This is a genomic window from Bacillus sp. FSL W7-1354, from assembly GCF_038002405.1.
Classification (GTDB): domain Bacteria; phylum Bacillota; class Bacilli; order Bacillales; family Bacillaceae; genus Bacillus; species Bacillus paralicheniformis.
On record NZ_JBBOCL010000001.1, the window covers coordinates 1,427,280 to 1,484,665 of the forward strand.

Below are 57,386 nucleotides of genomic sequence, written 5' to 3' on the forward strand. Positions count from 1 at the left end.
GCGGCGTAATGTCAAGTCTTTCGTCCACCCAGTCATAAATTTTGTTTAGCATGATCACCCATCCTTCCTCGGCTTGGCTTTCCCTAAGTAAAGGTAGCCGTCTTTAACCTCTTGCTCATAGCGGTCCAAAGGAGCAAGCGGCGGAGTTCCGGGCACGTTGGTACCATCCTTTTCATAAAGTCCGTAATGGCACGGACAAAAGAACTTATTCGGATTTTTAGGATCGCTGTTCCAGTTGACCGTACACCCCAAATGTTTACAAACCGGTGATAAAGCTACAATTTCGTCCCCACTTTTGAAAACCCACGCTGATCTCGATTCTTCCGATTCGTACCAGGCATCCACTTGTTTGATTTTAAAATCGAAGCGCTGCGGTTCATTTGTCAATTCATCAACGCTGACAACCTGAACCATGTCCTGATCTTCAGTCGGCCTTAAAACCGGATCGAGCGCGAAGCGAACCATAGGCATGAGCATCCCCGCCGCCATAAAGCCGCCGACTCCGGTCAGCGTATAGTTTAAAAACTGACGTCTGGATACCCGATGTCTTTTTTCGCTCATCTTCATATCCCCCCTCAAGTCCCCAGCTACAATATAACTGAAATAGAAAAAAATTCATGAAACTAGGACACCCTCATAATATATCAATATTTTAGGAAGGTCAACATTCCCAAAATCATTATACAAAGGAAATGTAAGTGTTTTTATTAAGAGTTCCAATATTGTAACAAAATGTTCAATATTTGCTCAATTTGGTCTTCCAGCAGCTTCTGCTTTAACGAATCCTTCATATGTTCGAGAGGAATCGCCGGCACCCACAGCAGCTTTTGCTCGCTTTCGAGCACCTGCTTCCAGCGTTCATCCGTCGTTAAAAAAACGATGTGGCGAAAATGTTTTCCGGCCATTTCTTTTAAATCGGCGACATGCTGCGCCGATTTTTCATTCGCATCTAAATATGTACAGGGCGGAAACAAATAGATTCTGCCCTTCAGCTGCCTTTCAAGTTCTTCTGCAAGTATAGACGTAAATTCCCCTTTTGATACGGCCGATTTAAACTGATCTCCCAAATTAACCGATATTAAAGGGATGACAGCTGTATCGATGTATTCTTTCGCGTTCAAGTAAATATCCGCATCGTGCGTATTCCATTTCACGGCTCCCGGCCTCCTCGTTTTGACAGCGCTTTCTCCGGAGCTGAACAAGCCTTGCTCTCGGCAAGGCTTGATTGGCAGCGGATTATCGCAGCTGGCTCAGTTGTTTAGCTAGTTTTTCGAAGCTCTCTTTATCTTGGCGGTCAAGCGCTTCATCGATTTCCCGCAGCAGCTTTTGTCTCTGAAAAGTGGAAATGGAATGCTCCAAAATCTGTTCAGCGACAATTTTATCTTTTTCATTTTCATATAGGTCTTTCGGAATATGGGGGTTGGCTTCGAGTACCGCCGCATATTCCGGAGAATTATAGGCTGAGCGGAAGTTCAGCTGGATAAAGAGATCCTGCTGCTTATTCAGCCTGATATCATGAAATGATTTTTCTGCATCGGTCGTCATGACATTTTCTTTATAAAAACGAAAAGGCACTTCCTCAACGCAGTGGGTAGACATGATAATGCCCCTCGGACAAAATTCGGCCTGCTCGACAAAATGCACTTTTTCCATCAGCGAGTCATGGCTCATTAAATAATTCAGAATCCATACACACTCTCTTCGTTTCAGCTGATAATGGTTGAGAAACCAGCGGATAAAATCTTTTTTTTCATTGACAGAAACAGGGGTCTGCATGTTATTCCCTCCTCTATCGCATCTTGTGTATTACTTTATAAATTCCACACAAACCGATCATATCCTGCTTATTCAAAGGAATTTTCATCTTCGATTCTGAAAATCGTCTCCTGGACTTCCTCGTTTGCCGGGTCGAGCTCTGCCAGTTTTTTCAGCAGAGGCAGCGCTTCTTTCCGCCGTCCTTCTTCTAGCAGAAACATTGAATATTCGTAAAGGAAATCGGCGTCATCCCGATAGTGCAAAAATGCGTTCTCATATTCCTCACGCGCCTTGTCGTACACCTCTGTCCGGGCGAATGCCGATGCCAGATGCCAGCTGAACTTCGGATCATCCTCTCCGTATTTGCGGACTTCCTGTACAAGTTCAATAATACTCTCATCGTCTTCTTCTTCAAGAAACAGCGCAAGCAGGGTATGGACGGCTTCCAGATATCCGGGGTCCAGCGCGAGCGCTTCACGAAGCAGCTCTTTCGCTTCCGAATGCCTTTTCGTTTTTAAGGCTGCTTTTGCAGCGGAAAGATAAAGCTCTTTGTTGAATTCATCGAAGCGGATTCCTTCTTTTGCCGTTTCAAATGCTTCTTCATAAAGCCCTTCTGCTTCAAAGCTGTTTGCCAGAGGCTTGTAAAGTGAAGAATAAGCAGGATCCATTTCCTTCAGCTCTGTCAGTTGTTTAATCGCAGTTTTAGGATACCCCGCTTTCAGCGCCGTAAAACCAAACCCGAACAGTGTGTTGGGCTCCGGGTTCTCCTTGACGGCTTTTTCATACCATTCAAGCGCTTCTTCAAACGCGCCGGATGAACTTAATGATTCCGCCAGCCTTTGGTACACATTGACGCCGCCGATGACGGCTTCTTCTTCGGCCGCTTTTTTGAATTGACGGACCGCTTTGCCGTAAGCTCCCTGAGTGAAATACAGCTCTCCCAAGGCAAAATCGATAATCGGCTCATCCGGCAAAATGGCTTGGGCCTTTAACAGCTTTTGCTCGCTGACTTCAAACAGACCCTGCATCTGATAGAGGTCAGCCATTAAAAGCAGGCACTGCGGGTACGCTTCATCTGTTTCCGGAATCGTTTCGAGCACGCTGAGCGCTTTTTCTTCCTGGTCGGTTTCGATGAGGAGTTCGGCATAAAAGCATGTCAGTTCCGTTTCATCCGGATACAGTTCATGGAGATCATTCGCTATGGCGATAGCCTTATCGACAATGCCCCATTCGTAATACAGCTGAGCTACTATGGCTTTGTCTTCATCATGAAGGTCAGACTCGATATCAGCAAGCTTTTTCAATCCGCTTTCCGGGTGGCCTGCTTCAACTAATTTTATGGCTTCTTGAATCGAAGTATTCAAATCTAAACGTCCCTTTCTTTCGTCAATTCATCGCCTGCCGTATCAGCCGGCATATCGCGGTGAGTTACTTACTATCATAATTCACGCGGCGGCTTCCGGCAAATATGTTGCCCGCACACCTGTATGAAGCAGATTGATTCTGTTAAGACAAGCTATGCGGGAGACATTCGTTTTATGATCAAACGCCCGGCTTTCATGATTTTCCGGGCTGAAAAAGCCTGAGCACAAGGCTTCAGGCTTTTTTTGCAAGCTTTTCAATATGTTCAAAAAACGAAGGATATGAGACGCTCACAGCTTCAGGCTGTAAAATGTCGATCGGCTGCTCGCAGATGCAGGCGGCGATTCCCAGCATCATTCCGATCCGGTGGTCCCCGTGGCTTGAGACTTTCGCGCCGCCTGTAAGAGGCGTCCTGCCGTGAATCTTCATCCCGTCTTCTGTCGGCTCGATGTTCGCACCGATTTTTTTCAGCTCTGAGGCGACGGTATCGATTCGGTTCGTTTCTTTTACTTTGAGCTCAGCCGCGTCTTTGATGACCGTCGTTCCTTCAGCCTGTGTAGCGAGAAGAGCGATGATCGGTATTTCATCGATGAGGCGCGGGATCAAATCGCCCGAAATCTCAGCGGCTTTCAAAGAGGACGTTTTGATTCTGAGATCGCCGTACGGCTCGGCGTTTCCGGCATTTTTTTCTTCGATTTCAAGATCGGCCCCCATTTCTTTCAAGACATCGATGATTCCCGTCCTGGTCGGATTGAGTCCGACATTGCGAAGCACGACTTCACTGTCAGGAACTAGGGAAGCCGCTGCCAGGAAAAACGCAGCTGATGAAATATCACCCGGCACGAAGACTTCGGCCGCTTTCAGCTGCTGCCCGCCCTCAATTGTTACGCTTGTTTCATCTTCCTGAAGGCTGACACCGAACATTGACAGCATCCGTTCCGTATGGTCTCTTGATTTATGAGGCTCCGTCACCGTTGTGGCGCCTTCGGCCTGCAGACCTGCAAGCAAAACGGCAGATTTAATTTGCGCACTTGCAACAGGCGACTGAAAATCGATCGCTGCCAGATGTCCGCCGCGGACAGAGAGCGGTGTATATTCCCCTCCGGCGCGGCCGTCGATTTTCGCTCCCATTTTTCGAAGCGGTTCTGTGACACGCTTCATCGGCCTTTTGGCGATGCTCTCATCGCCGGCGACTGTGCTGTGAAACGAGCGTCCCGCCAAAATGCCGAGCATCAGCCTGATCGTCGTTCCGGAATTCCCCACGTCAAGGAGTTCCGCAGGTTCAGCCAGCTGATCGAGCCCTTTGCCGAGGACGGTGACATCACTGCCATTCTGTTCGATTTCCACACCCATTTTCCGAAAGCAGGCGATCGTGCTCAAGCAGTCGGCTCCTGGCAAAAAGTTTTTGATGACCGTTTTCCCTTCTGCTATGGCTCCGAACATAACAGAGCGATGAGAGATGGATTTATCTCCCGGAATATGAAGCTCTCCTTTTAGTGAACTGATTTTTCCTCTTTTCATGTGTTCCACCTCAATCAGCATAAAATGTTTCATATTTTGCGCGGGTTTGAATGCATTTTTCGGCGCGTTTTCGATCTTCATCGGATTGAAAGCTGATTCTGAGAACACCGTTTATGTCTTCCCTTGTTTCAATAATCCGGATGTTCGTAATGCTGATTTTCTCGTCAGCGAGAATCGCCGTAATTTCCGAGATGACCCCGGGATGGTCGGGGACATCGACATAAAGATCGTAAAAGGAAGGAATCGCGCCTTTTTGCCGCAAAGGCAGACCGTCGCGGTATTCCTTGGCCTGCCGAAAAAATTCAAACAGCCCGTCTGCATCTTCATTTTCGATAAAAGACTGGATTCTGTCCAGCTCAAATTTCCATTCGTCAAACCGTTCCAATATTTTATCTTTATTGTGCAAAAGAATATCGCGCCACATCGCCGGGCTGCTTGAGGCAATTCTCGTAATATCGCGGAAGCCCCCTGCGGCAAAACGCTTGACGAGCGGATAATGATCTTCGAATTTGACGGTCTGGTGGACGAGACTGGCCGCTACGACGTGCGGAAAGTGGCTGATCACGCTTGTAACGGCGTCGTGTTCAGCCGGAGACATTTCCACAAACTTTGCATTTGTTCCTTTGAGCAGATCTTTTAAGGAAGCAACCGCTTCTTTGCCGGCGGAGCCGGAAGGCGTCAAAATGTAAAACGCGTTCTCGAAAAGGAAGTCTTTGGCGGCTGCGACGCCCGATTTATGCGATCCGGCCATCGGATGGCCCCCGATAAACCTGTATTCATCCGGCAGCACTTTCTCGGCATGGCTGACGACCTTTTGTTTCGTGCTGCCGACATCTGTAATGAGCAGCTTTTTTCTGATGCCTGAAGCGGCAAGTTCATCAAGCATGTGAAGCGTCTGTTCGACCGGCGCCGCTAAAAAAACGGTTGATGCTTCTTTCACCCCTTCTAAAAAAGAAACAGCCGGAGCATCAATAACGCCAAGCTTTTGTGCAGCTCTTGCCTGCTCTTCTGACACGTCAAACCCGATGATCCGTTTGCCGGGGTGTTCCTTTTTGATGGCAAGGGCGATCGAACCGCCGATTAAGCCCAAACCGGCCAATAAAATCGTTTCATTTGGTTGAGTCATTTTTTATCACCTAAGTTCATCAATAGACTAAAGAGGTGACTGAATCATCACCTCTTACAACATGCCGGCTAACGTTTTCAACAAGCCTTCGTTCTGTTCCTTCGTACCGACCGATATTCTAAGGAATGTCGGAAAGCCGAGCGCATTCCCCGATCTGACGATATAGCCTTTTTTCAGCAGCTCCATGAAAAGTTCGTCTGCATTCCGTTTAAAATCGATCAGCACAAAGTTCGTTTGTGAAGGATAGTAATTTAGCCCGTGCTCATCACAGAAATCGTAGTACTGTTTGAGCCCTTCATTGTTTTTTCTCACGCAATCGTCGATAAATGCCTGATCGCCCAGCGCGGCAAGCGCGGCAGCCTGGCCGAGCCGGTTTGTATTAAACGGCTGTCTCGCCGGCTCAACCGCCTGAATCAGCTGTTCAGAGGCAATCCCGTAGCCGACCCTCAAAGACGCTAAACCGTAAGCTTTTGAAAACGTCCTGAGAATCATCAAGTTCGAAAAGCGTTCCAAAAGCGGAATGGTCTCAGGGTAGTCTTGAGCCGTTACGTATTCGTAATAAGCTTCATCGACGACAGCAAGGACATGTTCCGGGACTTTTTCAAGAAAACGGATCAGGTTGCGGCTGGATTCATACGTTCCGGTCGGATTGTTCGGGCTGCAAACCCAGACAACCTTCGTCTGTTCATCGATCGCCTCCAGCATTGCATCCAGGTCGTGGCAACCGTTGTCAAGCAGGCCGATTTCCCTGACTTCCGCTCCTTCGATGACAGCATTGTGCTTGTATTGTGAAAATGTCGGATTCGCCATTACAGTGTTTGATGCAGGATCCAACAAAGAGCGGGAAATAATTTGAATGACTTCGTCCGTTCCGTTTCCAAGGATGATGTTCGTTTCGTTTACGCCGAGATGGGAGGCAAGCTTTGTTCTTAATGCCGCACTATAGCCGTCAGGATAGAGAGCCATTTGCTGCACTTCGGTCTGGAGCGCTGCTTTTGCCGCTTCCGAACAGCCGTAAGGATTTTCATTGGAAGCGAGCTTGACGACCCGGTCGAGATTGAATTCTTTTTTGACCTCTTCAATCGGTTTGCCCGGCTTGTAAGGCGTTAATTGTTTTAACTGTTCTTTAATTTGCAACATTCTGTCACCTCATTTTACCATGTACGATCCGCTAAATGTCTTAGCGTATGCCTCAAACGCCTTTAAGGCTTGTTCCCTTGTCTCAGGGGCGATGAGTTCGTCTTTCAGCTCTTCGATCTTTCTGACAAGGGCGCTTCCCACGACAACGCCGTCCGCCAGTTCATTCATCATCTCCACTTGTTTGGAGCTGGAAATCCCAAACCCAACGGCAACCGGGACGGAGCTCATTCCTTTAACTGACCTGATAAATGAAGAAACAGAATCTTCGAATCCATTGCGCACACCTGTCACACCGAGCGAAGAAACGCAATACACAAAACCTTCCGCTTGCTGCGTTATTTTTTGAATGCGCGATTCGCTTGTCGGCGCGACCAGCGAAATATAGGTAATCCCGTGTTTTTTACACTGCTGCTGCAAATATACACTTTCCTCAAAAGGAAGGTCCGGTACAAGGAGTCCGTCTAGCCGATTTTGTCGCAGTAAAGCGAAAAAGTGATCTGTATCTAATTGTAACACAGGATTATAATACGTAAAGAGAATAATCGGAATATGGACGCCGTTTTTTTTCATTTCACCGCCAAGCCTGATCGCTTTTACGATGTTCATGTCGTTGTCAAGCGCCCTTTTGGACGCGCGCTGAATCACCGGGCCGTCAGCGAGCGGATCAGAATACGGAACCCCGAGTTCAAGGGCGGACGCCCCCGCCTCTTGAAGGGATTTCGCCAGCTCGATCGAGATTTCAGGCAGCGGGTCTCCCGCTGTAATAAACGGAACAAATAACTTATCGGACGGCTGTTTTTTCAGATTGAACATCTTGATTCACCTCTTCTTCCAACACCTTCATCAAGGTATGGACGTCTTTGTCTCCCCTGCCTGAAAGGCAGACGAGAACACTTTTCTCTCTCGGCAGTTCTTTAGCGATGTCAAATGCTTTTGCCAATGCATGGGCGGATTCAATAGCCGGCAAAATGCCTTCTGTCTCTGTCAGCAGCCTTAATGCCGAGACCGCTTCATCATCAGTGACAGATTCATATGTGACGCGCCCTGTTTGATGAAGATGAGCGTGCTCGGGGCCGACCCCCGGATAATCAAGGCCTGCTGAGATGGAATAAGGCTCAATGATCTGTCCGTACTCGTCTTGAATCAAGTAGGTCAAAGAACCGTGGATAACGCCTTTTGTACCCTTTGTGATCGTTGCCGCGTGAAGGGGGGTGTCGACACCTTTTCCCGCAGCTTCGACTCCGATCAGTTCAACAGTTTCTTCAATGAATGCGCTGAACATCCCGATCGCATTGCTTCCGCCTCCGACACAGGCGACAACTTTATCGGGGAGGCTTTGCTCCAATTGATAAAACTGCGCTTTCGCCTCTTCGCCGATCATCCGTTGAAATTCACGGACGATATAAGGATACGGGTGCGGCCCGACGACGGAACCGATCATGTAAAAATGATCCTGGCAATGCTGAACCCAGTAACGGATCGCCTCGTTTGTAGCATCTTTTAATGTCCCGTTTCCGCTTGACACCGGAACGACCTCCGCTCCCAAGAGCTTCATCCGGAACACGTTCAGCGATTGTCTGGCAACATCTTCTTCACCCATAAAGACAATGCATGACAAGCCGAACTTTGCAGCGACAGTCGCCGCAGCCACGCCGTGCTGCCCTGCGCCGGTTTCAGCGATGAGCTTTGTTTTCCCCATTTTCTTGGCCAACAGAGCCTGGCCGAGGGCATTGTTGATTTTGTGGGCGCCTGTATGGTTTAAATCTTCTCTTTTTAAATAAATCTTCGCTCCGCCCAGCTGCTTTGTGAGCCGGTCAGCGAACGTCAAAGCCGTCGGCCTGCCTGAGTAGTCTTTTAAAAGCTTTTGATAATCCTTTTGAAACGAGGGGTCGTCTTTCAGTTCAAGAAACGCTTTTTCGATTTCTTCCAAAGGCTGCATGAGTGTTTCCGGCACGAATTTCCCGCCAAAATCACCAAACCTGCCTTGTTCATTCGGATATGAATACATGTTCGAACATCCTTTCTTCTAAAAGGCCGATCAGCTTTTCGCTTTTCCTGCCTCTTTCTTCAATTCCGCTTGCCAGGTCGATTCCCGGCGGGCGCCGCTTTAAAAGATCCGCGATTGTGTCCGGGTTCACGCCCCCGGCGATAAACAGTCGCTTTCTTTCTCTTTGCGCTGCATCTTTATACATCGGAACGCTGTCCCACGAAAACGAAACGCCCGTTCCTCCTCTGAGCCCTTTAACAGACGAGTCGATGACATACCCGTCGATGTAAGGTGCGAAAGATGCCATGCGCTGAACGGTATCATCCCCATGGTGGAGCGCCTTCCAAATCTCGCAGTCTGTCATGCTTTTCAGCCGCTTGATGTCTGCCTCTGTTTCATCTCCGTGAAGCTGGATCACGTCCAAACCGGCATCTTTTACGATTTCTGCTATTCTGCAAATATTTTCATTAACAAAGACGCCGACAAGCTTTTTACCCGCTGTATCCGTTTTGCCACACCAGCGTTTCACATCCTCCGGGTCTGCCGACCGTCTGCTTTCGGCGAAAATAAATCCGAGGTAATCGGCTTTCGAGCGGGCTGTCACCTTTAAATCTTCCAATGAATGAATCCCGCAATATTTTAAGCCCGGTTTCTCCATCATCCGTTCTCTCCGAATAACGCATGGACAGCCTTCAGCTGTGACGGCTCTCTCATTAACGATTCGCCGACTAGCACAGCCCGGGCTCCGCACGCTTTTACAAAAGCGAGGTCTTCCGATTGTCCGATGCCGCTTTCGCTGATAAGAACGGTACCTGACGGAACGAGTTTTGCCATACGCTCCGTTTGCCCGACGGATGTTTCAAAGGTTTTTAGATTTCGATTGTTTACGCCGATGATTTCGGGTGTAAAGACATTTAAAATACCTTCAAGCGTCTCTTCGCCATGAACTTCGACAAGCACATCCATACCTTTTTCAGCAGCTTGCTGATAGAGGTCAAACAGCTTTTGCGGTTCAAGCGCTTCTCCGATCAGCAGGATCGCATCCGCTCCGATGCGGTCCGCTTCTTCAACCTGAATGGAATCAATGATAAAATCCTTGCGCAGTACTGGCAGCGAAACCGAGCGTTTCACATCTGACAAATAACTGTTCTTCCCTTGAAAAAAAGGTGTATCTGTCAGAACAGACAAACAGTCGGCTTTAGCCTGTTCGTACTGTTTAGCGATTTTTACGGGCTCAAAGTTTTCCTGAATCACACCTTTTGACGGTGAAGCTTTTTTCACCTCCGCAATTAAAGCGACAAACCGGTTAGGAGAAAGAAGCGCCTTTTTAAATGACCGCTTTGGCAGCTTCAAATCTTCCGGCAGTTCGATTTTCAGAATGTCTTCTCGTTTTCTATCAATAATTTCATTAAGCATACAACTCTTCCTCTTTCTGTTTTAATCGTTCCAGCTGATCAAGCGCCTCACCGCTTGCAACAGCTTCTAAAGCGAGTGCAACGCCTTCTTTTAAACCCGGTGCCTGTTCTGCGACGTATAAAGCGGCTCCGGCATTAAACGCTGCGATATGAACAGCCGAATCCGGAGCGCGGTTTTTCAAAATATCGACGATGAGACGGCCGCTTTCTTCAGGCGTCGCCACCTGAATGTCGCTTATGCTGCCGAACGGCAGACCGACATCGCCAGGCTCAACGGTGTATTCGTATGTTTTGCCGCCTTTCAGTTCAATCACATCTGTCGGCGATGTGATCGACAGTTCATCAAGACCGTCCCGGCTCGATACAAACAATACGTGTTCCGGTTCAAACGCTTCAAGTGCGCGGGCCATGAGCTTTGCTTTTTCAATCGAGTAGACGCCGATCACCTGGCGCTTGGCTTTCATTGGATTGCTGAGCGGGCCGAGCAGATTGAATACGGTTCTAAAAGCCAGATCCTTCCTTGCGCCGGCCACGTGCTTCATGGAAGAGTGATAGCTTGGCGCATAGAGGAATCCCATATTGCGACGTTCAATGCTCTGAATCGTTTCTTCAGGCGACGTCTGAATTGAAACGCCGAGATATTCGAGAACATCAGCGCTCCCGCTTTTTGAAGAAACGGAACGATTACCGTGTTTGGCGATTTTTGCCCCGGCTGATGAAGCGATGATCGCCGCCGCTGTGGAAATGTTGAAGGTGGAGCTTCCGTCTCCTCCGGTTCCGCACGTATCAACAACATCTTCCGGCCCGTTTATTGTTTGCGCCTGCTCCCGCATGGCTCTGACAAATCCCGCAATCTCTTCAGCCGTTTCTCCCCTGTAGGCGAGAACGGACAGGAGGCCTCCAATTTCCGCGGCGCTCAGCGAGCCGGTCATCATGTCACGCATGATGCTATGTGCCTCGGTTTCATTCATTGTTCCTCCATTAACGCATGATTTCAGCAGTTCGTTCATTGCCGTCCTCCCCCTTTTCGAGAAACATTTCTTCAGCGATTTGAATCGTTTTTAACAGAGCCCCCGCTTTATTGCAGGTCTCTTCCCACTCTTTTTCAGGCACGGAGTCGGCTACGATGCCTGCTCCGGCCTGGATGGACGCCACTCCGTTTTTCACGCTCATCGTCCGGATCGTGATGCATGAATCGATATTTCCGTCAAATCCGATATAAGCAATGCATCCCCCATATGTTTCCCTCGGTTCGGGCTCAAGTTCATTTAAAAGCTGAATCGCGCGGATTTTCGGAGCGCCGGTCAAAGTTCCGGCCGGAAATGCGCTCATTAAAGCGTCTACCGGATGAACGCCCGCTTTTAACGAGCCGGTTACGATCGAAATGATGTGCATGACGTGTGAAAAGGAAACGATTTTCGTAAACTCGGGCACTTGGACAGATCCGTACTCAGCTACTCTGCCGATATCATTTCTCGCCAAATCGACGAGCATGTAGTGCTCCGCTTTTTCTTTCTCATCAGCCAAAAGATCTTTTTCGAGCCGCTTATCTTCAGCCTGATCACCGCCTCTTTTCCTCGTGCCGGCAATCGGATGAATTTCAAGATGACCGTTTTGAACATGGATCAGGCGTTCAGGCGAGCTTCCGACGAGATCGCGGTCAGGAAGCTTCATGTAGTACATGTACGGGGACGGGTTGACCATTCTCAGCACTCTGTATAACTCAAAAGAACTGACCTTCACCGGAATATCGAACCTTTGCGAAAGGACGCCTTGAAAAATATCTCCCGCTTTAATGTACTCTTTCAAGCGATTGACATCGGCCAAAAACCGGGATTTCTCATATGTTGATTGAACCCCTTTAAAGCTGGGGGCCGTGTGCCGTCCTTGCGGGAGAAACAGCTCTTTCGTCGTTTTCCGGCCTGACAGCCTGTGTGTAAGCTGTTTGAGCTCTTCTTTCCCCTTTTTAAAAATGCGCTGTTTCTCCTCCCTTGTTTCACTGCCTTCAAGCCTTGCATAGTGGATGAAATGCAGCTTTTTCAGCTCGTGATCATAGGCGATCATCGTCCGGCAGACAAACAGGAGGCATTTTTCCATCTCCGTTTCTTTGCTGTGCCCTTTGACGGACGGTTCAATAAGCGGCATTAAATCATAGCTTAAATAGCCGACCGCTCCCCCTGTAAACGGGATGTCGAGCTCAGGCGCTTTGATCGAATATGTCTCCGACATCCATTCGAGAATTTCTTTTAACTGTGAAGCTGAATAAAGCTTTTTCTGCTTTTGATCGCAGGCGTGAAACCGGCCGCATTCTTCTTTGATCGTCAAAAAGGGATCCAGACCGATGAAAGAATATCTTGACCATGCAGAGGTTTCATTCTGGCTTTCCAGCAAATACACGATGTTTTCCTGCAGCTTCTCGACCAATTGAACGGGCGTCAGCGTATCGACGGAAAAACTCTCAATTATCGGTATTGTTTTAAAGTGTGAAGTATCCTCTGAAAAAGAGGCAAAATCGGTTTGCAGACTCAACAATCTCTCACTCCTTATTCAGGCGGAGAGAATGAGAAGAAGGCCTTTAGAGGACAAATGATTGAATTGAAGAGGGGAAAACGAAACAAACCCAAAAGAACAGCGTCTTTTGGGTAGAATGAATAAACGTTTTGTCTCAACTCAGCTCATCTCAGCTCATTCTCAATCTACCCTAGTCTCATACTCAGCTTTTCTAAACTAAAACCCCATACACACTCCTGTGTATTTCAAGGTTTCTACAATCGTATTACAATTCAGTATTTTTTGTCAATGATAAATCAGGTCTGAGCGTTACGGCATTTTCTAAATAAACGTGGCGGACTTCATCCTGCCGCATATCCGTCTGAACCGTCATCATCACTCTGATGCATTTTTTAAGGGCGTGTTCAACATCCATTTCCTGCATGCACATGACGGGCACATGCTGCCAGCCGTCAAACGTTCTGACGACCTTTGCGGGAAAAGCAGCGTGAATATCGGAAGTGGCAGAAATGAAGATCTGCACGACTTGCTCAGGTTTGAGTTGATTTTCATCGATCATTTTTCCGATCAGCTGCTTCGTCCGCTCCGTAATGTCTTTTTCTGTATCCTGGTCAACTGTCGTCGCTCCCCGAATTCCGCGCATCATCATTTGCCTCCCTCCAATCTCCACATATTCAACCATCGTTCAATTTCATCGGCTTTAAAGGAGTGCAGCCGCACACTGCCGATCTTATCCAGCAGAACAAACTGAATGATGCCTCTGCGTGTTTTTTTATCGTTCATCATTCGATTGATGAGAGCTTCTGTTGAAACTTCGCGTTTTACGCTTTCCGGATAGCCGAGATTTTTCAGCCAGGCGGCGATTTTTGTGCGGTCAACAGGACAATTCAACACCTTCTCGCTGACAAACAAAGCAAATTGCATGCCTAAAGCGACAGCGTCGCCATGGGTCATCTCTCCGTAGCCGTATTCGGCTTCAACGGCGTGGCCAAGCGTGTGCCCAAAATTCAGATAGGCCCTGATTCCTTGTTCGCGCTCGTCTTGTGAGACAACTTCCGCTTTAATCGAAATGCCTTTGTACACCATTTCACTGAGCTGGCCGGTCGTAATCGCTTTAATTGAATCAATTTTAAGCAATTCGTTCAAGAAAGATTCATCACGGATAAATGCGTGCTTAATGACTTCCGCAAGACCTGAACGCATTTCTTTTTCAGAAAGCGTGCTCAAGCATTCGGTATCATAAACCACCGCCTTCGGCTGATGAAAAGCGCCGATTAAGTTTTTTCCGAGCGGATGATTAATGGCAACTTTCCCTCCGACCGCGCTATCATGAGACAGCAGAGTCGTTGGGAATTGCACATAATCGATGCCCCTCATAAAAGTTGAAGCGACGAACCCTGCAAGATCGCCGACAACGCCGCCGCCCAGCGCCACAATGCATGACGAACGGTCAAGGTGAAATTGAATGGCTTCCGTCTGGAGCTTCATAAACAGATCGATTGATTTGGCCTGTTCACCGCTTGGCACCGCAACCTTTTTGACGGGCCATTTGCTGCGGAGAAGGCCGAACAGTTCTTCTCCATAGTGTTTATCAACTTCTTCGTCGGTGATCAATAGCACTTTCGTCATCGGAAGGTTCAAGGATGACAAGAGCTCTGCCGCGTTTTTTCTAATGCCTCCCCCGATGAACACCGGGTAGGACAAAGAAGCGGTTTCGATTTGAAGTGATTTCATTAAAACTCCCTCGCAAGCTTTCTCATTTTCTCAACATTTTCAGCGATCCGGTCCATTTGGTCAACGCCAAACTGCTCGACGATCGCCTTGGCGATTTCCCATGCAACAACCGCTTCAGCCACTACGCTTGCGGCAGGGACAGCGCAGGAATCGGAACGCTCGATGCTTGCTGTAAACGGCTCTTTCGTCTCGATATCAACGCTTTTGAGCGGTTTGTATAACGTTGGAATCGGCTTCATCACGCCTCTGACGACAATCGGCATTCCCGTTGTCATCCCGCCTTCAAGGCCGCCGAGACGGTTTGTAGCGCGCGTATAGCCTTTTTCTTCGTCCCAAATGATTTCGTCATGGACTTCACTGCCGTTTTTGCGTGCAGCTTCAAAGCCGATGCCGAATTCAACACCTTTAAAAGCATTGATGCTCAGCACGGCGGCAGCCAGCTTGCTGTCGAGTTTGCGGTCGTAATGGACATAGCTGCCGACTCCTACCGGCACCCCTTCAACAATCACCTCGACGATTCCGCCGATCGAATCGCCATTTGCTTTTGCTTCATCGATCGCGTCCATCATTTTTCTGCCCGCTTCTTCGTCATAGCATCTGACAGGAGACTCTTCGGTTACTTTTTTCAAGTCTTCGATAGATTCATAATTTGTTTTTTCGGCTTTTACTCCGCCGATCTCCAGCACGTGGCCGGCCACTTGGATGCCGAGCTGGGAAAGGATCTTTTTGGCGACGGCTCCTGCCGCCACACGGACGGTCGTTTCTCTGGCAGATGAACGTTCAAGCACGTTGCGCATATCTCTGTGCCCGTATTTGATCGCGCCGTTCAAATCAGCGTGACCCGGTCTTGGCCTTGAAATCTGTCGTTTCATTTCGCTTTCTTCTTCAGCCGTGATCGGCTCTGATCCCATGATTTTCGTCCAGTGTTTCCAGTCGTTGTTTTCGACGACGAGAGCGATCGGCGATCCAAGAGAACGCCCGTGCCTTACACCGCTTGTGATCCGTGCCTGATCTTTTTCGATTTGCATCCGGCGTCCGCGGCCGTGGCCTTTTTGACGTCTTTGAAGCTCGTAATCAATGTCTTCTTTTGTGATATAAAGCCCTGCTGGGACTCCTTCGATAATTGTCGTAAGCTGCGGACCGTGAGATTCACCGGCTGTTAAATACCTCATGCTTTCGTTCTCCCTTCATCACATTAACGCTTTTAAGTAAAACTATAACATAACCTTTTATAAAAAGTCAGCTAACTTTTTTGATAGAAAAACGTATCTGTCGATTGAAAACCGTATTTTTCCGGATTGAAGATCTGTTCCGTGCTTCCGACAAACAAAACTCCATTATTCTTCAAACTGCCGCTGAACTTATGATAGATCTTCTCTTTTGCTTCCTCTGTAAAATATATGAGAACATTGCGGCATACGATGATATCAAAATCTTTCTCATATGCATCAGCCAGTAAATTGTGTTTTTGAAAGCGAATGTTTTTCTTGATCTCGTCTTTGACGGCAAACCGGTTTCCGTCTTGCGTAAAATAAAGTTCCTTTATCTCTTTCGGCACTTCCTGCAGAGATCTTTCCTGATACACGCCTTCTTTCGCTTTCGCAAGAACTTTGTCATCGATATCTGTTGCGATGATCTGATAGTCTGAGAGGCCTTTCTGTCTGCTTAAAATCATCGATAATGTATACGGCTCTTCACCGGTTGAACATGCCGCACTCCATACTTTCAATGTTTTCGCAGGCTTTAAGAGCGGGAGGATGGTTTTTTCGAGAACCTCCCACCTCTTATAGTTTCTGTAAAATTCTGAAACATTAATCGTCATCCTGTCCAGCGTTTCCTGCAGAAGAGCTTCATTCTTTTCTAAAGCGAGCGCAAATTCGCGGAAATCGCCGTACCCCTTTTTTTCATAAAGAGATGTTAGCCTTCTTTTCATTTGCGCCTCTTTGTACAATGCCAAATCCACACCAGTTATTTTTTTCCATTTATCAACAAAGAAACTGTAATTGTCCATGTTTTCTCTCCTAATCGTCGTGCTGATATGAGTACAATTATAGCTTGTTTTCTTTTAAATTTGTATCTTTAAAAAGAAAAAAGCCTGCCCGGCGGCAGCCATTCTGATCCATATAAAAAAATCAGCTTTTCAGCTGATTTTTAGTAAATCCATTGATTCATTAACTTCTCGTCTTCAACAAGTTCGTCTTCTTTAAAAAACAAGTTGATTTCGCGTGCTGCACTTTCAGGAGAATCTGAACCGTGAATGATATTTTTTCCGACAAACATGCCGAAGTCTCCGCGAATTGTTCCTGGGAGCGCTTCCTTAGGGTTCGTCTTCCCGATCAGCTGTCTGGCGACCGCGATTGCTTCTTCGCCTTCCCACACCATGGCGAATACCGGGCCTGAAGTAATAAAGTCGACAAGCTCGCCGAAAAACGGTTTGCCGTTATGTTCTTTATAATGCTCGCCTGCCGTCTCTTCTGAGACCTTCATCAGCTTGGCTCCGATTAATTGTAAGCCCTTACGTTCGAATCTTAACAAAATTTCGCCGATCAGCTGACGCTGAACGCCGTCAGGTTTTACCATCACAAAGGTTTTTTCCATAGTCGATTCTCCACCCCGCTAATATGTATAGGCTTTCAACACTACAACAGAAATATAGCATTTTTCAAACAATTAATCAATAAAGGGTGGAGAATATTCATACTTTCGACTCATTTGTCTTTTTTTAGAACTTTCGTTTGCCGATGTATTTCGCAATTTGGCCCAGTGCCGTCCGCGCCCGGTTTTTCGGGAGCGTTTCAAGCAGTGCGAAAGCCTTATTTAAATACATTTCGCTGACTTTGAACGATTGTTCTATGGCATCGGTTTTCTTCAGTTCCTCGATCACTGGTTTGATCTGTTCCGGAGTCGTTTCACTGTTGACCAGCATCAGCCGCGCTTTTAATTCAGGCGATTTCCGTGCATATAATACGGGAAGCGTGACATTCCCCTGAAGCAGATCACTGCCCACAGGCTTGCCAAGCTCTTTTTCGCTTGAGGTGAAATCGAGGATGTCATCAATAATTTGATAGGACATGCCGACGTAATAGCCGAACCAGTACAACGTTTTATGAATGTTTTCACCCGCGCCGGCAGCAATGGCGCCTAGCTGGCAGCTCGATGCGATCAGAAGGGCTGTCTTGCGCCTGATTCTCCGCAAATAGGTTCTGAGGTTTTGCTCCATATTATATTTATCTTTGATTTGTTCAATTTCTCCAAGACAGACTTCGACAATCGCCTTGGACAAGATTTCGTGGGCTTTCGGTTCGTTTATTTTCGTCATCGCTTCAAGTGAGCGAGCGAACAAATAATCACCTGTGTACATTGCAATCCGGTTATCCCACTTCGCTTTGATAGTCGGCTGTCCCCTTCTAAGCTCCGCATCATCGATGACATCGTCGTGTACGAGCGAAGCCATATGTATCAATTCCAATGAAACAGCGACATTTTTAATTTTGTTGATATCGTATTCACCGAACATGCCGGAAAGCAGGACAAACACAGGACGAATCCGCTTGCCTCCGGCCTGCAGCAAATGCAGGCTCGCTTCACTTAGCAATGGATAGTCGGAGTGCACGGTCTTTTCAAGCTCTTTTTCTATTAATTCAATATCGTCATTTAAAAAAGAATAAAACGTTGTCAATTTCATATCGATTCACCCGAGTATTTCAGTAGTCATCATCGCTTCAAGCCGACATGTGTAGCCGCTACGCCGCCTGTGAACGGATGATATTGAACATTTTCTAATCCAGCCTCTTCAAACAATGCAGCAAGTTCTTTCATACCAGGAAATTCCCTGGCCGATTCCTGAAGCCATGAATACTCCTTAAAGCTTTTGGCAAAGAACTTTCCAAACATGGGCATAATAAAACGGAAGTACAGGAAGTACAGCTGTTTGAACCCGAACATTTCAGGCTGGGACGTCTCAAGGCATACAACCTGGCCGCCGGGTTTTACCACGCGCGCCATCTCTTTTAATACGGTTAAATAGTCGGGAACATTGCGAAGCCCGAAGCCGATGGTGACATAGTCGAACGTATTGTCCGGGAAGGGCAGTTCCATCGCGTTGCCGTGGATCAGTTCGATCTGGCTGTAGCTGTCGGTCTTTTGTTCGGCGATGCTCAGCATGTTTTTGCTGAAATCAAGGCCCTTGATTTCCCCTGTCTCTCCGGCCGCATCAGCGAGCGCGATTGTCCAGTCGCCCGTCCCGCAGCAGACGTCAAGAGCTTTGGCTCCTTTTGGTACGTTCATGAGCTGCATCGTTTTGTCGCGCCATTTTTTATGCTGTTTAAAGCTGATGACGGAGTTCATCTGGTCGTAATTTTTATAAATCTTTTCAAACACGCCGTGTACGCGCTGTTCTTTTGACTGCACCATGATTACCCTTCTTCCACTTTCTGATGATAAGTTCGTTTTTCAGGCCGAATTTCCTGCAGGCGTTTCAGAAGCCATTTTTGGACGGCGGGCTTTGCAGCAAGCGACTGGTTGATCGCAAGCTTGGCTTCTTCATAAGCCGCTGCAGCCAGCTGTCCGCATGAAGCCTGGTCTTCCGGAAACTCTTTCTGTATGATCGTCTCCAGCAGCCGGGAATCTGAAGCTTTTTCTTCGGCCGCAAACCTTTTAAACACAAGAAAGTCATTGGCGGCTGTTTTCCAGTGAGGCAGGTAAAAGTGGTCGGCGAGATGGTGAAAAAGTGCAGCTTCCACTATGCTGACGCTTTTTTTCAGGCTGTCCGCATCTTTTGCGGAATGGTCGTAAATCCTGATTTTATGTTCGTTTATTTCTTTGATGGCCGCAGCGAGCGTCCGAATCATATAAATATCCTTCATACCCGATAACAGCGAGTAGTACATGCCGCTGAAATAATCACCGGCCAATACGGTCAGCTGGCGGTTTTTATAGTCGTCCTGCTTAATTGAAGCTGCGGTCGTGACTTCATCATGGGTATCAAGGGCTGTTTGAACAAGCATCGCCGTTAAGATGTAACTTTCCTTGTCAGCTTCTTTTAAATCCGTTTCCTCAAACAGAGCGTAGAAAAGAAACAGCTTATCCTCATCAACTTTCGGCGCAGTCAAATGCTTCGCCAAATATGGATGTGAAAGCTTTTGATTCAGCTTGATTTTCAAATAAGATAATTGTCCGTAGATGTCTTGCAAAGATATCACCCTTGTCCCAAAATTCGCAGTTTTTCTTTTTGATTGATTATGTATCTTTTTTGAGCGGAGAAAGTTTAATTATACCATAATATGTTGAAAGATATTGTCTTATGCCATGCAAACGGCCATAAAAGGCCGGCTATCTATTTTTTCGACTCGCTTTTCATCTCGCCGTTTGCCGTCTGAATCAGGGCCTCGCCCCGGATCTTGATCGCAGAGGTGTGCTCGGTAAACTGGCAGATCATCACCTCTCCTTTATCAAGCTTTTCTGAATGATGAAATCTTGTGTCCGTGCCTCTCGTCAGGCCGATCACGTTGACGCCGTCTTCGACGGCTTTGATAACGACAAAATCATTCGATTGATTATTGGTCATGTTCATCGCACACCTTCTCATTTTTAATCATGATGTTTTGATAAGCTCCAACACCTCAGAGCGAGCGGCTACATCTTGTCTAAACGTTCCTCTTACGGCTGAAGTGACAGTTTTTGAACCCGGCTTTTTCACGCCGCGCATCGTCATGCACATGTGCTCGGCTTCAACAACAACCATGACACCGTGCGGAGTCAGCGTTTCAACAATGCTGTCGGCGATTGTTGACGTAATCCGCTCCTGCAGCTGCGGGCGCTTTGCCACCGCTTCAACGGCTCTCGCCAATTTGCTGAGCCCTGTCACTTTTCCCCCTTTAGGGATATAAGCTACATGGGCTTTCCCGTAGAAAGGGACTAAATGGTGCTCACACATTGAATAAAAGGGAATATCTTTAACAAGAACAAGCTCTTCGTGATCCTCGCCGAAAATCGTTTTGAAATGCTCTTTCGGATCTTCGTTTAACCCTGCAAATACTTCGGCGTACATTTTCGCGACTCTTTTCGGTGTATCAAGAAGGCCTTCACGGTTCGGATCTTCTCCGATCGCCTCCAATATTTGCCGGACAGCTTGTTCAATTTGTTCTTTGTTGATTTCTCTCATTGTTTTATATCCTCCAGAAACGCATACATTTAATTCAGATTCTAGCACACTTCAGCTTATAAAAGCAAAATGAAAGGTTTTTTGCCGGCAAAATGTTTTCCGTCTGAAAAAAAGCCTTAAAATTATGAAAAGCCCCTTTGAAAAGGGGCTTTCCTGTGAAGAAACAACATGGTATGTATTACGCGCGAAAACGGCATATATACATACAATTATTTTCCTGCTACAGCGTCTTTAAGCGCTTTACCTGGTTTGAAAGCAGGTACTTTGCTTGCAGGGATTTCGATTTCTTCACCTGTTTGAGGATTGCGTCCTTTACGAGCTGAGCGCTCACGAACCTCAAAGTTACCAAAACCGATCAATTGAATTTTTTCACCGTTTTTAAGTGCATCTAAAATTGTATCAAAAACAGAATCAACTGCTTTAGTAGCGTCTTTTTTAGATAGTTCGCTTGCTTCTGCAACCGCATTGATTAGTTCTGTCTTGTTCATGCCTTTCACCTCCTCCCAAAAGGTATCAAACAATAGATTATCATCATTTCTTCACAGTTCAACCTGTTTCTATACCTGTTTGAACAGAAATTTCAAATAAATATAGAAAAGGCATTTCACGGCTTTCAGTGAAAATTTCACTTTGAGAGGAACGTTTGTCCAGTAAAGTGAAGATTTTCTGTATGTAGATTAACACATCTGAATAACCATATCAAGCATTTTAAAGCGATGATCCCTTATTCGTCAAGGTTTAAGCAGAATGAAACGAACAAATATTCCTGTTTTTCCTTTTTTAATCATAATCTTTCCTATATTTCCAGCCGCTTGCCCCTGCCGTCTCAATCCCTTTCACGGCGCCTGTTCATCCTGTTTCAGGCATGAAAAAAAGACCTCCCGTATGATAAGAGGCCTTCCCTTTTATAAGATGATCGCAATCAAGCCGCCTGATCCTTCATTGATGATGCGCTCGAGCGTCTCCTTCAGCTTATATCTTGCATTTTCAGGCATGAGGGACAGCTTCGCCTGAATCCCTTCTCTGACGATGGAGCTCAGGCTCCTTCCGAAAATGTCGGAATTCCAGATTGACAGCGGATCATCCTCAAAGTCCTGCATTAAATAGCGGACAAGCTCTTCGCTCTGCTTCTCTGTTCCGATGATTGGCGCAAACTCGCTCTCCACATCGACTTTGATCATATGAATCGACGGCGCCACCGCTTTCAGGCGGACTCCGAATCTTGACCCCTGCCTGATGATTTCCGGTTCATCAAGGCTCATATCGGTTAATGCGGGAGCAGCGATTCCATAACCGGTTTGTTTCACCATTTTCAACGCATCTGATACTTGATCATATTCGGTCTTGGCATGGGCAAAATCCTGCATGAGCTGAAGGAGGTGATCCTTTCCTCTGATTTCAACGCCGACGACTTCCCTCAAAATTTCATCGTACAGGTAATCCGGCGCGTACAAATCGATTTCGGCGATCCCCTGGCCCATTTCTATTCCGGCGAGGCTGGCGCGCTCGATAAAATCAAATTCGCTGAAGTGTCCGACGACGCGGTCGACATCTCTCAGTCTTTTAATATCTTTGACGGTTTCTTTAACGGAATCTTGATAGTTTTCCCTGAGCCAATGATTCTCTTTTAATACCATGACCCAGCTCGGAAGATTGACGTTGACTTCGAGTACAGGGAATTCGTAAAGCGCTTCTCTGAGAACGCTCAGAACGTCCGCTTCCCTCATGCTTTCAACGCTCATCGCCAGCACCGGAATGTCGTATTTCTCCATCAGCTCTTGCCTGAGCGCTTCCGTTTCCGGATGGTACGGCCTTACGGAATTGATGACCATGATAAATGGTTTTCCAACCTCTTTTAATTCATCGATCACCCGTTCTTCAGCCTCGATATAATCCTGTCTGGCGATTTCTCCAATCGTGCCGTCAGTCGTAATCACAACACCGATGGTGGAGTGTTCCTGGATGACTTTTCTCGTGCCGATTTCGGCAGCTTCGTGAAATGGAATCGGCTCTTCATACCAAGGAGTGTTGATCATTCTCGGCCCGTTTTCATCCTCGTATCCCTTTGCTCCGGGTACAGTATAGCCGACACAGTCGACAAGCCTTATATTCACATCGAGTCCGTCACTGACATGAACTGACATTGCCTGATTCGGAACAAACTTCGGTTCAGTTGTCATAATGGTTTTGCCAGCGGCACTTTGGGGGAGCTCATCTTGTGCGCGCGCCCGGTCTGCTTCATTGTTGATATTCGGGAGCACCACTAGCTCCATAAATTTTTTGATAAACGTAGATTTTCCTGTACGTACAGCTCCTACGACACCTAAGTATATATCGCCTCCTGTTCGTTCAGCGATATCCTTGAAAATATCGACCTTTTCCAAGTGATCCCCTCCCGGACTTCCAATCCTTTTCAATTTTTTACTTCTTCATCAATCAAAAACAGGACACTATAGTGTATGACGTTGTCCTATTTCAATATGACAGCTTAGGGAAATTTTTTCGGCATGCATGAAAAAACCTTTCTCCTCATTGTATGCTGAGGAGAAAGGTTCATGACTGATACTTGCATTTTGACCGATATTCTATTCGAGAAAAACAGGTTCCTGTTTGTCATTCACTGTATACTTTACCGAAAACGCTGGAACAAAAGGCGTCTCTTTCCACATCAAATCCTGAATTTCCTCACCCGGCTTTACCGTTTTTTTCGACCGCTTTATCAGGTTGGCCAAATCCACTCGGTAATCCACTTGAATGTCGCCTTTTTCATCGACGAGAAGCGGCAGAGAGGTGCCGGAAAGCGGACTCGTGACAGAAGGCGCCTCTTTCAGTCCGAGCTTTTCATGGTCAAGCATGAATAAGTGATTGGATACGACTTTTTTATACGGTGGATACTTGTGCTGATCTTTATACATTTCGACCCGAAGCTTTAGCTCTCTGATCATTTCCGACATTTTTATATCAATGAGCTTGACCATCGGCTTTTTTTCTACATCGACAAGAACGTACAAGTACTCTCCGCCGCTTTCATAGGAAGTACCCGGCGGCTCAGCCATATACCGGGGGGACAGCCTGTTAAAATCGATAGGGTATTTTTGATAGATTGGAACGCTCATATCCCTTGTCTTAATCGGCAGAAGCCCTCCCGTCGCCTCCCTGAATTCATCAACGGCCGCCTGCACTTCTTTGAGCTGGTGCTGATACGGCACGCTGTTTTTCGCCTTTCTTTCTTCAGGGTACAAACAGCCGCTTAGCATGATTGCGGTCAATACAGTAACAAGCAGTGCGTTTACGATTTTCATATGAATCTTCCTTTTTTATGCTTTATTCGTTGACGGGACCGCTGAAGACGACAAAAAAGACGATCACGCCGGAGATGAGCATACATGTATAGGCGACGAACGACGTGAGCACTTTTAAAAAACGGTTTTTAAATTTATATCTGCTTATGTATATGGCAATCACCGCTAAGAACATCAGGCCCATTGATCCCAAGGCAAACCACATTTTTAACAGACCGACATTCACATTGAAGCCCTCCTTCTACCTTTTCTTGTGATGTAAGCGTTATATTTCATTTTATATAAGAAAAACCAGAAGTTCAACAGCTTTTCCAATATTTCGAAACGGAAAAAACCGCAAAAAAAACCTGAAGCAAAGAGGGGGGCTTTGCTTCAGGCATAACGATTGTGACTATATAACCCAATTGGTAAGATACAGCTCTTCCAGACTTCGATTCTATTTTATGCAAGTCTTCGGACAAATGTATCCTCTCTTGCCTAAGTCTCCAAAATGTTTCGGTTTTTTTAAAACGAACTTAGAGGAGAGTATAAAGCAGTTGGTGATGGAGTGGTCATTTCATTTGATTTTCAAATGTGTTCACAAGATCTTCCATCTCGTGTGTTTTGACTCTCGCCATCAATGATTCGACTGCCGTCTCAACTTTTTCGCCGTCAAACAATACTTTGTGCAATGCCTCGGTAATCGGCATTTTCACATCAAATTTCTTTGAAAGCTGATAAGCGGCTTTTGTCGTGCGGACCCCCTCAACGACCATCCCCATTTCTTCCAGAACTTCATCCAGTTTGAAGCCTTTACCCAGCATATTACCGGCTCGCCAATTTCGTGAATGAACGCTTGTGCAGGTGACGATCAAATCCCCGATTCCTGTAAGCCCCGAGAATGTCAGCGGGTTTCCGCCCATTTTCGTGCCGAGTCGGGCGATCTCTGCCAAGCCCCTTGTAATCAGCGCGGCTTTCGCATTATCTCCGTACCCCAAACCGTCTGTAATTCCCGCGGCAAGCGCAATGACGTTTTTCAGCGCGCCGCCGATCTCTACGCCGATCATATCCGGATTGGTATACACGCGGAAATTCTGATTCATAAACATATCCTGGATCGCCTGTGCCGATTCAATGCTGCTGTCGGCAGCTACGGTTACGGTCGTCGGGTGTCTTAAACCGACTTCTTCCGCATGGCTCGGTCCGGAGAGAACGACGATGTCCTCCCTTAATTCAGCCGGAATTTCCTCTTTCATCATTTCAGAAATGCGGAGCAGTGTGTCAGGCTCAATTCCTTTTGAAACATGTACAAAAATCGCCTTTTGGTCGATGAAGGAAACAGCCTGTGCGAGAACTTCGCGGATCGCTTTTGTCGGAACGGCGACGATGATCGTCTTGACATCGGCCACTGCAGCTTCGAGATCTGTTGTGGCATGCACGTTTTCAGAAAGTTTGACACCCGGCAGATAATCTTTGTTTTCATGGTGTTCATTAATTTGCTGAATCAGTTCTTCACGATGACCCCAAATGCACACATCGTACTGGTTGTCCGCCAAAACGAGCGCCAAGGCTGTTCCCCAGCTTCCGGCTCCCAAAATCGATACTTTTGTCATTTTTACTACACCTCTTTATTTTCTTGCTCTTGCGAAAATCTTGATTGGTGTTCCTTCAAATCCGAAGGCGTCGCGTATCCGGTTTTCCAAAAAGCGTTCGTAAGAAAAATGCATCAGCTCAGGATCATTGACAAATACGACAAATGTCGGCGGCTTCACAGCCACTTGTGTCGCATAATAAATTTTTAAGCGGTTGCCATTATGCGTCGGCGTCGGGTTCATAGCCACTGCATCCATAATGATATCATTAAGAATATTGGTCTGCACCCTCATCGAATGGTTTTCGCTTGCCGTCATGACTGCAGGCATCAGCGTATGGATGCGCTTTTTCGTCAAAGCGGACATAAACAAAACAGGCGCGTAGTCCAAAAATTGAAAGTGATCTCTAACCTTTTCTTCGAATTCTTTCATCGTCCGCTCGTCTTTTTCGACTGCATCCCATTTATTCACGACGATGACGACGGCTTTTCCCGCTTCATGCGCATAGCCGGCAATCCGCTTGTCCTGCTCGATGATGCCTTCTTCGCCGTCCAAGACGACGCAGACGACTTCTGAGCGGTCGATCGCCTTTAAAGCCCGGAGGACGCTGTATTTTTCAGTTGCCTCATACACTTTTCCCTTTTTTCTCATCCCGGCTGTATCAACGATGACAAAGTCTCTTTGATTGTATGTAAACCTCGTGTCAATGGCGTCGCGCGTTGTTCCCGCAATATTGCTGACGATCACGCGCTCTTCTCCAAGCATGGCGTTTACAAGAGAGGATTTTCCGACGTTCGGCCGGCCGATGAGGCAAAATTGAACGACCTCATCCTCATACTTCGTTTCGGGTATGTTTTTAAAATGTTCGCTGACCGCATCAAGCAGATCGCCGAGACCGAGGCCGTGCGTCCCTGAAATCGGGTACGGCTCGCCAAAGCCGAGGGCATAAAAATCGTAAATGTTTGCTCTCATTTCAGGATTATCCACTTTATTAACCGCCAGAACGACGGGTTTTTTTGTACGGTATAAAATTTTTGCCACTTCTTCATCAGCAGCCGTGACGCCTTCGCGGCCGTTCGTCATGAAAATAATCACATCTGCTTCTTCCATGGCGATCTCGGCCTGATGGCGAATCTGCGCCAAAAACGGCTCATCACCGACTTCGATTCCGCCTGTATCAATCAGGTTGAAGTCGTGATTCAGCCACTCGGCAGAGCTGTATATCCGATCCCGCGTCACGCCAGGTGTATCTTCCACAATCGAAATTCTTTCGCCAGCGATCCTGTTAAAGATCGTGGACTTCCCCACATTGGGCCTTCCAACTATGGCTACGACAGGTTTTCCCATAGTACCCTTCCTTTCAATTCAGTAAAGCTTTTCCATCTTTAAATGAATCATCATTTATTTTTCTTTTCAAAAATCAGTTTGAAGAAAGAAACCCTTCTTATTCCATGAGAAGGGCTTAACTCATATATTATATCAATTTCTAAAAAGATCACAACTGTAATTAAAAATGTTTCACAATCAAATAAAGGTCATCTCCTATTCCGTGGGCGATTCCGTCGAGAATGGCTTCAAGGTTTTTCGCGTACGTGTTCATTTCCTCGGGGGTGTCGCAGAAAAATGCAGCCGTCCCTCCGATCACTCGCTCTCGCCTTGTTGTGACGACGGCGAGGATGAATTTTTCGATTGATTCGCTCATTTTATCACCTTGCTGTGCTTTTCTTTAATAAATTCCATCGGTACGCGAATGGCGTTTTCCAGCGTCGGAACATCGCCGATGACCCTGATCGCCGTCTCCTTGTCCTTGATGACCGGAAGGACAAAAACCGCGACCCGCCCGTCATTCAAATCCCTTTTCGCCAGCGGCGAAAGAGAGGGTTCTCCGGAGTCTCGATACACGCCGAGCACATTGGAAACGTCGAATAAAATCGCTTGCCTTTGCCCGAGATTGGCAATGGTTACTGCGGAATTAAAATTTTTCGGTTTTAAAATAAAACCCATGCCGTGTTCCAAAATCAGCTTCTGTTTTTCAGGAAGCCCGATATTCATAATGTAAATATTGTCAACATAAAGGCCGGCTCCTTCAAAATGAGGCTTTTTATACTCTATATCGACGATGTCCTTAATAAAGCTTCCGGACATTAAGATCCTGCCCGAGATAAAACAGATGAAAGCTGCAGCAAGGCCTGCCCATACCGATGAAAACAGAATATATGCGAGGGTCGTCAGGAGCGATGTGAAAATGACAATGTAATTTCTGCTTTCAAAGGCGATCGCAATTCCTTCGATATACGTGCTGCCTCTTGAAACAAGTTCATAGCCGTCAAGCTGCGTCAATGTTTCGCGTTCCATATTCCGGACATCCCTGAATTGGGTTGCAGCCAGCGTTAAAAACGTAATCGCTGTATAATCCGATTTTAAGATCGACGGAATAATGATCGCTCCAATGCTGGCAGCGATCAAAGCCAGCGCAATATGTATCGTTTTCCCATGAAGATATGTAGGGTACTGGCGGTAGTCGGTTCGGAGCATGTACACTCTGACAACAATACCGGCGATAATTCCCAAGATGATCGGATAAGTATATTGGCTCATGACATTTTTGCTGCTCCTTTATTCAATCGCTTCCATTTGTGATAGAACTGATGCATCAGACGTTCATACTGGGAGATTCCGTAAACGAGAACGATCCCCGCAGCGCACATTGACAGCCATGAATAACCGCCGGCTGCAATGTCTCCATAAAGCTTTCTGATGACGAATGTATACAAGAGCTCCCCCTGGCACGCACCGAGCACAAACATCCCGAGACGGGCGGCGAAGCTTCTTTCAAAAGCCGTCGTCATGATGACAAACAGAATGATGGTCAGCCATTCAGGCTTTAGGATAAACCAAACAGGGTCATATAATGCAAACAGAAACAAAAAACCGTAGGCGGACACCATCGACAAATGAAGCAGGAGCCGCTTGACGCTTTTATGAAGCCTTAAATAACCGCACAGCATGAAAGCTCCTATATAAAACGACAAATAGGCGGCATTAAAATGCAGAAAGAGCTGAATCTGATACATACTTAACATGATGTTGAGCAGAATAAATGCTGACGCATAAAAGCGAAAGCTGTTTTTCTCAAGAATAAAAGTCGTTAACACCCATAAAAACCACATTGACCAATAATAATAGAATTCTTCCATATGTTTTCGTCCTCCATTTTCAGTATGGAGTGACTTGAGATTTTTTAAACGTGCAATAAGGAGGGAACAGCGTTGGGAAAAGACAGGCAGGAAAAGAAGCTGAAACAGCAGAAGCGAACCGAATCCGACCGTGACCAGTCCATCAGCTACAATGGGGCCGCCTCTCTCGAAAGTGCGGAGGACGCACGGAAGCGAAACCCGTAAAAAAACCGGCTCATGAGAAGCCGGTTTTTTTAGCGCTTGCTGTAAACAAAGGGGTCAACACCCCTCGCTTTCAGCCAATGATATGTATCGCCCTTGATGACGAGCGGTGCTTTTTTCAACTGTTCAATCGTCAGGCACCCCAAGACGGTCATGATCCTTTTTAAATCTTCGATCAGGCTCTCGATTTCGGCGGCTAACGCCTCTTCTCCCGAAGCTGTCAGCACTTGGAGAAAATAGCCCGCCATCCCCGCCGCAGACGCACCCAGCGCTATCGATTTGGCCAGATCAAGGGCATCTTGAATGCCTCCGGATGCGATAATCGGCTGATCGCCGAACAGAGAGCTGACTTCGGCCAGGCTGGCTGCTGTCGATATGCCCCATTGATCGAAAAACTGAACCGCTTTATCTCTGCGCAAATTTTCGATTTTCGAAAAATTCGTTCCTCCGAAACCGCCGACATCGACCGCCTGGACCCCGGCGTTAAAAAGCCGGGCCGCGGTGTCCCTGCTCATGCCAAAGCCCACTTCTTTTACGGCGACCGGTACGCTGACATTTCGGCAGATGTCTTCAATCCGGTGCAGGCGACCTGTAAAGCTGCGGTCGCCTTCAGGCATGACAATTTCCTGAATCACATTGAGGTGAATTTGAAGCATGTCGGCTTCAATCATGTCGACCGCCCGTTTGGCCTGATCCACCGTCGCTTCGCTCCCCAAATTGGCGAATACAAGACCCTTCTGATTTTCTTTTCTGACGATCTCGTATGAAGGACGTTCATCAGGGTCTTTCAAAGCGGACATTTGCGAGCCGACAGCGACCGGTATGCCCGTTTGTGCAGCCGCCCTCGCCAAAGCCCTGTTGATCTCAAACGTCGCCTTCCCGCCCCCGCCTGTCATCGCATTGATAAAAATAGGCGAACTTAAAAACAGTTCGCCTATTTTGGTTGAAGTATCAACTTGTGACAATTCCGTTTCCGGAAGGCTGACGTGAACAAACGTAATATCATCAAGCCCGGTCTGACGTTTCTGTCCGGTGGACAAGGCATGATCAATGTGTTCTTTTTTTCTTTTTGCTCGCGTCACCATCATCACCAAATTTTACTTTAATTTATTCAGTTTGTCTCCGATCATTTCACCAAGCTGGAATCCTGAAGACTCTTCCTTCGCCTGGTATTGACGGTAATCTTCCTGCTCTGCTTTATCGGTGTTTTCTTCAAGCTCTTTCATGCTTAAAGAAATGCGCTCTTCCTCTTCGTTGACGTCAAGAACTTTCACTTTAACGTCCTGGCCTTCCTCAAGGACTTCATGAGGTGTTCCGATGTGTTTGTTCGAGATTTGCGAAATGTGGACGAGGCCTTCAACTCCAGGCAGCACTTCGACAAACGCACCGAAGCTCACCAAGCGCTGGACTTTTCCGTCCAATACGTCTCCAGGCTTCACTTTTTCGCCGATGTTGGACCAAGGCCCAGGAAGCGTTTCTTTGATTGATAGCGAAATTCGCTCATTGTCGCGGTCGACGGACAGCACTTTGACTTTGACATCCTGGCCTTCTTCGACTACGTCTGACGGTTTTTCAACGTGTGAATGCGACAGCTGGGAGATGTGAACAAGACCGTCAATGCCGCCGATGTCAACGAAAGCACCGAAATCTGTCAGGCGCTGCACTTTTCCTTCAAGTACCTGTCCCGCTTCCAGCGTTTGAAGAAAATCCTGTTTTCTTTCCGACTGCTCTTTTTCAACAACCGCACGGTGTGATAAAATCACGCGGTTTTTATCTCTGTCAAGCTCAACGACGATTAAAGTAAGCGTCTTTCCTTTATAATCTGTAAAATCTTCAACAAAATGCGCCTCTACAAGCGATGCGGGAATGAATCCGCGCACGCCGATATCGACGACCAGACCGCCTTTGACGACGTCTTTTACTTCGGCTTCAAACACTTCTTTTGACTCAAACTTTTTCTCTAGGTCTTCCCAAGCGCGGTCTGCATCAACAGCACGTTTTGATAAAATCAATGCATCGTCTTCCACTTTTGTCACTTTTAATTCAAGCTCATCGTCTACATTGACGACATCTGATGCTTTTTCAACATGAAGACTTGATAATTCACTGATTGGGATAATTCCGGTTTGCTTGCAGTTGGGGATGTCAACATCGACATGCTTGTCCTCAACTTTCGTTACAATACCTTTCACCACATCTCCAACCTCTGGTACTTGAACATCAATTTGATTCATTTCCTCTGTCATTTCAATAACCTCCTTGGTCCAAACCTACACAGCTTTTGTAAAAACGGTTATTCCGGATGAATTGATATCCGATCCGGACAGCCGATATGTATTAAAGAACCATTCAAAAATGGATATTTGAATGTTCTAAAACATGATTTATTATTACTAACTTCTAATAAAAGCCTGTGTTTGTCAAGTCAAAACATGCAGACAATAAGTAATTTGCCCGGATTTTTTATTTTTGAGCCTTTTTGTCTACAACCTGCAGGATTTTTTCGGCCACCTCATCGATCGTCAGTGAAGTCGTATCGATTTCAAGCGCATCGTCCGCTTTTTTCAACGGCGAAATCTCGCGCTCTGAATCGAGTTTGTCACGGCGCCTGATTTCTTCTGCAAGCGTTTCATAGTTTACATTGTACCCTTTTTTGACGTTTTCTTCAAAGCGGCGTTTTGCCCGCTCTTCAACGGACGCCAAAAGAAATATTTTCACTTCCGCATTCGGGAGAACGTGGGTACCGATGTCGCGGCCGTCCATGACGACGCCGCCTTTTTCAGCCAGCTGCTGCTGCCTTTTCGTCATTTCTTCGCGGATCCCGGCGTATTTGGCGACGATTGAAACCTGGTTGCTCACGTCATCCGTGCGGATCGCCTCTGTTACATCTTCGCCTGCGATATAAACCTTCTGCTCCCCTTCAGGCGAAACCGTGAGATCGATGGCAGATTCTTTTAACAAGGCCGTCAATGCCGCTTCGTCGTTTAAATCGACGCCCTTTTTCAGCGCTAAATACGTAATCGCCCTGTACATGGCACCCGTATCGATATAAATATACGACTTTTTTCCGGCCACGATTTTAGCCACGGTGCTTTTTCCGGCTGCCGCAGGGCCGTCTATTGCAATGCATAATTTCTTTTCCATAATTCCTCTCCTTGCTATCTGGTACTCCTTATAGGATTGTATCATGTATCAGGCGAAAAAGGGGAGATTTTAGCGTGAATTTACGGCTTAAATGTCTCGATCCATTCGCCGATTTTCATGTTGTTCACGCCTTCATACTGCACAACTTTTGACAGATAAGGCTCAGCCTTGGAGAAATGAAAAAGAAGCTGCACGCTGATTAATATGACCGCCTGTACGACAAGAATCTTAAATAATAACCGTTCAATTGTTTTCATAACATTCCTCCGCTGCCCGGAAAGTTTATGGCACCGGGCATGTTCAATTTTCACCGGCGGACGTTCCGCCCATACGTTCAGTATGGAAATGTTTAGGACGAATTATTCCGAATGCTAAAAAGGAAAAGGCATGTATCCGCCTTTTCCCTCTGATCTATCGTTTTACAAATCGTTATATATCGGTTCTGCACTTTTCATTTTTTGGACCTTCTCTTCCGTGCCGTCTTCGGTATTGATAAACATGCGGAATGTATCGTTTTCAATCGTGCCGAGAATTTCGTAGCAGAGCACTTCTTGTGAAAGCTCGTTTGTGACTAAAGCAAGGCGCGTCTCCTGAACCTTTACGTTGGGATTCAGGCTTGCTTTCGCTTTTTCAAGCGTTAATTTCGGCTTCGGCAAGTCTCTTTTTTTATGGGAGATTAAGAAATCCTTTGCATTAAATCCGGTAATTTCGCCGTCGTCAAGCGCGACCTTGATGCGGATGCTGTCCGGATAGAGCCAGACGCCGTCCTGGACCGGAACAAACGAAAATACGCCGACGCCGTCGTATTGCGAGCTTTCATCCATCTTCAGGTCTTCGGTTTTATAGCCGTTTTTTTTCAAAAATTGAAGGGCTTTGTTCGACGCGTCGTTCAGGCTGATTTTTTCATCTTTAATTTTTTTGTTTTGGATCAGATAAACCGGATATCCGCCTTTTTCGGTAATGTCCATATAAATATCCGCTTTTTGATCAGGGTCCTGCATGCTGATGCTGTATACATCCCTGTTCGTTTTCTTGCCGCTTTTCGACACTTTGATATTGTAATTTTTGTCCTGAGCGAATTTTTGGGCAATCTTGCGCGCTTCTTTTTCGGTTATTCTCTTGCCTTTTAAATGGTCGTACCCTTGCTGCTCTTTTTTCGTGTTCGTCATCTCTGTCGCGCTTAAATCCGTATCAGAAAACGCACTTGCGCTTTTTTCAACGGTTTTAAATCCATTAATGATCGTATTGTCGCTTTGTTTTTGGCCGGACGCGAGCGCAAGCTCCACATCCATCCATCTCAGATTTTTGTCTATAATCAAATGCTGGACATTACGCAATTCATTTTGTATATCCTTTGAATTTTCATATAGCTGATTTAAAGAAGCGTACTCTTTTTTATTAAGCGGCTCTTTGTCAAGGTCGCGCACGGCAGCTTTGTAGCTGAAATCTCCGACCTTTGCCAAAAATTCTTCTGTCTTGTTAAACGGCATTAAGGTCAGCGGCAGCTGGCTGACATTGTTATGCGCTTCAGAAGTCGTCTTCCATACTTCCACCAAGGCGGGAGACAGGGTTTTTTTGCTGTTCATCGCAAGTGTGCTCCCGATTTTGTCATGCAGCTGATCCACCTGATAAGTTAAATCGTGAAATGCCCTTTGATAGTTGTTTTCGGCATGAAGCAAAACGGCGTCTTTCTCCTGATGTTCCTTATAGCCCCAATAGCTTGTTCCGACGATGGCGACACCTAAAAGGGCGATTAAAATTCCTCTGATCATTTATAGCACCTCGCTTTTATTCACAGAAAATGTGTTTACCGATCCTTTTAATTTGTGGTCTGCCCCAAATCCATGAGCTAGTGGCCGTGTCAGGGTTAAAGTAGTAAGTCGCATTTTCTGACGGATCCCAGCCATTGATGGCGTCAAGAACGGCTTTTTTCGCCGTTTCATCCGGGGTCATGTAAATCTGTCCATCCGCGACAGCTGTAAATGCAAGCGGTTCAAAGATAACACCAGCCACCGTGTTCGGGAAGGTAGGGCTGTCGAGCCTGTTTAAAATAACGGCTGCAACAGCAACCTGGCCGTCATACGGTTCTCCGCGCGCTTCACCGTAAACCGCTTGGGCCAACAGATTGATGTCGTTGTTCGAGAAACCGCCCGGCATGTTGGCTGCAACGGCATCCTGTTTTTTAGGCGCCTGCTGTTTAGGTGCAGCCTTTGGCTGCGCTTGTTTTTTCGGCTGTGCAGGAGCGGCCTGCTGCTTTTGCTGCGGCTGCTTTTGGGCAGTGCCCTGCTGCTGTCTTGCTTCCGCCTTTTTTCTCGCCTGCTGCTGCACTTCTTTTGAAGGCTTCGTCTGATACTTCAGCGGCAGTCCGCCGTAATGTGTAAATTGGTTTCCTTTTCGAAGTTGTCTGTGCACGTAGTCGCTGTAATATTTAGTATGATTGATTAAAAATCGTTTTGTTTTCGGCCCGACCAGGCCGTCTGTATCCTTTAAGCCGAACTGATTTTGGAAATTGCGGACGGCCCAGTATGTCGCCCATCCGTATACTCCGTCAATTCTGCCATTGTAATAGCCGTTGTATTGAAGCCTTGCCTGCAGTTCAATCACATCATCCCCTGTCGCCCCCCGCTGTATCACCTGTTCAGAAAAGGCAGCGCTTTTTTGACTGAATGGAAGTGAAAGACTGGTTGCCATAATGGTACATAAAATGACATTCAAACAAAAAGAACCTTTCGACTTCATGTTTTAAGCCTCCTCCAGCATTTTTGTACCCATATCTTTTGTAGAGAGGCAGATTTTATACACGCTTTCCTTTCTGTTTCAACTTTAGGTAAATATGCCGGACAGAAAATGAAAAAAACCGCCTATGCTCGAGGCGGCTATTGCTGAAGAGACTGCCCACCGGCTTTGACGGAACGGGCTTTTTTTGCTTTGCGCAAGCCGAACCACCAAAGAAACGCCATAAAGGGCAGCATAAAATAAATCCAGTTTTTTAAGGCGAGCAGAATATAATCGTAGAGACCGTGAAGCAAAGCCGGAATAAAAAGCGAGCAGAACAGCCATTTCATCTTTGTTTTACTTGAGGAAAAACGGGCTTTGCCGATGTAAAAGCCCATGATCACTCCGAATAAGGCATGGCTGGAAACCGGAAGCAAAGCGCGCATAAAAGCGTACTCCACCCCGTTCCCGATGAGATACAATATATTTTCAAGCGTCGCAAACCCCAATGAAAGGCTTGTCCCGTATACGATCCCGTCATAGTGTTCATCAAAATCGATATGCTGAAAAGCGCTGACCATCAGCAAAAACCATTTTAAAAATTCTTCCAAAAAGCCGGAAGTTAAAAATGAAACGACAAAACTGCCCTCAGAAATGTGTTCTTTTTCCAATACATACTGGATAAACATCGTCGGAAAAACGAGCAAGACCCCCAGTATAAAAAGGCGGATGACCATATGAATGGGCTCGGATTCATATTTTTCCTTTAAGTAAAAATACATTAACAGTGCGATTCCGGGAGCTAAGCCTGCTGAGATAATTCCGAACATGAGGAAACCTCTTTCCTTTTCATCTCATTCTATCCTACCATGATTCTGATTGTTTTGAAATTGAAAAAGAACGGGCCGCCTAGTAGCAGAATTTGTCTTTTATGCCTTCTTCATAGCTTGCAAGAAGGACGGCCAGTTTCATTCTCGCTTTTTTGCTGTCATAATCCTTGCCTAAGATGACACCTTTTTTCGCGAGGTCATAGCTGCTGCCCGCATAGTCATAGGTCGTATACACTTCGCCTTCCTCTGCACTCGTCGTGATGACGATATAAACGCCCTGATGTAAAGCTTGCTCAATATCGCCCACCATATTCGGCGGTACCTGTCCCCTTCCGACTCCTTCAAGGACGATCCCTGCTGCACCCTCGCGGACAGCGGCTCTGATAAACTTGCCGTCTCCATCCAGATAGCATTTGACGATATCCACTTCAGGAAGCGGTCTTTGCAGCTGATGAACATCCCGCTTTAAGGGCTTTTGATAAACGTATACTTTATCATTGTCAATAATCCCTAAGTAACCGAAGCCGAATACGTCAAAACCCTGCAGATTCGAAGCGTGCACTTTTTTAACGTAGCGCGCGTTAAAGATCCTCTCGTTAAAAACAACGACCGTGCCGGCTCCTTTTATATCTGGGCTGCACGCTGTATAAACGGCGTGTCTGATATTTGTATATGCATCTGTTCCTTGCTGCTCGGGGGCTCGTTGTGAGCCTGTGACAACGACCGGCCTCTCATCCTGCAAGGTTAAATCTAAAAAATAAGCGGTTTCTTCAAGCGTGTCCGTACCATGCGTCACAACCACGCCGTCATAGCTGCCGTCCTGAAAAACGCGTTCGACGGTTTGTTTGAGTTCTAGTAAATGCTGAAATGTAATATGCATACTCGGAAGCTGAAACGCCGGATAGACATCGATCTGGACATCTTCCGGCAGGCTGCACATTTCGGCTAATTCAGGACCGCTGATCGCCCCTGCCGCAAGCCTGCCGCTTTCGGTTTTCCGGCTGGCGATCGTTCCTCCTGTTGTAATAAGAGCTACTTTCTTTTTCATGTCAGGCTGCCCCTTTTCATGTTGATCTGTGTGCCGATAAAAAAAGAGAGCACATCTATATATAGAATATGCTCTCTTTTGCCTGATACAAATCATAAAATATTGGTTTTATATTCGTTTAGCAATTTCAGCTGCAATTAAGCCGCCGTGAAAACGTCCGTTTTCAATGAAGATTTCATTTGCGTTGTTCCCGGCCGCAATAACGCCGGCGATGAAGATGCCTTCTTCGTTCGTCTCCATCGTTTCTTCATTAAAGGAAGGACGGCCCGACTCCGCGTCAATTTCGACTCCCATTTTTTGAAGGAAGCCGTGATCAGGGTGATAGCCTGTCATCGCGAATACAAAATCATTTTTGATCTTGGTCTCTTTTCCGTCGACAGAAAAAATCAGCTCTTCTTCCGTAATTTCTTTGACGACCGCCCGGAATTCCATTCTGATTTTTCCGTGCTTGACAAGCGAAAGGAATTCGGGAAGGATCCATGGTTTGATGCTGGAGGAATATTCGTTCCCTCTGTACAGAACGGTCACTCTTGCGCCCGCTTTAACGAGCTCCATCGCCGCGTCGACGCTTGAGTTTTTCCCGCCGATAACCGCAACATCTTTATCAAAATACGGATGAGCCTCTTTAAAATAATGGAATACTTTCGGAAGGTCTTCTCCCGGGACGTTCATATAGTTCGGGTTGTCATAATATCCCGTTGCGATCACGCAAAATGACGACAAATACGTATCCTTTGATGTTTCCACGACAAATTGGTTATTTTCTGTTTTTGTGACGGATTGAACTTTCTCAAACGCGTTGATCCGCAAATTTTTCCGCTTGGCGACTTCCCTGTAATAAGAAAGCGCCTGATTTCTGACCGGCTTGTGATTTTCAGTAATAAAAGCGACATCGCCAATTTCAAGTTTTTCGCTTGAGCTGAAAAAGGTTTGGTGTGTAGGATATTGATAAATGCTGTTGACGATGTTTCCTTTTTCAATGACGAGTGCATCTATTCCGATCTCTTGCATGTGAATAGCTGCTGAAAGCCCGCAGGGGCCGCCGCCGATAATGATCACTTTTTCTTCTTTCATGTTCCGTTCATCTCCTGTCATATCGGGCAAATCAAAAAATCTCCTATTTTATGATAGGAGATTTTTTGGGTTGTTGCAAATGTTTGAACCTATATCCAGCCTCTGAAGCGGGATGCTTCCGCCATCTTGCGGACGCCCACCATATAGGCTGCAAGCCGCATGTCGATTCTGCGGTTGTGCGCCATTTCGTAAATATTGTTGAACGACTTGACCATCATTTTTTCCAAACGTTCTTCAACTTCTTCTTCAGTCCAGTAGAATCCCTGGTTGTTTTGCACCCACTCAAAATACGATACGGTTACACCGCCGGCGCTTGCCAGCACGTCCGGTACAAGAAGAATGCCGCGGTCGGAAAGAATTTTCGTCGCTTCGAGCGTCGTCGGGCCGTTGGCTGCTTCGACAACGATTTTCGCCTTGATGTTATGGGCGTTTTCCGCGGTAATTTGATTTTCTATTGCAGCCGGCACCAGAATGTCGCATTCCAGTTCCAGCAGTTCTTTGTTTGTAATGGTGTCATTAAACAGCTTTGTGACCGTCCCAAAGCTGTCCCGGCGGTCAAGCAGGTAATCGATGTCAAGCCCTTCAGGATCATACAGGCCGCCGTATGCATCAGAAATGCCGACAACTTTTGCACCCGCGTCATACATGAATTTCGCAAGGTAGCTTCCCGCATTTCCGAACCCCTGCACGACGACAGAAGCTCCCTCAATGTCGATGTCTTTCTTTTTCGCCGCCTCTTTAATGCAGATTGTAACCCCTTTTGCTGTCGCAGATTCTCTGCCGTGAGAACCACCTAAAACGAGCGGTTTGCCGGTAATGAAGCCCGGCGAGTTGAATTCGTCGATTCTTGAATATTCGTCCATCATCCATGCCATGATTTGAGAATTGGTAAATACATCGGGAGCCGGCACGTCTTTTGTCGGTCCGACAATTTGGCTGATCGCCCGGACGTACCCTCTGCTTAAACGTTCCAGTTCAGGAAAGGACATATCCCGCGGATCACAGATGATCCCGCCCTTTCCGCCTCCATATGGAAGGTCGATGATGCCACATTTCAGACTCATCCAAATAGAAAGCGCTTTAACTTCTTTTTCTGTAACTCCCGGATGAAAACGGATGCCGCCTTTTGTCGGCCCTACTGCATCATTGTGCTGGGCTCGGTAGCCCGTGAAAATCTTAACAGATCCATCATCCATGCGAACCGGAATTTTCACCGTTAAAAAACGGATCGGTTCTTTTAGTAATTCATACACCTCTTCAGGATACCCCAATTTTTCAAGCGCCTTATGTATCACCGTTTGCGTTGATTTCAAAACGTCATGTGTGTTTTCTTCAGTATGACCGGTGTTTTGATCGGCTACCATTATAAGTTAACCTCCTAAAGTCTTTCTGGCATGTTGTCCTTTCAGAGAATAGTATACACCCTTGCACTAATCATGCAAAGAACAATCAACCATTTTTCGTGAAAATATTCGAGAAAAATCTTTTTTGTTATATTCTTATTTTCGGCAGAAAAAAACTGCTGTTTAACACAGCAGAATATCTTTTTTGAATGCGGGCTATTTGAAATATGTCTGAATGGTCTGAACGGCATTGTTTTCCATGATTTTCTTTCCGTATTCCTGAAGCCTGTAAATCGTTAAAGTCGTCGGATTCCCATATTCGGCTAAAATCGAAATCACGCCGTCAGCCTCATGGGAGTCAAAATCGTCGAGACTTAAGAAATACCTGTCTTCATAGTGGTAGACTGTCCCGCCTTGAATACCGATGCGGTCCAGGTTTTTGGAAAGTTCAATCAGATGCTCAAACGTTTGAAATTCATATATAATGTCAACACTTTCGCCAAGTTTGACTTGCATTTCAATATAGTCCTCATCATACTCATTATCGTCTTCATCTGTTTCTTGATTTTTTGTGACAATGATGACCATTCCTTGTGCTTGAAGAGAATACACTTCAACAGCGATTGGGCCATTCGCTTCGAACCCGAGCTCTGTATTCGCTTCGTTCATCATGTCTTTAAACAGCTGCTGAACTTTAAATGAGTCTTTCCAAAGGTCTTCTTTCGTCAGCCCCCGGTCTGTCAGATCGTCAAGTGTCAGAAAGATTTTGATCTTATTATAATTTAGACGCTCAAGCCGCATAACGTTCCCTCCTGCCTCTTCTTGCACACATCATATATCTTATTATATGGAGATGATGAGTCATAGGTTCTTAATTTTGATACCAGTTTACACTGTGTTTGGGCGGAAGACAAGCACAATGCCGCCTTTTCGTTCCTTTTCAGTGAAAAAGCATCAGTTTCCTTCCATGCAGGGTCCCGGGACCAGCTTAATCAGATGGGTTTCCGGCCTCGCTCCCAGCCGCAGCGGAAGCTTCGATGTGCCATAGCCGTTGCTGATCAAGTACGGCGCCTGATGAACGGTTCCGGTTCCTCCGATTTCACAGAGCCCGAATCTGCCGAGGCGAATCTGTCCTCCGTGGGTATGACCGCTCAATATGAGATCAATACCGTCCGTCTCCTGTATTTGATGATGAATCTCCGGATTATGTGACACAAGGATGGTCGGAAAATCCTGCTGCACGCCTCTGAGCGCTGCCGGGTAATCATCCAATTCGAGCCTGATGTCATCCACTCCGCAAATATTGACGGCTTGTCCTTGATGGTCATGCAAAACCGAAGCATTGCGCAAAGGCGTTACGCCGTGTGCCCTGAATATTTCCTGCAGCCTTTCCTGATCAACTTCATAATCGTTATTTCCCCATACAAAATACGTTTTTCCCAAACTTGAAAGCCTTTTGATATTTTCTTCAATTCTCGAATAAGGAACGCCGCCCTCCGCTAAGTCGCCGCCGATCAAGACGAGCTGAACCCCGTGTTCTTTCACTTCACGAATAATGTCTTCACTGACTGTCCGCCTATGAATATCCGAAATAAAAAAGACGGTCAATTCGTTATTTAGGCGCCTGAGCGAAAACTCGGCTTTCAATACCCGGTTTTCTCGCGCGATACCTGACATTTTCCACACTAAAGCAGCAAAACCGATGAAAACGGCCGAAGCCAGACTGAGCCAATAGATCATGTGCATTCTCCAATCTGTTTTGTTTATCATAAGACGGCTTTATGCAAAAAGACGTTTCTTTTAATAAGAAAACGTCTTTTTTATTTGCTTTCGAAATAAAGATTAATATCATACTGCTGTTTCATGATCTTAAAAACCGTTTCCCTTGATTTCCACTCTTCAGGCTGGGGCCATAAATCCGTGCTTTTCTGAATAATCTCGCATCTCAGCTTATGAAATTCCCCTTCTGCTTTTTCTTCCTTCTTTTTAAAATAGTAAGCGGTGCTGTATGCAAAAGCGGCCGACAAAATCCAAAGCAGGTAGACGGAGTCATTCAGCAAGCCGGAAAGGAAGCCGTTTTGCCCGAGCCCTTTTGACGCTGCAAACAAACAAAACGAAACCACGCATATCGCCGCCAGCGCCTGCCACCTGAATGTCTGTCTGGCATAGTTTTCGTACTTTTTCTTCCTTTTAATTAAGGCGCGGAGCATTTGTTTCGTCGGTTCGTCCGTAAAACGGTTCAGCTCTTCAAGCTCGCTTCCCACAGTCCTCACACCTTGTCCTATTTGATAGTACAATGTATATGTATTCGCGGGCAAAATGATGCCATTGTTAATAAATCGGGATATTCAGAATCTGGCCGGTGTAGACATTGTTGCCTGATAATTGATTATAATTGCGGATTTTTTCCTCTCCTGACCGGTTCTTATAATATTTCATCGAAATCCGATAAAGCGTCTCTTTTTCGCCAACCGTGTGCTTCAGCACCTTTTTGGGCTGCGGCGCTTGCTGAACGGGCGGCGTTCGAGCTGCGCTTGCCGTTTTCTTCTCTTGTTCCGCAGGCTGCTTCGGTGCGGTAGGCTTCTTTGCAGCGACAGGCTTCTCCTCAGCTTTTTTTGCCTCTTTAGGCTGCTCTTTTTCCTTTTGCTCGTCTTTTTTTGACGGTTCATCCTCTTTATTTTCCGATTGTTTGTTCTCTTTCAGCTTTTCTTCTTGAAGGGCGGCGGCTGTATGCTGCGAAGCCGCCTTTTGATCCGCTTCTTGTTCACCGTTTTGATTTTCATTCGTCATTCCCGTCTCACCGGATTTGTTTTCATAAAACACATTATCATACTGATCAGAGTTGGAATCGCCGCCTTTGTCTTGGTTCAGCATGTACATAAACACCACGAAGACGATGATCGGAATGAAAACAAACATGACTGCAAGTGACGTGAATAGCGGATTTCTGTCTTTATTCTTTTTTTTGCTGTGCTTCTTTTTTTTGTGATACGTCTGCCTGGAAGGAATGTCATCATCAGGTGTCTTCAGTTCAACAGCCGCGGCCGCCTCCCGGCTCATTTCAGCACGGGTCTTCTCCTGCTCCTTCTTCTTCCTCTCTATCCTTGACATCTCCGTCATGCGAACTCCTCCTTACGTGTTGAAAACGAATCTGGCACGCAAATACAACATCGATCAAAAAGTGTGCCGTCACAGGAACGAATAAATTCCCTGTCCATTCAAAGCTCAATCCGAGCAAAAAGCTGATGGACACAACCATTACAAACAGCAGCCATTTTTTCAAATAACGAAAATGCAAAATCGCGAAAATAATGCTCGCTGCCCAGAGACCGAAATGCGTCTGAATAACGCCTCTGAACAATATTTCCTCTGCAAATGCAATGAAAAGGGTAAGAATCACGATATGCGGGTACGAGCGTTCACGAAAAAGCTTTTCATTTATCCCTTCATCGTCATACATATGCTTCGGAGCCCATTTCATCACCATCAGGTCGGCGATAATCACGAGAGCCGCGAGCGGCGCCCCGTATTTCAAGATGCTCAAGTCCGATGGATTCCAAAGCGACAAAAAATCGTCTGCATCATCAAATAAAAAGATGCCCATCAATAATGCGGTAAAAAGCATCAGCATCTGGGAAAAATAGAGCTGTTTCAGCATTTCCCTGTCTGACAGGCGACGTATGATTTCCGACTGCTTTTTCAGCATACACGATCACAGCTGGCGGCAAATATGGCATCTAATTCTTCTTCCCACGCTGTCAATTTGTTCATAGACGGACGGTCTCCTTTGGCTTCGTATGCTTCAAGACTTAAACCGCAGGATGTACAGCACGCTGTGTCATCCGTTTCCAGCGGTTTTTTTTGTTCATTAAAATAAGCGAGCAAGCTTTCCCTGAAACACCCTTCGCTTTCGGTGACGGCGGCGAACCCAGCCGCTTTTTTCAACTTGAGCTCCCTGCGGCTGTCCATCTCCCTCTGAATGACCTCCCGGCCGTCATCGCCAAGGTGATGCACCTTCTGATAAAGATGTAGAAAATGGCGGGCTTGCGTTTCCGATAAACCGGCCTGCTGTAGAACTTCCCGCCGGTTTCGCTCATCTTTCACTCCGGCAAGCTTTTCGTATAAAAAGCCGATATCACTTTGAGAGAGTGCTTCCATTTGAATGAGCTGCTCCTGGATTTCCTCGTCTCCCGGAGCTTTCAGCAAAATGCTGACGCTCTGCTTTCCATCCCTGCCCGCACGTCCGATTTCCTGCAGATACGCCTCTGTCGTCTGCGGGAGGCTGAAATGGATCACATATCTGACATCAGGCTTGTCAACTCCCATACCGAAGGCGTTCGTGCAGCAGACTACATCAAGCTGGTTGCGAATGAACTGCTGCTGAATCAGCATCCTGTCGCTTGCCTCCATCCCGCCATGATAAAATCCCGTTCTCAATTTTGTCTCATCACGAAGCTTGTCAGCCAGTTCTTCAGCCCATTTTCTTGTCGGGCAATAAACAAGACCGGGACCTTGTAGCTTTTGAACCAGCCCTGTCAGTCGCTCCGTCTTCTCAGCGGTATCCCGCAACTTTTCAATATGAAGCGCAATGTTCGGGCGATCAACGGAATGGATCAAATAATTGGCGCCTTTAAGCCCCAGCATATTAGAAATGTCCTTCAATGTCGCTTCGGTTGCCGTCGCTGTAAGCGCCAGGGTGACGGGATGACCGAGGAGCGCCTTGATGTCTCCAAGCTTCGAATAATCAGGCCTGAAATCATGCCCCCATTGTGAAATGCAGTGAGCTTCATCAACGACAAAAAGGCTGACATTGAGCAATTGAAGCTTTTTCAGCACTTGGCCGGATTGGAGGGCTTCTGGTGAAATATACAGATATTTGAGGCTGTGAAGCCGACTTAATACGTCATTTTTTTCCTGGTGTGTCAAAGCGCTGTTCAAGGCCGCGGCCCGCTTCTCTCCGCGCATTTTTAATTGCTGCACCTGGTCTTCCATTAAAGATAAAAGCGGTGAGACGATCAGGACGGTTCCGTCTTTCAACAATCCGGGAAGCTGGTAGCACAGCGATTTCCCGCCTCCTGTCGGAAGCATCGCCACCGTGTCCCGCCCCTCCAGCACGCTTTTGATGATCGTTTCCTGGCCGTTTTTAAAAGTATGATAACCAAAGTACCGGCGGAGCGCCTGATGAAGTTTATCCATTCCTGATCACCGTTTTCGACAGGGCCAGGCGGATTTTAAAATAGCTGTATCGGCCGCCGAGCCCCTCTTTAATTTGTCTGATTTTATTGGTTTGGTTCGCTTTCGCATAATCGGCAATGATTATCTGCTCCTCTTTCGACACGTACTGATCGATGGAAAAAGACGGATCATGAATGGCAATTTCCACAATGTGATCCTCGATCGTCGCCGCTTTCAGCTTTCGAATGTCTGCGATCCGGTCTATTGTATGCCCTTCTTTTATAAGAAAAAGCGTTTTTCTCGTCGATTGTGTCAAGCCATCATTCAAAGGAATGTCCTGAATGAGCGTTTGAAAAAGCGGACTTTCACCATTTTGGGCGGATTGAATAAAATGATGCAGAACATCCCAAAACAGTGCATATATGTACCACTCATCAAGGTCCATTTTTTCGGAAAGCTGTCTAAATGTATAGCCCGCTTTTGCCCCGGAAGTCAGGGAGTGGACAAAAATAGCGGCCTGTTCATCATCGTTCAAAACAGACAGCTTCTCTTTCAGCTCATGGTGAAACTGGGCTGCTGTTTCAGCGGCATTCCGGCTTCTTAAATATTGTTTAACCCAGTTCTGAATCTGATAATCTTTTACGATCGGTAAATACACGCGTTCGCGGTAAAGTTTGTTGGAGAGCACCTGAATCAAAAGCGACATCCTTGCCCACATGATTTTGGCTGCCGCCTGATAATAGCCGCCGTGAAAATGGCGGGGCCACGGGTAAAGGGCAAAAAAGCCGGCAAGTTCCTCTTCTCCTTTTTCGGTGACGATGTAAGCGCCGCTTTCCGCTTTTTCTCTGACCAAAGACTCCTGTTTCAATTGTTGAACGCTGACTGTCACCTGCTCTCTGGATAGAGCCGAACAAAAGCCAAAGTATTTTGAAACGGCAAATAAACCGGCGTCCTGTATCGTCTGTGACGACCTTTTTCCTTTTAATAAATGATAGACCGCGCTTGAAGAACGCTCACCCTTCATGGATGACAGAATGTCGAGCACAATGGCGTCAAAAAAATGAACCGGCATATCATCACCTACAATCTTCCGGCAACATTCGATCTTTTCTTCTTTTTATTTTAACAGATTTTGCGGAGAAATCGACGTTTAAACTCATATAAAAGGGGTATGTTAGCAGTAGAACCCTTGTGTGATAAGCATTCTCAATATTTTTGAGTTGAAATGTAAGATTAACACCATTACAATAAGGAATGGGAATAGGTTTCATATCGGATAGATAGAGGGTTAAACCATTTGTTCCAACGAAGAACAATCTGGGAGGTTTTTTATTCATGCCAAAATATACAATTGTAGACAAAGATACGTGCATCGCATGCGGAGCTTGTGGTGCTGCGGCTCCTGATATTTATGATTACGACGATGAGGGAATCGCGTTTGTCACCCTCGACGACAATCAGGGTGTCGTCGAAGTCCCTGACGTCTTGGAAGAAGACATGATGGACGCATTTGAAGGCTGTCCTACAGATTCGATTAAAGTTGCGGATGAGCCGTTCGAAGGCGACCCGCTTAAACACGAATAAAGCAAAAAAACATCCGGTGCACAAAGTGCGAGGATGTTTTTTTATCAGATAAGCACTGCTTCGCCAACAAGCAAAAAGAAGCCGGCTCCTTCTGCAGCTGAAAATGCCCGGCACTGTGCCGGGCATTTTTCATGTCTATTTATTTGGCGGCCATGCGGACGTTTTCCTTCAGCCGCGGCTTCAACGAAAGGAAAATCGGCGTGGACACGAGAGCCACAGCGATGCCTTTGATGAAATTAAATGGCAGGATTCCGGCCAAAACTGTGGTTTTGAGCGCTTCTCCCGATAGCACTGGAGCATTTAAAAACCAAGTGTAGGCAGGCAGAAATAATAGATAATTTAAAATGCTCATCGAAACGGCCATCACAAGCGTCCCTGCGAAAAGAGCTGTGACAAACCCTTTGGCAGAACTTGATTTTTTAAGCAGCACAGCCGCCGGCAGGATAAACAATGTTCCGGCAATGAAGTTAGCCGCCTGATCAATCGGAACGCCTGAGGCGCTTCCGGCAATAAAGTAATTCAGCACGTTTTTGATCGCTTCAACAGCAATTCCGGCTCCCGGACCATACAAAATAACAGCGAGCAGTGCCGGGATATCACTAAAATCGATTTTCAAATACGGGAATGCCCCCAAGATCGGAAAACTCAGCATCATTAAAATAAATGCGATGCTGCTCAGCATGCTGATTGAGACGAGACGTCTCACCTTGTTGTGTTTCATTTTGTCACTCTCTCCTTTTCGATCACATCTCACGAAAAGAGGAATGGTTCTTTCCCCCTGCCCTAAACAAAAAACCCGCTTTATTGAAAAAGCGGGGCTGTTTTACAGACAGGTCAAATAAACGTTTGAAAATATCATTTCAAAACGCACGGAACCTCCATCTTCTCCCATCCAGACTATACTGTCGGCTTCGGAATCGCACCGAATCCTGCCCCTAAAGAGGCTCGCGGGCTTAGAGCGCTTGCTCATCACCGCCGGTAGGGAATTTCACCCTGCCCCGAAGATTGATCTTATTTATTTTTGATACTGATATTATTATAAATGAATTGTGAAAAAATGTACAGATTCAAAGCTTATTGAGCTGTTTTGGGGCGTCCTTCAGGATATTTCGGCAAACTCACTTTTTCCACACACTAAAAACCGCACATTCACAGTTATTTCATTTTTAATTTTCGTCTTTCCGCGCGAAACTCATTGACACCCTTTATGGAATATGGTAAATTATCAGATATTTATGACGCTTATTTAGGAGGAAATCTTACATGTTTCGAGTATTGGTCTCAGATAAAATGTCCAGCGACGGCCTCAAACCATTAATGGAAGCAGATTTTATTGAAATTGTAGAAAAGAATGTTGCGGAAGCGGAAGACGAGCTTCATACGTTTGACGCTCTCTTGGTGCGGAGCGCCACGAAGGTGACCGAAGAATTGTTTAAAAAGATGACTTCGCTAAAAATCGTTGCCAGAGCAGGTGTCGGCGTCGACAATATCGATATTGACGAGGCGACAAAGCACGGTGTCATCGTCGTAAATGCGCCAAACGGAAATACAATTTCAACTGCTGAACATACTTTTGCAATGTTTTCAGCGTTAATGAGACATATTCCGCAGGCAAACATCTCCGTTAAATCCAGGGAGTGGAATCGTTCGGCTTACGTCGGTTCAGAGCTTTACGGAAAAACACTCGGCATCATCGGAATGGGCCGCATTGGAAGCGAAATCGCGAGCCGCGCAAAAGCGTTCGGCATGACCGTTCATGTATTTGACCCGTTCCTGACGCAAGAAAGGGCAAGCAAGCTCGGCGTTAACGCGAACAGCTTTGAAGAAGTTCTGGCATGCGCTGACATTATTACAGTTCATACCCCACTCACAAAAGAAACGAAGGGACTTTTGAACAAAGAAACCATCGCAAAGACGAAAAAAGGCGTTCGTCTCGTGAACTGTGCAAGAGGCGGGATCATCGATGAAGCGGCGCTTTTGGAAGCTTTGGAAAGCGGACATGTCGCAGGCGCTGCCCTCGATGTGTTTGAAGTCGAGCCTCCGGTCGATTCAAAACTGATCGATCATCCGCTTGTGGTCGCGACTCCTCACTTGGGCGCTTCAACGAAAGAAGCTCAGCTGAATGTCGCTGCACAAGTTTCCGAAGAAGTCCTTCAATATGCGCAAGGAAATCCTGTGATGTCCGCGATCAACCTTCCGGCCATGACAAAGGATTCATTCGAAAAAATCCAGCCTTATCATCAGTTTGCCAATACGATCGGAAACCTTGTGTCTCAGTGTATGAATGAGCCTGTTCAAGATGTAGCCATTCAATATGAAGGCTCTATCGCCAAGCTTGAAACGTCATTTATTACGAAAAGCCTTTTGGCCGGATTCCTGAAGCCGAGGGTCGCGGCTACCGTCAACGAAGTGAATGCCGGCACTGTCGCGAAAGAGCGCGGCATCAGCTTCAGCGAAAAAATTTCTTCCAATGAGTCAGGCTATGAAAACTGCATTTCTGTGACTGTCACCGGAGATGTGACGACATTCTCTTTAAGAGCGACGTACATTCCGCACTTCGGCGGTCGCATCGTTGCCTTAAACGGCTTTGATATCGATTTTTATCCGGCTGGACACCTTGTGTATATTCACCACCAGGATAAACCGGGGGCTATCGGCCATGTCGGACGAATTTTAGGAGACCATGACATCAACATCGCCACTATGCAGGTGGGCCGAAAAGAAAAAGGCGGAGAAGCGATCATGATGCTTTCATTTGACCGCCACCTTGAGGACGATATTTTAAATGAGCTGAAAAACATCCCGGATATCGTGTCTGTTAAAGTCATCGACCTTCCTTAATAAAAAGCCCCGGAACCTGAAAGAAATTCCTTTCGGGTTCCGTTTTTTTTAGGAACTCTCCCTGATCTCAAGCAGCTGGCGGGGATAAATCTGCTCGCCTTTCAAATCGTTCCATTCTTTGAGGTGCCGGACAGTAACGCCCATTTTTTCGGCGATATGATGAAGCGTATCCCCTTTCTGCACCACATATGTGCCGGTCTTCGGTTCATCGTCATGAAGGCGGAGTGTTTGGCCGGCCTTAAGCTTCGAATGTTTCAACCCGTTTATTCTCATGATCTCCTCGATAGATATACCGCTATCCTTGCTGATTTTCCAGAGCGTGTCCCCTTTTTGAACAGTTACGGCACCGCTCATTGTCCCGGTGTTTTGATGAACGTGGACCGAATTTTGCTGGAACGCTTCTTCACGAAGCACCGTCAGCGGATTGATTGCATATCTTTTATCTTCAGTCCATGAACCGTGATGCATTTCAAAATGCAGGTGGGTTCCGGTCGATATTCCCGTATTGCCGATGATTCCGATTTGCTCGCCTTTTTTCACCCGTTCTTTTTCCTTTTTCAGGCGTTTGCTTAAGTGGGCATAAACGGTTTCATATCCGTTGTCATGTTTGATAAATATCACGTGGCCGTAGGAGTCCGATTGATACGATTTGCTTACCGTTCCGTCTGCGGCTGCCGCTACAGCTTCCCCTTCAGGAGCGGCAATGTCAAGCCCCTTATGTTTTCCGTCTCTCGTCCCGAATTGATCTGTGATCTCCCCTTTAATCGGTTCAATCCACTCTGAAGCTGCCGCTCCCGGCGTAGTGACGAGAAACGCAAGCCCCGAAAGCCATGCGATCGCGAACAGGAAGTTTTGATGTCTGAGTATCTTCAAGGGTTTCCATATCCTCCTATTACAAGCATCTGCGGTAAAATTCCCCCTATTCGGAGACAGCTTAGTATACTTCCAAATCAATACATTTTATACATCAAAAAAAGACTCCGCGCGGGGAGTCTTTTAGCTTTCTATCGTTATCGGATTCGGTGCGTACGGAACCTGTACAGATTTCGACAAGTCATAGGCGCCGACCTTGGTTGTGGATGCATTTTTAAATTTCACTTTTGTGAACCCGAAATCTTTGGCGGTCAATAGAAGGCCTTCAACCATCAAAACGTCTTCAGGTTTATTTTCAATATTCGCGGAGGAAGAAAATTGAATGATCAGTTCTTTTCCATTCTTTTGAATATCTTCAATCTTTGTATCATCGGATAGAATGGGTTGTAAATGAGTGCCGCTTTCTTTAACTTTCATCATCTTTATCGCTTCCTGCACCGTTTCGTAAGATTCGCTTGAAGGTGCAAGGAACCGGCGTCCGTCAGAGCTTTCATATAAATAGTAGCCTTTTTGCGTCTGATGCATAATCGCCATATCAGCGAGCATTCCGAATGATTCAAATTCAACGCCAGATTCATCATCGGAAATAAACAAAACAGAATCATATGAACCCCATTTAAAGGTTTCGTTGATCACATTTTTCAGCCGTTCGAAATCTTCCACTGAAAGCTCCGGTATTTTTTCATTTACTTGAATCGTCAGTTTTTTACCGTTTTTCTGTTCTTTGAACTTCACCTGATCAAGATAAGATGTATCAAATGATGTAAATTGGTCCACTTTGAGCCGGCTGTATGCGTGAAGTGCATCTTCAAGATTCGTCATGCTTATGCTTTTCTCAAGACTTATCGGGACAACGACAGACTTGGACTTGTCAAGGAAAGCGAAGGTGATATAGTCGTCTTTTTGATTCTGGGAGACGACAAACGTATTTGCAGGTTCAGACTTGGCAGCATCAGCCTCCGTCTGCACCAATTTTCCGTCAGATGAAATGTTGGCGTCGGCGCTGTTTTGAGATCTGATCTGTTCGATTAATTGAGGAGTGATCAGCATCAGAAGAAAGAGAACCAAAACTGTAGCAGCAAATGCGCCGACCCGTTTTTTCGGTGATTTACGCTTTGGTGCGAAAATCAGCTTTTGATAGATCTGATTTGCCGAACGATTATCCTTAACCGTTGGAAGTTGGCTTAGTAACGCCTTCAGCCGTTCTTCGTTCCATTCTGACTTCTTCATTCTTTGGATCCTCCTTCAAAAGCTCCATCTGTTTACGAAGCACTTTCAGACCGCGGTGCTGAGTGGTTTTCACCTTGCTTTCGGAAAAATTTAAGGCTTTTGCCGTTTCACTGATCGAATACCCTTGGATAAACCGCAATACGATAACGGATCTTTGATCAAGCGTACACCTGTCAAGGGCCTCGAAAATTTCCTTCAGGTTTTCATTCTGCATCACGATGTCCTCAGGCAGAGGCTTGCGGTCTTTTACATCTTGCTTCTCCCAGTCAAACGTCCCCAAAATCCGCTGGCGGATCGTCTGCTGCTTTCTGAACCAGTCGATCGCAACGTGCCGCGCAATCGAAAGAAGCCAGGTTTTTTCGCTGCTTCTGCCTTCAAATGTTTCATAAGAATGCAGGACGCGGATATATACTTCCTGAACTAAGTCTTCTGCCTGGTTTTTGTCTTTTACCATATAAAATAAAAACTGAAATAAATCCTGATGATACTGATCATATATTTTCTGAAAGGTTTCTTCCACCTGAAACCCCTCCGTTCAATTTATTGTCGTTTGTCAATCTTAAAAGGTTACATTACAACTATTACAACTATATTACGAACATATGAAAATGGAAAGGGGGTTTAACTAAAGTTAAGCTTAATTTTAACTTAACAAGCATAAAAGCACCCGTTCTAAATGAACAGGTGCCAAGCTTACAGGAACTTCCGCTTTCTCACTAAGCTGCGTCCGTATACTCATAATCGGAACGTTCCTTAAGGCGGATCCTTTGAAATGGACTGATTTTCATCCGTTTATGACTTTAAGTCCAATTGTTGGCGAAGCTTTTTGGAAATCTCCTTTCTCTTTTCGTCAGTCACCAGGTGATACCATAAGCCGTCAACTTTTTTATCTTCACCCTCAATTTCTATCTGTTTAATATCCTTGGCAGCTTCTTTATAAGAATGTTGAATATCGATCATCTTGTCCAGTGTTAAGTTTGTTTTGATGTTTTTTTCTAATGCTGTCAAAATTTCTTGATAGTTTGTTAATGATTTTAATTGGGCACCTTCATGAATGATTTCATTGATGATCTCACGCTGACGCTCTTGACGTCCAAAATCACCGCGGGGATCGTCTTTTCTCATCCTAGCATATGTCAAAGCAGTTTTGCCATTAAGATGCTGCTTTCCTTTTGACAGATGCACGCCTTCAAGGGTGAAATCAATCCGATTATCCACCGTAATGCCGCCAATTGCATCGACAATATCTTTAAACCCATCCATATTGATTTTAATATAATAATTAATGGGAATGTTCAAAAATTGTTCTACAGTTTCAACGGTCCCTTCAATTCCGCCATAGGTGTAGGCCGAATTCATTTTCGAAAATTTATTCTTCGATTTGATAAACACCCTTGTATCACGCGGAATACTTGTCATTGTCGTTTTCTTTGTCTCCGGGTTAATCGTCATCACAATCATAGAATCCGGTCGTCCTTTATCACCAGGGCGCTCATCTATCCCTAATAAGAGAATGGATATAGGATCGTGCGGAGCAGTATCCTTCTGCTCGGCATCCTTGTGAAGAGGTTCGTACATTCCATTTATTGATTTTGCGACGGTACGGTAAATCCCGTATGAAACCACACTGCCAATCGTTATCACTAGCGCGAGGGCGAACAATATCACATTTTTCATCTTTAGTTTTCTTTTTCTCATTTTCACCATAGTATCCCTTCCTTGTTGATCCAGGTCATATTTTTTAATTCCATCTGAAATGAACCGGTTTTATCGAATCATGAATAGGCTTCATTTCATATCCGTTTTCCTGAAAGTATTTCAATAGTTTCTCCAAATGGGCCGCAGTTGTCGGTTTTTCATGCATTAATACGACAAGCGGCTCAACACCGGAAAGGTTATTGACTTGCTGAATCACATTATTGACGAATTGACCGTTTGTATTTGCAGATTTCCAGTCCTCTGAATCAACAGTCCAGTCCCAAAGATTAAAGTGGTCGCGCTTAATGACTTCTTGAAATGGACCGGTAATATAAGGCTTTGATCCGTAAGGCGATCTGATCAAATGTGTGTCAACGTTGGTCGTTTCTTTGATCGTTTTCAACGTATCGTTCATTTCTGCTGCAAAGCTTTCAGGAGATTTATAGATTTTCGATACTTGGTGCGTCACGCCGTGAGAGCCGACAGAGTGGCCGCTTTCAACCATTTTTCTCACAATATCGGGATTTTGTTCGATATTCGGTTTTAACATGAAAAAAGTAGCTTTTGCATGATACTTATCGAGCAAACTTAAGATTTTATCTGAAGCCGCAGGATTCGGCCCGTCGTCAAATGACAAATAGACGACCTTTCCGATTTCCGGCGCTGTTTGCTTATTTTCTTTTTTCTCTGCTTTATGTTTGCCTCCCGTCACAGGTGCTGAAGCGGAGGAATTTTCTTTTAGCGGTTCCTGCTTTGGACCAGCGAGTGCATTCCACGAAATGCATAACAAAGTCACCCCCAGTACAATCAACATACCCAGCACTAATTTTCCTAGTGCGCTCAATTTACGATCTTCTTTTGGTGAATTTGACACTTTTTCCAACTCCTTAAGCTGTAATTATCAATCACTAGGTTTCTTTTAATCTCGTCACATCCAAATGACAATTTTTAAGCTGCTATTTGAAGACAACGTTCTATAAGAAGGATGCTCTTTAAATATAAAGGGAAGATATCGCAGAAGTTCGGCCAACTTGTAAACAAAACGTCACAAAAAGAGGAAAAACATCATTTTTTGAGGGATGTTAATCAGTAAATAATAAGACTTATTACCTTGAAGGGGATAGTGAGAAAGGAATGGATAAAAAGAAAAACCTTATTTCGGTATTTAACTGAAATAAGGTTTTTTTTGCCTGATATTAAAGTATAAAACGATCGGTTATTTAAATGTGATGATATAAGCTTGTTCTTCTAAAAATCGCGCCGATGCACTCTCCATAGAAGGATACTGGTATTGTGCGCTAACGAGCAGGCTGTTGCCGTCCGGGCTCCAATATATTTCCGAAGGGATGGTGCCGTGGTATATCGGTTCTTCATACAGGATATTTTTCCCTTGAAGCTTGCCTGCATAGATATTGTCTTCATCCTTCAAAGAGTAGGCGATTTTCTTTAAGTCGTTTGAGAATTTAAAAACAGTTACTTTTTCGAGCAGAGCAGAAAGCTCGCCGTTTCTGCGATCATATTCGTACAGGGTTTCCCCTGTGTCCAGGAATACAAATTGATCATTGTTTAACCAAACAGGCCCGCCGCGGCTGTCCAGACGCTTGTCCTGGATTTTGATGCGGTTGCCGTCAATCGTTCCCATTCTAATCCCGTACTCGTCGGAACGCTGCAACACGGTAAGCAGCAAATCTCGTCCATTATCAGAGATGTTAACTCCCGTAAGCGAATCTTTCTCCGCAAAATCATTCAATGTATACGTTTTGAGCGTTCCGGAATCTGTATCATAAACACGAAGGCTTGTCTGATTCCCCTGCCCAACATCTAAAACGAGATAACAAACGTATCTGCTATTATTTGACCATGAAACATCTTGGACATAGACCTCATTGCTGGCGGAGATGCTGGCGATTTCTGTGTTTTTTCCGTTCGCCGGCGAAAACAGCTGCATTGATGTCTTACTTAATGACAAAGTGACTCCGGCGATACGCTTTCCGTCTGGAGACATTTTCAGGTTGGACATGTTGCTTTCAATGCCTTTTACGATTTCAGCTTTTTCATAGGGGGAGGAAAGGCGCTGAAGACTGCGCGCTGTACGTTCGGATGTCCCATCTCCCTTGAAAAAACCGACAACGGAATCCGGTGAAGACCACCCAAGCAGCTGCCCTGCTTTTGGAAGGCGATAAATCGTATTGACTTGAAAAGGGCGGGTCTTCTGGTCATCGCTATGATTTTCTTCCCCGCTATGGATAATAATCGTTTCCGATCTTTTTCCGACATTATAACTGGACACGATAATGACCAGAAACAACAGCACTCCTGCCCATATGATAAACGGTTTGTTTTTCATCATTTCTCAACCTTTGCGTAAGCTAATTCAACATGAATCATTGTATGGTTTTCCTTGTAGAACATCTCGATTGTTCCTCCGTGTTCGTCAACAATTGTTTTCACAATGCTTAATCCCAAACCTACACTTCCCTCTTCCTTAATCTTCTGATTGACTGAATAAAAAGGCTGGAACATTTTGGAGTGTTGGTCATTTTCCAATGGAGCACTTGGATTCTTGAATGTAAAAAGAATGTTTTCTCCAACGATTTCGGCCTTAATGAAGATTTCCGAATGAGATAAGCTGTATTTGATGGCGTTGTCCAGCAGATTGATAAAAAGCTGGCGCAGCCTGCTCACCTGACCGTGAACGTACAGGCCATCTTCAATGTCACAGGTAATCCTTTTCTTATACCGTTCTGCCCGAAACTTCATCGATTCGCAAACATCTTTTAAAATTTCCCCTGCCTCGATCCTGTCAAATTGAGCGCCCTTGGCAGGTTCCCGGGATACTTCAAGAAGCTTGATCACCAAATGATGCAGGCGCCTGCTTTCTTCAACAATGTGGTTCATTCCTTTATCAAAAAACACCCGATCCGATTCCCCTTTATCTTTTATGATCTCTGCATATCCTTGGATGGAAGTCAGAGGTGTTTTCAGCTCATGCGTCATATTGTCAAAAAATCGTTTTTCTTGTTCGTTCAATTCCTTTAAACGGTCACGATCCCTTTCGATAGTTAAAATTTGTTCTCGAATTCTGCTGATCATATCGTTAAAGTTGATGGCAAGCTGGCCAATTTCATCTTTTCTATTAAAGTGGATATCCATATCCAGTTTACCCTTCTTGACTTGCGAGGTGGCATCTGTCAGCTTGACGAGCGGAATCGTGATATGTCTGGACAGGATATAGGAGAAAAGAAACGCCGCCAAAAATATGGCAAGTGCGATGTAAAAAACAATATCCAGAATCTCTCCGCTTTGCTTATACTGCAGGTCGAAATTTTTCGAAAAGCGTAATATGCCTACTTTTGTGCCTTCAACGACAACCGGGTATGAAAAAAACACTTCTGCTTTATTGCGGTTATAGGTGATATGATAGGCAGTCTTTCCTTTGATCGCCTGTTTAAGATCTTCATTACTTCCACGGGAAAACGCCTTCTGATCAGAAGCAGACAACAATGCGCCATTCACGGTATAAACACCGACATTGCTTCCTGTGGAGTGATTCAAATTATCTACCATTTCATCGGCCATATCACCGAAATAAAGTTCATTGTTTTTATAATGATTGATTAAAAATGCCTGGTTTACATAGACGGTACTGTTTTTTTTCAGTTCGACTAAATCCGATGTTACAATTTTTTCATTACTCGACCAAATCACGTTCTTAACCGTATGATTGAGCACAAGGAAAGAGAGAGAAAAAATCAGAAAAAAGCCAACAATAAACTTGCCCTTGATGGTCCGTAACACTCTCTACTCCTCCTGCTTCTCGAATTTATATCCGATACCGAACACCGTTTTAATCAAGTCGCTTGCATCGAGCTTTTTGCGGAGTCTTTGAATATGGGTATCAACTGTACGGGTGTCACCGAAAAAATCGTATCCCCAAATGAATTCTAAAAGCTCTGAACGCGTAAAAACTTTTCCCCGATGATCAACCAAAGTCATCAGCAGATCATATTCTTTAGGAGTCAATTCGACGGCTGCCCCGTCTTTTTTCACCAGTCTTTCACCCGGGATGATCACAATATTTTTAAACCGGATCTCATCCTCTTTTTCCGTTTCCCGTTCGTTCACATGATAGGCTTGTTCCAGACGCCGAAGGATCGTGCGGATTCTCGCGACAACTTCGCGCAGATCAAACGGCTTTGTAATATAGTCATCGGCCCCGAATTCCAACCCGAGTATTTTATCCGTGACATCTGATTTTGCGGTGATCATCAGTATCGGAATATTATAGCTTTCAGTCACTGTTTTGCAAATATCCAATCCGCTGCAGTCAGGCAGCATCCAATCGAGCAGCAGAAGATCAGGTTTGAATTGATCTAATTTCCTCATGCCTGAAGAGCCGTTATTGACCGTGCACGTTTCAAAACCTTCGGACGTCAGCCCGTAAGCAAGCAAATCAGCAATTGCTTCATCATCTTCTATAATCAGTATTTTGGTTTTATCCATAAAGTCATCACTCATTCCCTGTTTCAAGCTTATTTTTGTCTAGAAACCTCTTTTGTTTCTCGCATCCTTCTATAGAGATTATACATAAATCCAAACCAAACTCTTCCTTTGACGGTCCGCAATTGGAGCGCTGGCGGACTTTTAAGGCGCAGAAAAAATAAACGGCCTTTTATAGATGATCAGAACGGGAGCAATTATGTCCATATGTGATTTTCACTAGTCCATTTGTCCAAATCCTTCATCCATTTCCTCTGATGTTCATCTGTCTTTTGGAATCCCCACTCTTTTAACGGCAACAAAGGCAAAAACGTTTCAGGATAAGCAGAAATTTTACAACTTGGAT

The 57,386-nt window shown here is 45.8% G+C and carries 62 protein-coding genes and 1 riboswitch (1 of these 63 only partly in view); of the genes, 3 read left to right on the plus strand and 59 right to left on the minus strand.

The window, feature by feature from the left end; genetic code table 11:
* From qcrB to MKZ04_RS07450, 33 genes are all read right to left on the minus strand, one after another.
* On the minus strand, positions 1-52 hold the beginning of the coding sequence (qcrB, locus tag MKZ04_RS07290; protein WP_003182952.1) for a menaquinol-cytochrome c reductase cytochrome b subunit. 623 nt of this gene lie to the left of the window's left edge; 52 of the gene's 675 nt are visible here — the first part of the coding sequence; the start codon lies at positions 50-52; its stop codon lies beyond the left edge, outside the window.
* A 2-nt stretch (positions 53-54) separates the two neighbouring features.
* Positions 55-561: a QcrA and Rieske domain-containing protein gene (locus tag MKZ04_RS07295; RefSeq protein WP_003182954.1), complete on the minus strand. Its 507-nt coding sequence runs from the start codon at positions 559-561 to the stop codon at positions 55-57.
* 146 nt (positions 562-707) lie between these two features.
* The gene (locus tag MKZ04_RS07300) at positions 708-1,154 is read right to left on the minus strand and encodes a YpiF family protein (RefSeq protein WP_026579387.1); all 447 of its coding nucleotides are present in this window, start codon (positions 1,152-1,154) and stop codon (positions 708-710) included.
* Between the two features lie 82 nt (positions 1,155-1,236).
* Entirely contained in the window at positions 1,237-1,776 is a 540-nt protein-coding gene (locus MKZ04_RS07305; protein ID WP_020451944.1) for a ReoY family proteolytic degradation factor, read from the minus strand.
* A gap of 68 nt (positions 1,777-1,844) precedes the next feature.
* Complete coding sequence (locus MKZ04_RS07310) at positions 1,845-3,119, minus strand: tetratricopeptide repeat protein (RefSeq protein WP_026579386.1); 1,275 nt, start codon at positions 3,117-3,119, stop codon at positions 1,845-1,847.
* 232 nt (positions 3,120-3,351) lie between these two features.
* The gene (gene aroA / locus MKZ04_RS07315; protein ID WP_026579385.1) at positions 3,352-4,638 is read right to left on the minus strand and encodes a 3-phosphoshikimate 1-carboxyvinyltransferase; all 1,287 of its coding nucleotides are present in this window, start codon (positions 4,636-4,638) and stop codon (positions 3,352-3,354) included.
* Between the two features lie 10 nt (positions 4,639-4,648).
* Positions 4,649-5,764, minus strand: a complete 1,116-nt coding sequence (locus tag MKZ04_RS07320; protein ID WP_025811226.1) for a prephenate dehydrogenase — start codon at positions 5,762-5,764, stop codon at positions 4,649-4,651.
* 54 nt (positions 5,765-5,818) lie between these two features.
* A complete protein-coding gene (hisC, locus tag MKZ04_RS07325; RefSeq protein WP_079289295.1) occupies positions 5,819-6,904 on the minus strand; it encodes a histidinol-phosphate transaminase in 1,086 nt (361 codons plus the stop codon).
* Between the two features lie 9 nt (positions 6,905-6,913).
* Positions 6,914-7,717: a tryptophan synthase subunit alpha gene (gene trpA / locus MKZ04_RS07330; RefSeq protein ID WP_145654393.1), complete on the minus strand. Its 804-nt coding sequence runs from the start codon at positions 7,715-7,717 to the stop codon at positions 6,914-6,916.
* Positions 7,686-8,912 (minus strand): tryptophan synthase subunit beta, encoded by a 1,227-nt coding sequence (gene trpB / locus MKZ04_RS07335; protein ID WP_023857444.1) that lies wholly within the window; start codon positions 8,910-8,912, stop codon positions 7,686-7,688. The genes trpA and trpB overlap by 32 nt, the downstream gene beginning before the upstream one ends.
* Positions 8,893-9,549, minus strand: coding sequence for a phosphoribosylanthranilate isomerase (locus tag MKZ04_RS07340; RefSeq protein WP_025811224.1), 657 nt, complete (start codon positions 9,547-9,549; stop codon positions 8,893-8,895). Before MKZ04_RS07340 ends, trpB begins: the two co-directional genes overlap by 20 nt.
* Positions 9,549-10,307: an indole-3-glycerol phosphate synthase TrpC gene (trpC, locus tag MKZ04_RS07345; protein WP_065643801.1), complete on the minus strand. Its 759-nt coding sequence runs from the start codon at positions 10,305-10,307 to the stop codon at positions 9,549-9,551. Before trpC ends, MKZ04_RS07340 begins: the two co-directional genes overlap by 1 nt.
* Entirely contained in the window at positions 10,300-11,316 is a 1,017-nt protein-coding gene (trpD, locus tag MKZ04_RS07350) for an anthranilate phosphoribosyltransferase (RefSeq protein WP_020451953.1), read from the minus strand. Before trpD ends, trpC begins: the two co-directional genes overlap by 8 nt.
* The gene (gene trpE / locus MKZ04_RS07355) at positions 11,288-12,835 is read right to left on the minus strand and encodes an anthranilate synthase component I (protein WP_065643800.1); all 1,548 of its coding nucleotides are present in this window, start codon (positions 12,833-12,835) and stop codon (positions 11,288-11,290) included. The genes trpD and trpE overlap by 29 nt, the downstream gene beginning before the upstream one ends.
* Before the next feature lie 247 nt (positions 12,836-13,082).
* Positions 13,083-13,466 carry a chorismate mutase gene (gene aroH, locus MKZ04_RS07360; protein WP_023857449.1) on the minus strand — a complete coding sequence of 128 codons (384 nt, stop codon included), beginning with the start codon at positions 13,464-13,466 and terminating at the stop codon, positions 13,083-13,085.
* Positions 13,463-14,551 carry a 3-dehydroquinate synthase gene (gene aroB, locus MKZ04_RS07365; RefSeq protein ID WP_035338513.1) on the minus strand — a complete coding sequence of 363 codons (1,089 nt, stop codon included), beginning with the start codon at positions 14,549-14,551 and terminating at the stop codon, positions 13,463-13,465. Before aroB ends, aroH begins: the two co-directional genes overlap by 4 nt.
* The gene (aroC, locus tag MKZ04_RS07370; RefSeq protein WP_025811222.1) at positions 14,551-15,723 is read right to left on the minus strand and encodes a chorismate synthase; all 1,173 of its coding nucleotides are present in this window, start codon (positions 15,721-15,723) and stop codon (positions 14,551-14,553) included. Before aroC ends, aroB begins: the two co-directional genes overlap by 1 nt.
* 71 nt (positions 15,724-15,794) lie before the next feature.
* The gene (locus tag MKZ04_RS07375; protein ID WP_020451958.1) at positions 15,795-16,562 is read right to left on the minus strand and encodes a CheR family methyltransferase; all 768 of its coding nucleotides are present in this window, start codon (positions 16,560-16,562) and stop codon (positions 15,795-15,797) included.
* Positions 16,563-16,702: 140 nt separating this feature from the next.
* On the minus strand, positions 16,703-17,149 hold the full coding sequence (gene ndk / locus MKZ04_RS07380) for a nucleoside-diphosphate kinase (protein ID WP_026579377.1): 447 nt from the start codon (positions 17,147-17,149) through the stop codon (positions 16,703-16,705).
* A gap of 124 nt (positions 17,150-17,273) precedes the next feature.
* On the minus strand, positions 17,274-18,236 hold the full coding sequence (hepT, locus tag MKZ04_RS07385; RefSeq protein WP_195258103.1) for a heptaprenyl diphosphate synthase component II: 963 nt from the start codon (positions 18,234-18,236) through the stop codon (positions 17,274-17,276).
* 29 nt (positions 18,237-18,265) lie between these two features.
* Positions 18,266-18,964, minus strand: a complete 699-nt coding sequence (locus tag MKZ04_RS07390) for a demethylmenaquinone methyltransferase (RefSeq protein WP_025811221.1) — start codon at positions 18,962-18,964, stop codon at positions 18,266-18,268.
* A gap of 2 nt (positions 18,965-18,966) precedes the next feature.
* Positions 18,967-19,743, minus strand: a complete 777-nt coding sequence (locus MKZ04_RS07395) for a heptaprenyl diphosphate synthase component 1 (RefSeq protein ID WP_023857454.1) — start codon at positions 19,741-19,743, stop codon at positions 18,967-18,969.
* A gap of 143 nt (positions 19,744-19,886) precedes the next feature.
* The gene (mtrB, locus tag MKZ04_RS07400; protein WP_023857455.1) at positions 19,887-20,117 is read right to left on the minus strand and encodes a trp RNA-binding attenuation protein MtrB; all 231 of its coding nucleotides are present in this window, start codon (positions 20,115-20,117) and stop codon (positions 19,887-19,889) included.
* A 27-nt stretch (positions 20,118-20,144) separates the two neighbouring features.
* Positions 20,145-20,714 carry a GTP cyclohydrolase I FolE gene (gene folE / locus MKZ04_RS07405; protein ID WP_020451963.1) on the minus strand — a complete coding sequence of 190 codons (570 nt, stop codon included), beginning with the start codon at positions 20,712-20,714 and terminating at the stop codon, positions 20,145-20,147.
* A gap of 209 nt (positions 20,715-20,923) precedes the next feature.
* Positions 20,924-21,202: a non-specific DNA-binding protein Hbs gene (hbs, locus tag MKZ04_RS07410; RefSeq protein ID WP_003183006.1), complete on the minus strand. Its 279-nt coding sequence runs from the start codon at positions 21,200-21,202 to the stop codon at positions 20,924-20,926.
* A gap of 417 nt (positions 21,203-21,619) precedes the next feature.
* The gene (spoIVA, locus tag MKZ04_RS07415) at positions 21,620-23,098 is read right to left on the minus strand and encodes a stage IV sporulation protein A (protein WP_020451964.1); all 1,479 of its coding nucleotides are present in this window, start codon (positions 23,096-23,098) and stop codon (positions 21,620-21,622) included.
* Between the two features lie 201 nt (positions 23,099-23,299).
* On the minus strand, positions 23,300-24,016 hold the full coding sequence (locus MKZ04_RS07420) for a hypothetical protein (protein ID WP_023857456.1): 717 nt from the start codon (positions 24,014-24,016) through the stop codon (positions 23,300-23,302).
* 22 nt (positions 24,017-24,038) lie between these two features.
* Entirely contained in the window at positions 24,039-24,242 is a 204-nt protein-coding gene (locus MKZ04_RS07425) for a DUF2768 domain-containing protein (protein WP_020451966.1), read from the minus strand.
* Between the two features lie 325 nt (positions 24,243-24,567).
* On the minus strand, positions 24,568-25,608 hold the full coding sequence (locus MKZ04_RS07430) for an NAD(P)H-dependent glycerol-3-phosphate dehydrogenase (RefSeq protein WP_026579376.1): 1,041 nt from the start codon (positions 25,606-25,608) through the stop codon (positions 24,568-24,570).
* A gap of 15 nt (positions 25,609-25,623) precedes the next feature.
* Complete coding sequence (gene der / locus MKZ04_RS07435; protein WP_020451968.1) at positions 25,624-26,934, minus strand: ribosome biogenesis GTPase Der; 1,311 nt, start codon at positions 26,932-26,934, stop codon at positions 25,624-25,626.
* Positions 26,935-27,094: 160 nt separating this feature from the next.
* Positions 27,095-27,289 (minus strand): capping complex subunit for YIEGIA, encoded by a 195-nt coding sequence (locus tag MKZ04_RS07440; RefSeq protein ID WP_023857457.1) that lies wholly within the window; start codon positions 27,287-27,289, stop codon positions 27,095-27,097.
* Positions 27,286-28,185 (minus strand): YIEGIA family protein, encoded by a 900-nt coding sequence (locus MKZ04_RS07445; protein ID WP_020451970.1) that lies wholly within the window; start codon positions 28,183-28,185, stop codon positions 27,286-27,288. The genes MKZ04_RS07440 and MKZ04_RS07445 overlap by 4 nt, the downstream gene beginning before the upstream one ends.
* On the minus strand, positions 28,182-28,784 hold the full coding sequence (locus MKZ04_RS07450; protein WP_023857458.1) for a YphA family membrane protein: 603 nt from the start codon (positions 28,782-28,784) through the stop codon (positions 28,182-28,184). Before MKZ04_RS07450 ends, MKZ04_RS07445 begins: the two co-directional genes overlap by 4 nt.
* A 72-nt stretch (positions 28,785-28,856) precedes the next feature.
* On the opposite strand from MKZ04_RS07450, the gene MKZ04_RS07455 reads away from it, so the two are divergent.
* Positions 28,857-28,988, plus strand: a complete 132-nt coding sequence (locus MKZ04_RS07455; protein WP_003183025.1) for a YpzI family protein — start codon at positions 28,857-28,859, stop codon at positions 28,986-28,988.
* Positions 28,989-29,017: 29 nt separating this feature from the next.
* Here the strand turns inward: MKZ04_RS07455 and fni are convergent, their stop codons facing one another.
* From fni to MKZ04_RS07540, 17 genes are all read right to left on the minus strand, one after another.
* Positions 29,018-30,067: a type 2 isopentenyl-diphosphate Delta-isomerase gene (fni, locus tag MKZ04_RS07460; RefSeq protein ID WP_186438620.1), complete on the minus strand. Its 1,050-nt coding sequence runs from the start codon at positions 30,065-30,067 to the stop codon at positions 29,018-29,020.
* A gap of 15 nt (positions 30,068-30,082) precedes the next feature.
* Complete coding sequence (rpsA, locus tag MKZ04_RS07465; RefSeq protein WP_023857460.1) at positions 30,083-31,231, minus strand: 30S ribosomal protein S1; 1,149 nt, start codon at positions 31,229-31,231, stop codon at positions 30,083-30,085.
* A 217-nt stretch (positions 31,232-31,448) separates the two neighbouring features.
* Positions 31,449-32,129: a (d)CMP kinase gene (cmk, locus tag MKZ04_RS07470; protein ID WP_025811219.1), complete on the minus strand. Its 681-nt coding sequence runs from the start codon at positions 32,127-32,129 to the stop codon at positions 31,449-31,451.
* An 80-nt stretch (positions 32,130-32,209) separates the two neighbouring features.
* Entirely contained in the window at positions 32,210-32,386 is a 177-nt protein-coding gene (locus MKZ04_RS07475; RefSeq protein ID WP_023857462.1) for a YpfB family protein, read from the minus strand.
* Between the two features lie 162 nt (positions 32,387-32,548).
* Entirely contained in the window at positions 32,549-33,901 is a 1,353-nt protein-coding gene (ypeB, locus tag MKZ04_RS07480) for a germination protein YpeB (RefSeq protein ID WP_341045618.1), read from the minus strand.
* 16 nt (positions 33,902-33,917) lie between these two features.
* Positions 33,918-34,820 (minus strand): spore cortex-lytic enzyme, encoded by a 903-nt coding sequence (gene sleB / locus MKZ04_RS07485; protein WP_373926116.1) that lies wholly within the window; start codon positions 34,818-34,820, stop codon positions 33,918-33,920.
* A gap of 185 nt (positions 34,821-35,005) precedes the next feature.
* Complete coding sequence (prsW, locus tag MKZ04_RS07490; RefSeq protein ID WP_023857465.1) at positions 35,006-35,674, minus strand: glutamic-type intramembrane protease PrsW; 669 nt, start codon at positions 35,672-35,674, stop codon at positions 35,006-35,008.
* Positions 35,675-35,753: 79 nt separating this feature from the next.
* Entirely contained in the window at positions 35,754-36,722 is a 969-nt protein-coding gene (locus MKZ04_RS07495; protein WP_020451978.1) for an asparaginase, read from the minus strand.
* A gap of 108 nt (positions 36,723-36,830) precedes the next feature.
* Positions 36,831-37,796, minus strand: coding sequence for a YpdA family putative bacillithiol disulfide reductase (locus MKZ04_RS07500; protein WP_023857466.1), 966 nt, complete (start codon positions 37,794-37,796; stop codon positions 36,831-36,833).
* 89 nt (positions 37,797-37,885) lie between these two features.
* Positions 37,886-39,160: a Glu/Leu/Phe/Val family dehydrogenase gene (locus MKZ04_RS07505; RefSeq protein WP_020451980.1), complete on the minus strand. Its 1,275-nt coding sequence runs from the start codon at positions 39,158-39,160 to the stop codon at positions 37,886-37,888.
* A 195-nt stretch (positions 39,161-39,355) separates the two neighbouring features.
* Positions 39,356-39,940 (minus strand): genetic competence negative regulator, encoded by a 585-nt coding sequence (locus MKZ04_RS07510; RefSeq protein WP_020451981.1) that lies wholly within the window; start codon positions 39,938-39,940, stop codon positions 39,356-39,358.
* A 153-nt stretch (positions 39,941-40,093) separates the two neighbouring features.
* Positions 40,094-40,879 (minus strand): metallophosphoesterase, encoded by a 786-nt coding sequence (locus MKZ04_RS07515; protein ID WP_020451982.1) that lies wholly within the window; start codon positions 40,877-40,879, stop codon positions 40,094-40,096.
* An 80-nt stretch (positions 40,880-40,959) separates the two neighbouring features.
* Positions 40,960-41,349, minus strand: a complete 390-nt coding sequence (locus tag MKZ04_RS07520) for a YpbF family protein (protein WP_445662247.1) — start codon at positions 41,347-41,349, stop codon at positions 40,960-40,962.
* Positions 41,350-41,470: 121 nt separating this feature from the next.
* Complete coding sequence (locus tag MKZ04_RS07525) at positions 41,471-42,199, minus strand: LysM peptidoglycan-binding domain-containing protein (protein ID WP_145645752.1); 729 nt, start codon at positions 42,197-42,199, stop codon at positions 41,471-41,473.
* A gap of 1 nt (position 42,200) precedes the next feature.
* Positions 42,201-42,845: a CPBP family intramembrane glutamic endopeptidase gene (locus MKZ04_RS07530; RefSeq protein ID WP_020451986.1), complete on the minus strand. Its 645-nt coding sequence runs from the start codon at positions 42,843-42,845 to the stop codon at positions 42,201-42,203.
* A complete protein-coding gene (locus MKZ04_RS07535) occupies positions 42,839-44,335 on the minus strand; it encodes a RecQ family ATP-dependent DNA helicase (RefSeq protein WP_341045625.1) in 1,497 nt (498 codons plus the stop codon). Before MKZ04_RS07535 ends, MKZ04_RS07530 begins: the two co-directional genes overlap by 7 nt.
* Positions 44,328-45,386, minus strand: a complete 1,059-nt coding sequence (locus MKZ04_RS07540) for a helix-turn-helix domain-containing protein (protein ID WP_145654388.1) — start codon at positions 45,384-45,386, stop codon at positions 44,328-44,330. Before MKZ04_RS07540 ends, MKZ04_RS07535 begins: the two co-directional genes overlap by 8 nt.
* Before the next feature lie 263 nt (positions 45,387-45,649).
* On the opposite strand from MKZ04_RS07540, the gene MKZ04_RS07545 reads away from it, so the two are divergent.
* Positions 45,650-45,898: a ferredoxin gene (locus MKZ04_RS07545; protein ID WP_003183064.1), complete on the plus strand. Its 249-nt coding sequence runs from the start codon at positions 45,650-45,652 to the stop codon at positions 45,896-45,898.
* A 139-nt stretch (positions 45,899-46,037) separates the two neighbouring features.
* On the opposite strand, the gene MKZ04_RS07550 is transcribed toward MKZ04_RS07545, so the two are convergent.
* On the minus strand, positions 46,038-46,619 hold the full coding sequence (locus MKZ04_RS07550; protein ID WP_035338506.1) for an ECF transporter S component: 582 nt from the start codon (positions 46,617-46,619) through the stop codon (positions 46,038-46,040).
* A 155-nt stretch (positions 46,620-46,774) separates the two neighbouring features.
* Positions 46,775-46,908: riboswitch (FMN riboswitch) on the minus strand.
* 253 nt (positions 46,909-47,161) lie between these two features.
* On the opposite strand from MKZ04_RS07550, the gene serA reads away from it, so the two are divergent.
* On the plus strand, positions 47,162-48,739 hold the full coding sequence (gene serA / locus MKZ04_RS07555) for a phosphoglycerate dehydrogenase (protein ID WP_023857473.1): 1,578 nt from the start codon (positions 47,162-47,164) through the stop codon (positions 48,737-48,739).
* Positions 48,740-48,787: 48 nt separating this feature from the next.
* Here serA and MKZ04_RS07560 read toward each other — a convergent pair whose 3' ends face one another.
* The 8 genes from MKZ04_RS07560 to MKZ04_RS07595 form a co-directional block, all read right to left on the minus strand.
* Positions 48,788-49,612 (minus strand): M23 family metallopeptidase, encoded by an 825-nt coding sequence (locus MKZ04_RS07560; RefSeq protein ID WP_035338504.1) that lies wholly within the window; start codon positions 49,610-49,612, stop codon positions 48,788-48,790.
* A 123-nt stretch (positions 49,613-49,735) separates the two neighbouring features.
* Entirely contained in the window at positions 49,736-50,842 is a 1,107-nt protein-coding gene (locus MKZ04_RS07565; RefSeq protein ID WP_023857475.1) for a GerMN domain-containing protein, read from the minus strand.
* On the minus strand, positions 50,778-51,362 hold the full coding sequence (sigX, locus tag MKZ04_RS07570) for an RNA polymerase sigma factor SigX (protein WP_023857476.1): 585 nt from the start codon (positions 51,360-51,362) through the stop codon (positions 50,778-50,780). Before sigX ends, MKZ04_RS07565 begins: the two co-directional genes overlap by 65 nt.
* Positions 51,363-51,634: 272 nt before the next feature.
* Positions 51,635-52,549: an LCP family glycopolymer transferase gene (locus MKZ04_RS07575; RefSeq protein WP_101561042.1), complete on the minus strand. Its 915-nt coding sequence runs from the start codon at positions 52,547-52,549 to the stop codon at positions 51,635-51,637.
* 34 nt (positions 52,550-52,583) lie between these two features.
* Positions 52,584-53,414 carry a polysaccharide deacetylase family protein gene (locus tag MKZ04_RS07580; RefSeq protein WP_035338499.1) on the minus strand — a complete coding sequence of 277 codons (831 nt, stop codon included), beginning with the start codon at positions 53,412-53,414 and terminating at the stop codon, positions 52,584-52,586.
* A 342-nt stretch (positions 53,415-53,756) separates the two neighbouring features.
* Positions 53,757-54,890: a WD40 repeat domain-containing protein gene (locus MKZ04_RS07585; RefSeq protein ID WP_101561043.1), complete on the minus strand. Its 1,134-nt coding sequence runs from the start codon at positions 54,888-54,890 to the stop codon at positions 53,757-53,759.
* Positions 54,887-56,338: a HAMP domain-containing sensor histidine kinase gene (locus MKZ04_RS07590; RefSeq protein WP_341045629.1), complete on the minus strand. Its 1,452-nt coding sequence runs from the start codon at positions 56,336-56,338 to the stop codon at positions 54,887-54,889. The genes MKZ04_RS07585 and MKZ04_RS07590 overlap by 4 nt, the downstream gene beginning before the upstream one ends.
* A 3-nt stretch (positions 56,339-56,341) precedes the next feature.
* Positions 56,342-57,043 (minus strand): response regulator transcription factor, encoded by a 702-nt coding sequence (locus MKZ04_RS07595; RefSeq protein WP_023857481.1) that lies wholly within the window; start codon positions 57,041-57,043, stop codon positions 56,342-56,344.
* Positions 57,044-57,386 lie beyond the last annotated feature (343 nt).

Bases quoted from the DNA above. Each gene is read 5' to 3' on its own strand.
- MKZ04_RS07295 (WP_003182954.1), bottom strand. From the start codon at position 561: ATGAGCGAAAAAAGACATCGGGTATCCAGACGTCAGTTTTTAAACTAT.
- MKZ04_RS07305 (WP_020451944.1), bottom strand. From the start codon at position 1,776: ATGCAGACCCCTGTTTCTGTCAATGAAAAAAAAGATTTTATCCGCTGG.
- aroA (WP_026579385.1), bottom strand. From the start codon at position 4,638: ATGAAAAGAGGAAAAATCAGTTCACTAAAAGGAGAGCTTCATATTCCG.
- MKZ04_RS07320 (WP_025811226.1), bottom strand. From the start codon at position 5,764: ATGACTCAACCAAATGAAACGATTTTATTGGCCGGTTTGGGCTTAATC.
- hisC (WP_079289295.1), bottom strand. From the start codon at position 6,904: ATGTTGCAAATTAAAGAACAGTTAAAACAATTAACGCCTTACAAGCCG.
- trpA (WP_145654393.1), bottom strand. From the start codon at position 7,717: ATGTTCAATCTGAAAAAACAGCCGTCCGATAAGTTATTTGTTCCGTTT.
- trpB (WP_023857444.1), bottom strand. From the start codon at position 8,912: ATGTATTCATATCCGAATGAACAAGGCAGGTTTGGTGATTTTGGCGGG.
- MKZ04_RS07340 (WP_025811224.1), bottom strand. From the start codon at position 9,549: ATGGAGAAACCGGGCTTAAAATATTGCGGGATTCATTCATTGGAAGAT.
- trpC (WP_065643801.1), bottom strand. From the start codon at position 10,307: ATGCTTAATGAAATTATTGATAGAAAACGAGAAGACATTCTGAAAATC.
- trpD (WP_020451953.1), bottom strand. From the start codon at position 11,316: ATGAACGAACTGCTGAAATCATGCGTTAATGGAGGAACAATGAATGAA.
- aroH (WP_023857449.1), bottom strand. From the start codon at position 13,466: ATGATGATGCGCGGAATTCGGGGAGCGACGACAGTTGACCAGGATACA.
- aroB (WP_035338513.1), bottom strand. From the start codon at position 14,551: ATGAAATCACTTCAAATCGAAACCGCTTCTTTGTCCTACCCGGTGTTC.
- aroC (WP_025811222.1), bottom strand. From the start codon at position 15,723: ATGAGGTATTTAACAGCCGGTGAATCTCACGGTCCGCAGCTTACGACA.
- MKZ04_RS07375 (WP_020451958.1), bottom strand. From the start codon at position 16,562: ATGGACAATTACAGTTTCTTTGTTGATAAATGGAAAAAAATAACTGGT.
- ndk (WP_026579377.1), bottom strand. From the start codon at position 17,149: ATGGAAAAAACCTTTGTGATGGTAAAACCTGACGGCGTTCAGCGTCAG.
- hepT (WP_195258103.1), bottom strand. From the start codon at position 18,236: ATGAAATTGACAACGTTTTATTCTTTTTTAAATGACGATATTGAATTA.
- MKZ04_RS07390 (WP_025811221.1), bottom strand. From the start codon at position 18,964: ATGGTGCAGTCAAAAGAACAGCGCGTACACGGCGTGTTTGAAAAGATT.
- mtrB (WP_023857455.1), bottom strand. From the start codon at position 20,117: ATGACCAATAATCAATCGAATGATTTTGTCGTTATCAAAGCCGTCGAA.
- folE (WP_020451963.1), bottom strand. From the start codon at position 20,714: ATGAGAGAAATCAACAAAGAACAAATTGAACAAGCTGTCCGGCAAATA.
- hbs (WP_003183006.1), bottom strand. From the start codon at position 21,202: ATGAACAAGACAGAACTAATCAATGCGGTTGCAGAAGCAAGCGAACTA.
- MKZ04_RS07420 (WP_023857456.1), bottom strand. From the start codon at position 24,016: ATGAAAATCGTAAACGCACTGCTTGTTACTGTATTGACCGCAATCATG.
- MKZ04_RS07430 (WP_026579376.1), bottom strand. From the start codon at position 25,608: ATGACAAAAGTATCGATTTTGGGAGCCGGAAGCTGGGGAACAGCCTTG.
- der (WP_020451968.1), bottom strand. From the start codon at position 26,934: ATGGGAAAACCTGTCGTAGCCATAGTTGGAAGGCCCAATGTGGGGAAG.
- MKZ04_RS07440 (WP_023857457.1), bottom strand. From the start codon at position 27,289: ATGAGCGAATCAATCGAAAAATTCATCCTCGCCGTCGTCACAACAAGG.
- MKZ04_RS07445 (WP_020451970.1), bottom strand. From the start codon at position 28,185: ATGAGCCAATATACTTATCCGATCATCTTGGGAATTATCGCCGGTATT.
- MKZ04_RS07450 (WP_023857458.1), bottom strand. From the start codon at position 28,784: ATGGAAGAATTCTATTATTATTGGTCAATGTGGTTTTTATGGGTGTTA.
- rpsA (WP_023857460.1), bottom strand. From the start codon at position 31,231: ATGACAGAGGAAATGAATCAAATTGATGTTCAAGTACCAGAGGTTGGA.
- cmk (WP_025811219.1), bottom strand. From the start codon at position 32,129: ATGGAAAAGAAATTATGCATTGCAATAGACGGCCCTGCGGCAGCCGGA.
- MKZ04_RS07475 (WP_023857462.1), bottom strand. From the start codon at position 32,386: ATGAAAACAATTGAACGGTTATTATTTAAGATTCTTGTCGTACAGGCG.
- ypeB (WP_341045618.1), bottom strand. From the start codon at position 33,901: ATGATCAGAGGAATTTTAATCGCCCTTTTAGGTGTCGCCATCGTCGGA.
- sleB (WP_373926116.1), bottom strand. From the start codon at position 34,820: ATGGCAACCAGTCTTTCACTTCCATTCAGTCAAAAAAGCGCTGCCTTT.
- prsW (WP_023857465.1), bottom strand. From the start codon at position 35,674: ATGTTCGGAATTATCTCAGCAGGCTTAGCTCCCGGAATCGCACTGTTA.
- MKZ04_RS07495 (WP_020451978.1), bottom strand. From the start codon at position 36,722: ATGAAAAAGAAAGTAGCTCTTATTACAACAGGAGGAACGATCGCCAGC.
- MKZ04_RS07500 (WP_023857466.1), bottom strand. From the start codon at position 37,796: ATGAAAGAAGAAAAAGTGATCATTATCGGCGGCGGCCCCTGCGGGCTT.
- MKZ04_RS07505 (WP_020451980.1), bottom strand. From the start codon at position 39,160: ATGGTAGCCGATCAAAACACCGGTCATACTGAAGAAAACACACATGAC.
- MKZ04_RS07510 (WP_020451981.1), bottom strand. From the start codon at position 39,940: ATGCGGCTTGAGCGTCTAAATTATAATAAGATCAAAATCTTTCTGACA.
- MKZ04_RS07515 (WP_020451982.1), bottom strand. From the start codon at position 40,879: ATGATCTATTGGCTCAGTCTGGCTTCGGCCGTTTTCATCGGTTTTGCT.
- MKZ04_RS07520 (WP_445662247.1), bottom strand. From the start codon at position 41,349: ATGCTCCGCGCCTTAATTAAAAGGAAGAAAAAGTACGAAAACTATGCC.
- MKZ04_RS07525 (WP_145645752.1), bottom strand. From the start codon at position 42,199: ATGAGCCGGGAGGCGGCCGCGGCTGTTGAACTGAAGACACCTGATGAT.
- MKZ04_RS07530 (WP_020451986.1), bottom strand. From the start codon at position 42,845: ATGCTGAAAAAGCAGTCGGAAATCATACGTCGCCTGTCAGACAGGGAA.
- MKZ04_RS07535 (WP_341045625.1), bottom strand. From the start codon at position 44,335: ATGGATAAACTTCATCAGGCGCTCCGCCGGTACTTTGGTTATCATACT.
- MKZ04_RS07540 (WP_145654388.1), bottom strand. From the start codon at position 45,386: ATGCCGGTTCATTTTTTTGACGCCATTGTGCTCGACATTCTGTCATCC.
- MKZ04_RS07545 (WP_003183064.1), top strand. From the start codon at position 45,650: ATGCCAAAATATACAATTGTAGACAAAGATACGTGCATCGCATGCGGA.
- MKZ04_RS07550 (WP_035338506.1), bottom strand. From the start codon at position 46,619: ATGAAACACAACAAGGTGAGACGTCTCGTCTCAATCAGCATGCTGAGC.
- serA (WP_023857473.1), top strand. From the start codon at position 47,162: ATGTTTCGAGTATTGGTCTCAGATAAAATGTCCAGCGACGGCCTCAAA.
- MKZ04_RS07565 (WP_023857475.1), bottom strand. From the start codon at position 50,842: ATGAAGAAGTCAGAATGGAACGAAGAACGGCTGAAGGCGTTACTAAGC.
- MKZ04_RS07575 (WP_101561042.1), bottom strand. From the start codon at position 52,549: ATGGTGAAAATGAGAAAAAGAAAACTAAAGATGAAAAATGTGATATTG.
- MKZ04_RS07585 (WP_101561043.1), bottom strand. From the start codon at position 54,890: ATGATGAAAAACAAACCGTTTATCATATGGGCAGGAGTGCTGTTGTTT.
- MKZ04_RS07595 (WP_023857481.1), bottom strand. From the start codon at position 57,043: ATGGATAAAACCAAAATACTGATTATAGAAGATGATGAAGCAATTGCT.